Annotated in this window: 33 protein-coding genes and 2 pseudogenes (1 of these 35 only partly in view); 11 read left to right on the plus strand and 24 right to left on the minus strand. The window is 54.8% G+C overall.

Annotation, left to right across the window (positions count from 1 at the left end; genetic code table 11):
* On the plus strand, positions 1–2702 hold the 3' portion of the coding sequence (locus NFS31_RS10735) for an acyl-CoA dehydratase activase-related protein (protein WP_251494758.1). Its footprint begins 1555 nt before the window's first position; only the last 2702 of its 4257 coding nucleotides appear in the window; its start codon lies off the left edge, out of view; it ends in the stop codon at positions 2700–2702.
* Positions 2703–3189: 487 nt separating this feature from the next.
* Positions 3190–3675 (plus strand): hypothetical protein, encoded by a 486-nt coding sequence (locus tag NFS31_RS10740; RefSeq protein ID WP_251494690.1) that lies wholly within the window; start codon positions 3190–3192, stop codon positions 3673–3675.
* 257 nt (positions 3676–3932) lie between these two features.
* Here NFS31_RS10740 and NFS31_RS27660 read toward each other — a convergent pair.
* The 5 genes and pseudogenes from NFS31_RS27660 to NFS31_RS10765 form a co-directional block, all read right to left on the minus strand.
* Positions 3933–4139, minus strand: a pseudogene (locus NFS31_RS27660) (AAA family ATPase); the annotation flags it as partial.
* Between the two features lie 15 nt (positions 4140–4154).
* Positions 4155–5441, minus strand: coding sequence for an efflux RND transporter periplasmic adaptor subunit (locus tag NFS31_RS10750; protein WP_251494693.1), 1287 nt, complete (start codon positions 5439–5441; stop codon positions 4155–4157).
* A 15-nt stretch (positions 5442–5456) separates the two neighbouring features.
* Positions 5457–6662, minus strand: a complete 1206-nt coding sequence (locus NFS31_RS10755; protein ID WP_251494696.1) for a TolC family protein — start codon at positions 6660–6662, stop codon at positions 5457–5459.
* Positions 6663–6704: 42 nt separating this feature from the next.
* Positions 6705–9710, minus strand: coding sequence for an efflux RND transporter permease subunit (locus NFS31_RS10760; RefSeq protein ID WP_251494698.1), 3006 nt, complete (start codon positions 9708–9710; stop codon positions 6705–6707).
* 16 nt (positions 9711–9726) lie between these two features.
* Entirely contained in the window at positions 9727–10992 is a 1266-nt protein-coding gene (locus tag NFS31_RS10765) for an efflux RND transporter periplasmic adaptor subunit (RefSeq protein ID WP_251494700.1), read from the minus strand.
* A 280-nt stretch (positions 10993–11272) separates the two neighbouring features.
* Between NFS31_RS10765 and NFS31_RS10770 the strand changes: the two genes are divergently transcribed.
* Together NFS31_RS10770 and NFS31_RS10775 are read left to right on the plus strand one after the other, a co-directional pair.
* Positions 11273–11950 carry a response regulator transcription factor gene (locus tag NFS31_RS10770; protein ID WP_251494702.1) on the plus strand — a complete coding sequence of 226 codons (678 nt, stop codon included), beginning with the start codon at positions 11273–11275 and terminating at the stop codon, positions 11948–11950.
* Positions 11947–13023: a HAMP domain-containing sensor histidine kinase gene (locus NFS31_RS10775; protein ID WP_251494704.1), complete on the plus strand. Its 1077-nt coding sequence runs from the start codon at positions 11947–11949 to the stop codon at positions 13021–13023. Before NFS31_RS10770 ends, NFS31_RS10775 begins: the two co-directional genes overlap by 4 nt.
* Before the next feature lie 4 nt (positions 13024–13027).
* Here NFS31_RS10775 and NFS31_RS10780 read toward each other — a convergent pair whose 3' ends face one another.
* The 5 genes from NFS31_RS10780 to recA form a co-directional block, all read right to left on the minus strand.
* Positions 13028–13585 (minus strand): stage II sporulation protein M, encoded by a 558-nt coding sequence (locus NFS31_RS10780; protein ID WP_251494706.1) that lies wholly within the window; start codon positions 13583–13585, stop codon positions 13028–13030.
* A gap of 127 nt (positions 13586–13712) precedes the next feature.
* Positions 13713–14312: an NUDIX hydrolase gene (locus tag NFS31_RS10785; protein ID WP_251494708.1), complete on the minus strand. Its 600-nt coding sequence runs from the start codon at positions 14310–14312 to the stop codon at positions 13713–13715.
* A 186-nt stretch (positions 14313–14498) separates the two neighbouring features.
* On the minus strand, positions 14499–16043 hold the full coding sequence (gene rny / locus NFS31_RS10790) for a ribonuclease Y (protein ID WP_251494711.1): 1545 nt from the start codon (positions 16041–16043) through the stop codon (positions 14499–14501).
* Between the two features lie 286 nt (positions 16044–16329).
* Positions 16330–16953 (minus strand): regulatory protein RecX, encoded by a 624-nt coding sequence (locus tag NFS31_RS10795; RefSeq protein ID WP_251494714.1) that lies wholly within the window; start codon positions 16951–16953, stop codon positions 16330–16332.
* Between the two features lie 62 nt (positions 16954–17015).
* Positions 17016–18158, minus strand: coding sequence for a recombinase RecA (recA, locus tag NFS31_RS10800; RefSeq protein ID WP_251494717.1), 1143 nt, complete (start codon positions 18156–18158; stop codon positions 17016–17018).
* Between the two features lie 319 nt (positions 18159–18477).
* Between recA and NFS31_RS10805 the strand changes: the two genes are divergently transcribed.
* From NFS31_RS10805 to NFS31_RS10815, 3 genes are all read left to right on the plus strand, one after another.
* Positions 18478–19848, plus strand: a complete 1371-nt coding sequence (locus NFS31_RS10805; protein ID WP_251494719.1) for an MATE family efflux transporter — start codon at positions 18478–18480, stop codon at positions 19846–19848.
* A 393-nt stretch (positions 19849–20241) separates the two neighbouring features.
* On the plus strand, positions 20242–21588 hold the full coding sequence (locus NFS31_RS10810; RefSeq protein WP_251494721.1) for a TrkH family potassium uptake protein: 1347 nt from the start codon (positions 20242–20244) through the stop codon (positions 21586–21588).
* Between the two features lie 58 nt (positions 21589–21646).
* Positions 21647–22291, plus strand: a complete 645-nt coding sequence (locus tag NFS31_RS10815) for a potassium channel family protein (RefSeq protein WP_251494723.1) — start codon at positions 21647–21649, stop codon at positions 22289–22291.
* A gap of 26 nt (positions 22292–22317) precedes the next feature.
* Here NFS31_RS10815 and NFS31_RS10820 read toward each other — a convergent pair whose 3' ends face one another.
* Both NFS31_RS10820 and NFS31_RS10825 read right to left on the minus strand, forming a co-directional pair.
* On the minus strand, positions 22318–23208 hold the full coding sequence (locus NFS31_RS10820) for a S8 family peptidase (protein WP_251494725.1): 891 nt from the start codon (positions 23206–23208) through the stop codon (positions 22318–22320).
* Between the two features lie 173 nt (positions 23209–23381).
* Entirely contained in the window at positions 23382–24284 is a 903-nt protein-coding gene (locus tag NFS31_RS10825; RefSeq protein ID WP_251494727.1) for a polysaccharide deacetylase family protein, read from the minus strand.
* 309 nt (positions 24285–24593) lie between these two features.
* Here NFS31_RS10825 and NFS31_RS10830 point away from each other — a divergent pair, with 309 nt between their 5' ends.
* Complete coding sequence (locus NFS31_RS10830; protein WP_251494729.1) at positions 24594–26000, plus strand: amidophosphoribosyltransferase; 1407 nt, start codon at positions 24594–24596, stop codon at positions 25998–26000.
* A gap of 33 nt (positions 26001–26033) precedes the next feature.
* Here the strand turns inward: NFS31_RS10830 and NFS31_RS10835 are convergent, their stop codons facing one another.
* The 3 genes from NFS31_RS10835 to NFS31_RS10845 form a co-directional block, all read right to left on the minus strand.
* Positions 26034–26795, minus strand: a complete 762-nt coding sequence (locus NFS31_RS10835; protein WP_251494731.1) for a prolipoprotein diacylglyceryl transferase — start codon at positions 26793–26795, stop codon at positions 26034–26036.
* 62 nt (positions 26796–26857) lie between these two features.
* The gene (locus NFS31_RS10840) at positions 26858–27304 is read right to left on the minus strand and encodes an FMN-binding protein (RefSeq protein ID WP_251494733.1); all 447 of its coding nucleotides are present in this window, start codon (positions 27302–27304) and stop codon (positions 26858–26860) included.
* Positions 27305–27363: 59 nt separating this feature from the next.
* Positions 27364–29340 (minus strand): methyl-accepting chemotaxis protein, encoded by a 1977-nt coding sequence (locus tag NFS31_RS10845; protein WP_251494735.1) that lies wholly within the window; start codon positions 29338–29340, stop codon positions 27364–27366.
* Between the two features lie 238 nt (positions 29341–29578).
* On the opposite strand from NFS31_RS10845, the gene rpsT reads away from it, so the two are divergent.
* The gene (rpsT, locus tag NFS31_RS10850; protein ID WP_251494737.1) at positions 29579–29842 is read left to right on the plus strand and encodes a 30S ribosomal protein S20; all 264 of its coding nucleotides are present in this window, start codon (positions 29579–29581) and stop codon (positions 29840–29842) included.
* A gap of 79 nt (positions 29843–29921) precedes the next feature.
* Here rpsT and NFS31_RS10855 read toward each other — a convergent pair whose 3' ends face one another.
* Complete coding sequence (locus NFS31_RS10855; protein ID WP_251494739.1) at positions 29922–30179, minus strand: TfoX/Sxy family DNA transformation protein; 258 nt, start codon at positions 30177–30179, stop codon at positions 29922–29924.
* Between the two features lie 39 nt (positions 30180–30218).
* Positions 30219–30386, minus strand: a complete 168-nt coding sequence (locus NFS31_RS27665; RefSeq protein WP_416389453.1) for a DUF6783 domain-containing protein — start codon at positions 30384–30386, stop codon at positions 30219–30221.
* On the opposite strand from NFS31_RS27665, the gene NFS31_RS28320 reads away from it, so the two are divergent.
* A complete protein-coding gene (locus NFS31_RS28320; protein WP_465223435.1) occupies positions 30330–30461 on the plus strand; it encodes a DUF6783 domain-containing protein in 132 nt (43 codons plus the stop codon). The two genes, NFS31_RS27665 and NFS31_RS28320, sit on opposite strands and share 57 nt — an antisense overlap.
* 439 nt (positions 30462–30900) lie before the next feature.
* Here NFS31_RS28320 and NFS31_RS28325 read toward each other — a convergent pair.
* A pseudogene (locus tag NFS31_RS28325) lies at positions 30901–31557 on the minus strand (serine/threonine protein kinase); the annotation flags it as partial.
* Positions 31558–31671: 114 nt separating this feature from the next.
* Between NFS31_RS28325 and NFS31_RS10865 the strand changes: the two are divergent.
* A complete protein-coding gene (locus NFS31_RS10865) occupies positions 31672–32097 on the plus strand; it encodes a helix-turn-helix transcriptional regulator (protein WP_251494743.1) in 426 nt (141 codons plus the stop codon).
* On the opposite strand, the gene holA is transcribed toward NFS31_RS10865, so the two are convergent.
* The 6 genes from holA to NFS31_RS10895 all read right to left on the minus strand — a co-directional run bounded on the left by holA (position 32079) and on the right by NFS31_RS10895 (position 41016).
* Positions 32079–33080, minus strand: coding sequence for a DNA polymerase III subunit delta (gene holA / locus NFS31_RS10870; protein WP_251494745.1), 1002 nt, complete (start codon positions 33078–33080; stop codon positions 32079–32081). The genes NFS31_RS10865 and holA overlap by 19 nt on opposite strands.
* A gap of 141 nt (positions 33081–33221) precedes the next feature.
* Positions 33222–35762: a DNA internalization-related competence protein ComEC/Rec2 gene (locus NFS31_RS10875; RefSeq protein ID WP_251494747.1), complete on the minus strand. Its 2541-nt coding sequence runs from the start codon at positions 35760–35762 to the stop codon at positions 33222–33224.
* Between the two features lie 87 nt (positions 35763–35849).
* A complete protein-coding gene (locus NFS31_RS10880) occupies positions 35850–36800 on the minus strand; it encodes a GerMN domain-containing protein (RefSeq protein WP_251494748.1) in 951 nt (316 codons plus the stop codon).
* Between the two features lie 17 nt (positions 36801–36817).
* Positions 36818–38293, minus strand: coding sequence for a sensor histidine kinase (locus NFS31_RS10885; RefSeq protein ID WP_251494750.1), 1476 nt, complete (start codon positions 38291–38293; stop codon positions 36818–36820).
* A gap of 9 nt (positions 38294–38302) precedes the next feature.
* Positions 38303–39163 (minus strand): DegV family protein, encoded by an 861-nt coding sequence (locus NFS31_RS10890; RefSeq protein ID WP_251494752.1) that lies wholly within the window; start codon positions 39161–39163, stop codon positions 38303–38305.
* A 101-nt stretch (positions 39164–39264) separates the two neighbouring features.
* Positions 39265–41016, minus strand: coding sequence for an ABC transporter ATP-binding protein (locus NFS31_RS10895; RefSeq protein WP_251494755.1), 1752 nt, complete (start codon positions 41014–41016; stop codon positions 39265–39267).
* Positions 41017–41144: the final 128 nt, after the last annotated feature.

Genomic DNA, 41144 nt, shown 5'->3' on the forward strand with positions numbered 1-41144 from the left:
AGGTCATTAAGATTACAAACGCCTCGGATCTGGGCCGCCATGTGGTGGTTCAGGGCGGTACCTTTTATAATGACGCCGTTCTGCGCAGCTTTGAAAAAATCGCGGGCTGCGAGGCGGTCCGCCCGGATATTGCGGGCATCATGGGCGCATACGGCGCGGCCCTGATTGCCAGGGAGCGGCGCGACGCCTCGCGGGCTACCTCCATGCTGCCCATGGATAAGATTTTGAATCTCACGTACAAGACCAGCATGGCCCGCTGCCAGGGCTGCACGAACCACTGTGTCCTGACCGTCAACCGCTTCGGCGGCGGCCGGCAGTTCGTGACCGGCAACCGCTGCGAGCGGGGACTGGGCGGGAATAAGACGAAAAAAGACGTACCCAACCTGTTTGAGTATAAATATAACCGGATGTTCGGCTATGAGCCCCTGACCGCGGATCTCGCGCCCCGGGGCACGGTGGGAATCCCCAGAGTCCTGAATATGTACGAAAATTACCCCTTCTGGGCCGTTTTCTTTAAGGAGCTGGGCTTCCGGACCGTTTTGTCGCCCCAGTCCACCAGACAGCTCTACGAGCTGGGGATCGAATCCATTCCCAGCGAGTCCGAGTGCTATCCGGCCAAGCTGGCGCATGGACATATTGAATGGCTGATCCGGCAGGGAATCGACTACATATTTTATCCCTGCGTTCCCTATGAGCGCAACGAGACGCCGGACGCGGGCAACCACTACAACTGTCCCATGGTGACTTCCTATGCGGAAAATATTAAAAACAATGTGGAATCCCTTTCGGACCGGAAGATACGGTTTTCCAACCCCTTCATGGCATTCACAAACGAGGAGGTCCTGACCGCCCGCCTGACCGAGGAGTTCTCGGGGGAGTTCTCCATCCCAGAACCGGAGATCCGCCGCGCTGCCCATAAGGGCTGGACAGAGCTCATGGCCTCCCGCGAGGATATGAAGAAAAAGGGCGAGGAGGTCTTGAAATGGATGGAAGAGACGCATCATCACGGAATCGTGCTGGCCGGGCGCCCCTACCATGTGGATCCGGAGATCAACCACGGCATACCGGAGCTTATCACCTCCTACGGCTTTGCCGTACTGACCGAGGACTCTGTCGCCCATTTAGGCCATGTGGACCGCCCCTTAATCGTCACGGATCAATGGATGTACCACTCCCGCCTTTACGCGGCGGCCTGCTTTGTAAAGACACAGCCGAACCTTGACCTCATCCAGCTCAACTCCTTTGGCTGCGGGCTCGACGCGGTGACCACGGATCAGGTGAGCGACCTTCTGACCCGCTCCGGCAAGATTTACACGCTGTTAAAGATCGACGAAGTCAATAACTTAGGAGCCGCGCGAATCCGCGTGCGCTCCCTGATCTCAGCCATCCGTGTCCGGGAAATGCGCCATTTTAAGAAACCCGTGGTTTCCGGCGCGTACAGCCGCGTGTTCTTTACAAAGGAGATGAAAAAGGATTACACTATCCTGTGCCCGCAGATGTCTCCCATCCACTTCGGCCTGATTGAGGCCGCGGTAAGGAGCTTTGGCTATAAGCTCGAGGTTCTGAATAATTCCGACCGCTCGGCTGTGGACACTGGTTTAAAATATGTCAACAACGATGCCTGCTACCCGTCCCTCATTGTGGTGGGGCAGATCATGGACGCCCTTTTATCCGGCAAATATGACTTACATCACACGGCTGTCATCATGAGCCAGACCGGCGGCGGCTGCCGCGCGTCCAACTACATCGGCTTTATCCGCCGCGCGCTGGAGCGTGCCGGCATGCCGCAGATACCTGTGATCTCCTTGAATGCCAACGGCATGGAGACGAATCCCGGCTTTAAGATCACGCTTCCGCTCCTTACAAAGGCCATGCAGGCCGTTGTATACGGCGATATTTTCATGCGCGTGCTCTATGCCACCCGCCCGTATGAGGCCAAACCGGGCTCGGCCAACGCGCTCCATGAAAAATGGGAAGCGGCGTGCATGAAATCCCTTTCCAAGCGCGCGCCGTCCATGCAGGAATTTAACCGCAATATCCGCGGTATTATCAGGGATTTCGACGAGCTGCCCCGTAAAAACACAGTAAAACCCCGCGTGGGAATCGTGGGAGAGATTCTGGTCAAGTTCTCTCCTCTGGCGAACAACCATGTAGTGGAGCTTTTGGAGGCGGAAGGGGCGGAAGCCGTGATGCCGGATCTGCTGGACTTTTTGCTGTACTGCTTCTATAATCAGAACTTCAAGGCCGACAAGCTCGGCGGAAAGCGCTCTACGGCCTATCTGTGCAATATGGGGATTGCCCTGCTGGAATATTTCCGCCGCACCTGCCGAAAGGAGCTGGAGCGCAGCGCGCATTTCCTTCCTCCGGCAAGGATAAAGGACCTGGCTTCCATGGCCAGCCACTATGTATCGCTGGGCAACCAGACCGGCGAGGGCTGGTTTTTGACCGGCGAGATGCTGGAACTGATTCACAGCGGAACACCGAATATCATCTGCACACAGCCTTTTGGGTGCCTTCCGAACCACATTGTGGGCAAGGGCGTGATAAAGGAACTGCGCCGGAGCCATCCTGAGGCGAATATTATTGCAGTCGATTATGATCCGGGCGCGAGCGAGGTGAATCAGCTCAACCGGATTAAGCTGATGCTGGCGACGGCGCAGAAGAAGATCGATGCGGGGGGCGGGGAGTCGAAGATATCGTAAGTGTATTATCGTGAGAGGCCGCCAGGAAGCGTTACTGTATCCAACAGAACCCCGCTCCCGCCCGCAGAAAAGCGCAGCGGACGCTAAGCTCGAAAAGACCTCGCTAAACGCCGGCGGTTTTCTACGGGTTCTTTATGGATGCAGTAACGGTTTCTGGCTACATAATCGGCGGGCTGTGATTCGTACTAAATGGTTGTTGTCGTCACGAATCAGCAGCATAAAATCAAAAATCAGCATCGCAATAAAATTTTGCTGACATTTCGTTCATTTTGTGTTATAATGATTTCTAATCAGAATTATTTATTTCTTATACAATGCGGAATGGCTATGGCGCGTTGGATAGGCGTGCTTTTGTGTATGGCATGGGTGGATAGATGACTGGTTAAAGTCAATTACTCCCGCGGCAGCCGCCGGACGGGCAGGCAGATATGTCTGTCCGGCTCGTTGTTTCCGGGAATTTGCTGATAGAAATGGGGGCTATTTTACGATGCATTTCAAGACGTTTTTCTGTGCGGCGCTGTTTACTGCTATGTTGTCCATGAACGTCCTGGCAGGGGAGCATTCGGCACAGATGGTTAGTTTTTCGGTGGAACCCGGCGATTCGGCGGCGATTCGCCTGACGAGCCAGAAGGTGATTACAGAGTCCTTTTCTTTTAAGATGCCAAAGGACTGGGACGGTCAGTGCGTCCTTGTTCCGTATGAGGATGGGTGCGATATTTATGACCGGGCCGCTTATGAAGCGGATGGATCAGGACTCCTTTTTACGATTGCCTGCTATGAGAATATTGAGTCAGAGGAGCTGCAGGAATATACGATTCTGGGTTTCTGCAATGATAAGACGTATGTCCTTGAGTCCTACTATGAGGATTTCTACGATGAGGCGGAGGACGGCGCGCAGCCGGACTTTGAGGAAGCGGCCAGGCTTATTAAGAAGAGCTTTGTCTCCTATATAAAAGAAGAGGCGGCTGAATAAAGCGCTGCTGTTTGCATAGCGGTATTGTTTTTAGGAACTGTCTCGAAATAGCTTCCCATTAATCCGCAGGATTTTTTTTCGGGAGTGCTGCTCGAAAATCAGGCGCATAGCGGGCTGTGTAACTGACTTTTGAGCAGTGCTGTCGGAGAAAAAGACAAGAAATATGGGAAGTTATTCAGGGACAGTTCCTTAGCCCGGAAGCGCTCTGGAAAAGAGGGTTCCGGGCTTTTATTGCCGCTAAAAATATGGCTCATCCTTATCTGCCGTTCCAGATAAGGGTTGGTCTTAAAGGAAGCATGAAACAGCCCTCGGGTAAAGAAAACCATCTCATCCCAGTAACCGTTGACATGGGATTCCTGCATTGGCGTATCGTATTCATCCAGCAAAATAATCACTCTTTTTCCATAATAATAGCGCGGTACATAATCGGATAATGCCTTTAACGAATAAGAAGCCTCATTATCCTCTTCCCTTTTTTCTTATCCCACCCCCTTCAAAAGCCATCCATACGCATCCACCGCCACCCGAAGCTCTCCCTCCGCCGCAATCCCGGACGCCTTTGTCTGCCAATACTGCGCTGCGCCCTGAAGATACTCGCTTTTATTGATCAATCCCGCCTGATACCTCGTCTTTAGCGCGCCGTAATCCTTCTCGGCCGCCGCACACGCGGCCGCGGCGGCGTCCCGTTTGAGGCTTAAGGCCGCGATCTCCCGGTACTGCTCATCCAGCGTAAGGTTTGCCGCCCCCTTTGCCTCCTCAATCTGCTGGCTGCGCAGTTTCCTCTGCGTATCTCCCTGCGCCTGAGATCTCCTGGCTGATTTTACGCCGGGGTCGGCAATGACCGCCAGACTTCTGTCCTCCTCCGGATGGATCGCATTCAATTCCTCTGCCGCCGCCCGCGGGATCTCCCCTAAACTGATGCCCGCGCTCTCTCCGCTTTCCTTTCCCAGCATAATCAGAAGCTGGCGTTTCATCCGATCTGCGCTGTCATTTGCCGACTGGCTGGCAATCTGGGCCGCCAGAAGGCTTTTTGCCGCGTTCATGACCTCTTCCTGCGTGGCAAGCCCCGCGGCCTTCATGGAGGCCGTCCGGTCATATGCGGCCTGGCTGGCGTCCTCGCGGGCGGCGGCGCTCCTGGCCTGGGCCTCCATAGCCTTGCAGGAGGCCATGAGGGACTGGGCGGATTTTACCAGCGTCCATATGGCCTGTTCCCTGGACCACTCGTCGGATCGCGAATTTAGAGAGGTTATGCTGCGCTTCATCTGTCCGGCTGAAGAGGACAGGATGGCGGCGCTCTGCTCGTAGGAGGAGATCAGCGCCGCATCCCCGCCCTCGTCCTCCAGCTCATCGGCTTTATCGAGCATATCGCGCCCGGCGCTCGCGAAAGAGTCGTAAGCGATCTGGTAGATTTCCAGGCTGGCTTCATAGCTGGCCTGCTGGTTGATCGCCCGGCTGTTTCCGGCCCGGATAAGCGCTTCCAGCTCTCTGTATTCGATCACAGAGTCGTTTAATTTCTCCTCCGTAAATCCGGCGGTCTCTTCCGCACCGGATGAAGCAGACTGCCCGTTTTCATCATCAAGCCCCGGCCCTTCTGCCGGGCCAAATTCGGTTTCCGTTCCTGAGATCAGAGGGCCGGCCGCCCATGCCTGGCACGCCGGGACAGACGTCAGGCACAGGAGCAGGCACAGGATCCGGCATGTAATCCGGCAAAAATAAGCTTTCTGCGATTGTCTGATTCGTGTCAAAGATTGTCTCGTTCGTCTCAATTGAACCGCCTCCTGTCACACGGATGAAGCCAGGCCGTCCACAGCCCACTGATAGGCAAGCTGGGCCGTAAGGAGCGACAGGGCCGCTGTGTCAAACTCCGCTCTGGCAGCCGCATAGGAATAGGACTGGCTCTGGTACGCGTTGGCGCTGATGGTCCCGGCCGCCTTTTTCCGCTCTGCGGACTGCATGCTCTGTTCCTCCAGGGCAAAGCTCTCCTTTGCCTGGGCATATTGATTTTCTGAGAGGAGAAGGCTCTGCCAGGCGGAGCGCACGCTGGATTTTACCGCCTCCTCGCTGCTCTTTAATGTCGTCTCATAGCTTCTCTGTACGGTTCCCACCCGGGCGTTTTTAACCTGGCGGTTTAATATCTTCAGATCGTAGTTGTTTTCTACCGCCTTTGCGATATCCTCTTCCAGATGAATCCGCGCGCTCATGGAAGCCTCCGGTTCCGGGAGCGTGCTGATCTCCACCTCATCCCCGTATTGCCAGCCCAGCATCAGGCAGAGATTTTCCTTAATGGAGGCAATGCTGCTCTCAGTCTCTGTCACGGCGGCCTGCGCTGTCAATAATGCCTCCCGGGCGTTTAAAACATCAGTCTGGGACGTTGTCCCCGCCGCGGCCCTGGTCTGGGCTGTCTCCAGGTCTTTTCTGGCCTTTTCGGCCGCGCTGCTGCGGATCTGCAGGGAAACGACCGCATTCCAGTAGGAGATCATCTGCTGCTGGGCGGACTGTACCAGCCCCTTTTCCGTCTTCATATGGCCCCACAGAACCGTATCTGAATCGGCTGTATTTTCATCCCCCCGCTCCATCATCTGATCCGCCGAGCGCTCGCTGGAATGGGCCGCCGCCAGCCGGGCGCCATAGTTTTCTTCGTCCGAATCCGGGTATTCGATACTGTCATAAATATCCTGGGCCGTGTCGTAATAGCCCTGCGCGATCTCCTCGCTGTCCTTTCCCTTATAATCCTGGTATTCAATCGCATTTTTCTTTACTGTGCTGTTATACTCATGGATCAAATCCGCAATCTCGTCAAATTCCAGCCTGTTATCCCGCAGGGAAGCCCATTTCTCCTCCGAGTAGGCAAAAGGCGGGCTGTCTGCCAGGGCCGGAAACGGCGCGGGGGCTGCCAGCGAAAGGCCGGCAATGCCAAAAGCGGCCGCCAGATATCGTTTTCTGCGCCTGTATTTCTTCCTCTCTCCGATTTTGTTTTGGCTCATCATAACGGGCTGCCTCCTTTCATTGGTTATATTTTCATCCCTATCTTAATCCACATCCGCCGCGATCTCCTTATGCCTGCGGCTCAGCAGGCCGTAGTAAACAGGCAGCATGAAGAGCGCTACGGCCACGCCGGCCGTGAGGCCCCCAATGTCCACGACCGCCAGCCCCTGCGTGGTGGAGCCGCTGCTCCCGATGCCCATGGCCATGGGAATCATGGACAAAATGGTGGTCAGGCTGGTCATCAGGATCGGCCGGATGCGGGTCGCTCCCGCCTCGATCAGGGCGCTTCTCATATCCATGGTCTGCCGGTACTGGTTGACAGTATCCACATACAGGATCCCGTTGTTGACCACGGTTCCCACCAGGACCAGAAAGCCCAGCAGGGAGGTCATGCTGACGCTCACGCCCGCCAGCTTTAAAAGGCCGAACGACCCCACCAGGCTGAAGGGGATGGTGGTCATGACCATAAATGAGAACTTCGGCGACTCAAACTGGGCGGACATCACGACAAATACAAGGAATACCGCCAGGGCAATCGCCCTGTACAGAGAGCTGAATTCCTCCTGCATCATCCGGTCGCGGCTGTTCGTGCCCAGCGTGATAGTTCCTGTGAGATTCGGCGAGACTACCTCGCTGTCCACTAAAGCCTTCACGTTGCCGCCCGTATAATCCGCGCTGATCCTCACCTCGTACGCCTTATCCGTCTTGGAAATGGAGGACGGGCTGTCCTTGTAAATCACTTCCGCCACGTCGCTGAGCGCCACAAAACCGCCCTTTGGCGTTGTGAGAATGATGTCCTCCACCTGGCTGACCGTACGGTACTCCCCTTCCGGGTACTCGACCTGCACGCTTAAATCCTCCCCGTCCACGGTCAGTGTGGTCGCTTCTACGCCGCTTAACATCTGCCTGACAGAGGAACCGATGCCTGATGCCGTCATGCCATATGCCTTTGCCATCACCGGATCCACCTTGATTGTTACAATGGGCGCCGTATTTTCCACGCTGGAATGAACGTTAATCACATCCGTGCGCCCCGTAAGCTCCTGTACGATTTTGTCCGCAGTCTCCTTCAGCTCGTCATACTGCGTCCCGTGCAGGAGCACCTGATAGCCCCTCTGGCGGCCCATAAAGCTCATGGAAGCTGAGGCCGATACGTCAATGCTGCAGTTTTCAATATTGTCCATTTCCTTCTGCCACAGATCCGCCACATCCTCTGTGTCCATCGTCCGGCTGTCGGACAGGTAGGCTGTGATCGTGCCGCTGTCGCTGTTAAACCGCAGCATATAGGATTCCACCTGATCGCTGGCGGCCACAACGGCCTCGGCCTGGTTTAAGGCGTCGTGAACCTTTTCGGTCAGCAGGCCCGGCCTGGTCTCGATGCTGACGCTGACCGTGCCTGTATCGTCTGAGGTCATCAGCTCCGTTTCCATGCCTGAAGCCATAACCACGGTTCCCGCAAGGATGCCCACCGAAGCCAGCATCACAAGCGCCCTGTGGTTTAAAAGCGAATCCATTGTCCGGCGGTAGAAGCGCTGCAGTCGTTCCACCGGCGCATTCATCAGCGCGCGCCCTGTTTCTGTTGGTTTATAGAACAGATAGCACAAAGGCACGATCGTCATGGCCGAAATGAGAGATGCCAGCATACAAAATACAACCGTATAGCCCAGAGGCTTAAACATCTGCCCCGTCATACCGCTTATGGAAGCCAGGGGCAGGAACACGACGCAGGTGGTAACCGTGGAGCCGATGATGGAATTTAACACAATCCCCGTCCCCTCAAGGGCCGCCCTGGAGTAGGCCAGAGCGCCCTTATCGCGGCTGTCCGCCGTAGCTCTGAAACAGCTCTCCAGCACCACAATCGAGTTATCCACCATCATCCCCACGCCCAGCACCAGGGCGCTCATGGTAATCACATTCAGGGAAAATCCCATCTGTGTCATGGCAATCAGCGACAGCAGGATTGACGTCGGAATCGAGCTTCCCACTATCAGAGACGCCTTATAGTCGCCGAAAAACAGGAAAATGATCACCATGGAGATCCCGACCGCCATCACCATGGTCTGGGCCACCTCAATCAGGGAATCCAGAATCGTATCCGATGTATCCCTGGCCACCTCAATACCCAGATCCGCGTCGTCGGCCAACAGAGTTTCAATCGTCTTGTGAACCGCCTCCGAAACCTCCATATCCGTACTGCTCTGCTGCTTCTGGATAGAGATGGAGATCGTCTCCTGTCCGTTGTAGCGGGAAACGCCGCCCCGATCCTCCTTTGCCTCATAGATATCCGCCACATCGCACAGGGAAATCAGCTCCCCCGTGGGCGTGGCAATGGGAATGTCGCGAAGCTCATCCACCTGCACTGTCTCCAGGGATGTGGTGACCGAGAGCTCCAGATTGCCGGAAACCGCCGACCCGGACGGATAGGCCAGGTTGGAACTGCTGACAGCGGATGTGATGTCATTCATGGTCACATTGTACTGCGCCATCTTTTCTGATATCAGCTCCACCCTGACATATTTCGAGGAGCCGCCCATGGTATCCACGCTGGCCACTGAGGAAATCCGCTCAAACTCCGGCACAATCGTCTGATCCACGTAATCGTAGAGATTTTCCTTTTTGCTGTGGCTGATGGAAAGCATCATACTTGTGCCGGCATTCATGTTCATTTCCATAATGGACGGCTCCACGTCGTCCGGGAGGCCGCGCATGCTGTCCACTTTCTTTTTCAGCTCGTCGTACGCCTCATCCATATCTGTGCCGTAGTCGTATTCCAGCATGACCCGGGAACGGCCGTCGCTGGATGTGGAGCTTAAGCTCTTCACGCCCTCAAGAGTGGAAACCGCGTCCTCAATCGGCTGCGTCACCAGCTCGTCAACATCCTCCGGGCCCGCGCCCGAATAGGAGGCGCTGATAATCATCATCGGCGTTTCCATCTCCGGCATCTGCTCCAGCTTTGCGGAAAAGACGGAGGAAATACCGAACACAATCAGGCACAGAAGCCCCATAATCGTCGTGACCGGGTGCTTGAGCACATATCTTGTAATACCCATACCGCTTCCCCCCGTCCTACTGATTCTGTCCCGGCGCGCCGCCCTGGCCGCCGTGCCTGCCATCCGGAGCGCCGCCGTCCGGCTTTCTGCCGCTCTCAGGAGCCGCGCTCTTCTCCGCCTGCCCCTGCCCGTCCGGCACGTTTTCGCTGTCCGCATCTCCCTTCAGCTTAACCGTAGACCCCTCATAGAGCTGGGAGCTCCAGGTGCTGATCACCATCTCCTCCCCTGTAAGGCCCGAGAGGATCTGGGCGCGCTCCGAATCATAGAGCCCTACCTCCACCTGCTGTTTATGTACGGTCCCGTCCTCATACAGGTACACATTGCCCACGCCATTGTCATAATAAACGGCGTCCACAGGGATCGTCATCACCTGCGTTGCGCAGTCTGACACCACCGTCACCTTTACGGTGCTTCCCGTCGCGATACTCCCCGCCTCCGGAAGCTCTGCCTTTACTTTAAAAAGGCCGTTTGTCTCGTCTACCATGGTGCTCACATCACTGATGCTTCCCTGGTACTCCACACCGTTCTTCCGGATCGTGATCGCATCCCCCTGCTTAAGCTTTGCCACCACCCGTTCCGTCACATAAAAGGATACGCGCTTTTCTCCTTCCCCGGAAATCACGCAGAGCTGCGCATTCTGGTTCACCCTGTCAAATGCCTCTATATCGCATGTCTCAATCCGGCCCCCGATCGGCGCTGTCACAGAGCTGTACTCCACCTGCCGGTCATAATTCAGCTTCGCCGCGTCATACTGAAGCTTTGCGGTCTTCACCCGGTTCTGATACTGCTCCCACTCCTGATCCGAGATATCCCCGCCCTGGTACAAAAGCTGCATTCTCGACAGGGTGCTCTGGGCCTCGGACAGGCTCACCGCCGCGGAATCCATGGAATTTCTGGCGCTCTCCACCTGATCCGTATCGATCGTACACAGAAGCTGCCCGGCCGCGACCGTATCCCCTGCCTTTACCATGACAGCCGTCACATCGCCGCCGGCCTTTGCGTACACATACACCACATCCGACGGCTCCACCGTTCCGGAAAGGCTGGTCGTCCGCTCAATCGTCCCCGGCTGCGGCTTTTCCGCATTGACCGTGGAGACATGGTTCATCTGGCCGCCCCCCATACTTCCCGGAGGCGCTGCGCCTGCCTGCCCCCCTTTTCCTCCCGCCGCCTTCACCGCCACGGCCGCTGCCACGGCCGCTACAGCCAGAAGGCCCGCAATCGAAAGCCATTTATGACGTTTCACCACATCCCAGCATGAAGCTGACTCTCTGTTTTTCATTCTTCACATTCCTCTCTGCAAAAGACAGATCTGTAAATCCAACCGCCCTGCCGCTGTTATTTTAATTTCCTGGGAAGTATAGCATTTTTGTGTAAATCGAAATTCAACTGAATATGAATTGAATTTAAACGAAGGGTGAAAAATTTGTGTGTTGCCGGGCATGAACACTAACCTATACAAATCAGAAATAGAATATTCTGTGAAACATCTTTTCATTTTTATTCCCTTCGTTTATAATCATTTTAAACAAATACGGAACGATTTTCAGGAGGTTACATCCATGTTTCACATCCTCGTTGTGGAAGACGATTTTAAACTCCGCTCCCTTTTCTGCACGGTCCTGACCAACAACGGCTATCTGGCTGTTCCCGCTGAAAATGCGGCGCGGGCCCTGGAGCTTTTGGATTCGGAATATATTGATCTGATTATTTCGGATATCATGATGCCCGGCATGGACGGATATGAACTGATCCGGACGCTGCGGGGAAGCGGCTATCAGCTTCCGATCCTGATCATCACGGCAAAGGATCGGTTTGAAGACAAACAGAAGGGCTTTTTGGCGGGCACAGACGACTATATGGTCAAGCCCATTGATGTCAATGAAATGATTCTGCGGGTGGGGGCTCTCTTAAAGCGCGCCCGCATCGCCACGGAACGGCGCATCCACTGCGGCGATACGGTCCTCAATTATGACGCCCTTACCGTCACTATAGACGGCCGGGAAACGCTGCTTCCGCAGAAGGAATTTTATCTTTTATATAAGCTTTTGTCCTATCCCAATAAAATTTTTACCAGACAGCAGCTCATGGATGAGATCTGGGGCATGGATTCCACCACGGACGAGCGGACTGTGGATGTCCACATCAACCGCCTGCGGGAGCGTTTCCGGGAGTGCGGCGACTTCCTCATCATGACCGTACGCGGGCTGGGCTATAAGGTGGTGAAATCGGAATCGTGAAAAAGCTTTCTTTTGGGAAACGGCTTCATTCCCATCTCCCCGTTTACTGGCTGGGGCTTCTCATCCTGATTTTCAGCATCCTGTCCCTGATGCCGATCATGGCCGGAATGCTGACCGCTTTTTTGGTGGACAGCGAGCCCTGGAAGCTCCGGCGCCACGTTCCCTGGATGCGCCACATTTATCCCACCTTAATCTTCTTTCTCGGAAGCTTAAGCCTCAGCATCCTCATCTCCCTGCTTCTGTGGTTTGGAATACTCCTTCCTCTGGGAAATATCAGCCGGGCCGCCAAGCGGGTGGCCAAAGGCGATTTTTCCGCCTGGGTGGAGCCCTGCCATTCACTCAGGGAGCTTAAAGAGCTGACCGATAACTTTAACCGGATGGTCCAGGAGCTTGGAAGCATCGAATCCCTGCGCAATGATTTTGTCACCACCATTTCCCATGAATTCAAGACGCCCCTGGCGGCCATCGAGGGCTATGCCACCCTTTTACAGGATCCGTCCCTCTCCCGGAGCCAGGAAGAAGAGTACGTCCGGATCATCATTGACAGCACAAGGCAGCTCTCCTCCATGGCTGGAAATATCCTTCTGCTCTCCCGCCTGGAGCAGCAGGAAATCGTCACCAACCAGTCTTCATTTAAGCTGGATGAGCAGATACGCCAGGCCATCCTCATGCTGGAGCCTCTGTGGGAGAAAAAATGCCTGGATCTGGACATTGATCTTCCGTCTGTCCGGTATTACAGCAACCCGGAGCTGCTTTTGCAGATATGGATCAACCTGATCCAGAATGCTATTAAGTTCACGCCGCCCGGCGGTACGCTTATGGTGCGGATGGAGGTTTTGTCCCATGAAGCAGTGGTTTCTGTCGCTGATACCGGGATCGGTATGGATGAAGAACAGCAGAAGCGGATTTTTGAAAAGTTTTACAGCCGCACTTCGGATCCGGCCCTGGGCGGGAATGGGCTCGGGCTTTCGATTACAAAGCGGATCGTGGAACTGCTTCACGGGAGCATCCATGTGAAAAGCAGGCCGGACGAGGGGAGCTGCTTTACGGTAAGACTGCCGATGGAAACTTAGTACATCAGTGCAGCAGCATATCCGCGCCCTGCATAACAAGAGGATTGATCCAGAGCTCTGCGGCTGTCCCCGCTGCTGTCAGCAAAAGAAGGACCGCAAAGCCAGCCCCATGAAGCCGGTTTTCGGATGACAGCGACCAGGATGCAAGGATAAGACCCACCGGAAGGAAAAAAATCCCCTGCGGAAAAACGGACAGCAAAAACAGAGCCAGCCCCCCTATCCCCGCCTGTACGGTCATGCAGGAGATCAGGAAGCCAAGCGAAAAGCCTGTAAAAGCAGCGGCCAGGCAGAGCCCCGGAACCGCAAACAGCGTCATTCCGCTCAGCCAGATCATCCCGGCAGCCAGAAAACGCCGGCCGGCCAGCAGCGCCATCTCCCCCGCGCTGACAGAGCTTTTCACATTGTGTACGCTCCAGTAAAGGGGGGCCAGTCCTGTGATCTCTTCCTTCAGGCTCGCTCCCATGCGGTTCACCCACACCGTTCCCAGCAGGATTCCCGAAAAAAAACAGAACAGGGCCATCCAGACTGGATACGGACTTTCTGATGTATGATACAATCTCACAAACATCACCCCAAACGCTGGGAGCAGCGCATTCTCAGCGGTCTGCACAACAGTCCAGACAGCCTGAAACCGTTACCTGTCCGCGCCTCTCAGCCTTTTCTTCCATCATATGTGCGGCCGGCTCTCACTATGCCTGTAACAAACCGCTGTACTTGCAGGCATACGCCATAACCGCGGCCACGGTCTTTCCGTCCGTCATCTTTCCGCTGTAGATCAATTCAAGCAGATCCGGCAGCTCCCATTCCTCCACGGAGATCTCCTCCTCCGGATCCAGATGCTGCGCGGACGGAACCAGGTCTCTTGCCAGAAATACATCAAGCGCCTCATCGCAGAATGCGATCGTGGTGTTGATGCTCAACAGGTATTCCAGCTTCCCGCACCGGTATCCCGTCTCCTCCTCCAGCTCCCGGCTGGCGCACTCGATCTTCGGCTCGCCCGGATAGTCGAGCTTTCCCGCCGGTATCTCCAGCGTGTAGCGATCCAGCGCGTTGCGGTACTGGCGCACCATCAGAAGCTTTCCCTCCCGCGTGACCGCCACCACAGCCGCCGCGCCGTCGTGATGGATAAAATCCCACTTTGCCTCATGGCCGTTCACCAGAACCGTATCCTCATAGATCTTTAAAATAGCGCCCTCGTATTTTAACTGCCGGTCCAGCCGTTCCACCGGAGCCGTCTTTCCTGAAGCGCTGTTTGGGGTCATCGTCTGCCCCTTCTTTTCATCCGACATCTTTTTTCTCCTTTCGGATTGCTGATTTTTTGGAAAAAGCCTTATAGACGAAACCGTCTATAAGGCTTTTATTTTTCATTTCAGAAGGCTTTGCCGCCGCCGTTCTCCCTCCAAACTCTGTCAATAGACAGAAGATTCTGCGGTAACGGTTTTCCCGTAACTTGCCCGGATTCCCTTGCTGTTACGCTATTTCGCATATTCCGTGACTCTTGACTCACGGATTACATTCACTTTTATCTGGCCCGGATACTGGAGCTCTTCCTGAACTCTTCTTGAAATCTCCCTGGCCATCAAAACCATATCATCGTCGCTGACCTGTTCCGGTACAACCATAATGCGGACCTCTCGTCCGGCCTGAATAGCGTAGGACTTGTCCACTCCCTTGTAGGAATTGGTGATGTCCTCCAACTGCTTTAAGCGATTCGTATATGTCTCTAATGTCTCTCTTCTTGCGCCCGGCCTTGCGGCTGAAATCGTATCAGCAGCCTGCACCAGACATGCAATCAGGCTCTGCGGTTCCGCGTCCCCATGATGGGCTTCCACAGCGTTGATCACGGTTGCCGACTCTTTGTATTTTCTGCAGAGAGCCACGCCCAGCTCGACATGTGTGCCCTCCTGCTCATGGTCGATCGCCTTTCCAATATCATGTAATAAACCGGCCCGTTTCGCTGTGCGGACGTCCACGCCCACCTCAGCAGCCAGAAGACCGGCCAACTGCGCTACCTCTATCGAATGCTTCAACGCATTCTGGCCATAGCTTGTCCTGAATTTCATCTTGCCAAGCAGCTTCACAAGCTCCGGATGGATCCCATAAATGCCCACCTCCAGGAGAGCCGCCTCTCCTTCCTCGCGCATCATGCTTTCCACTTCTTTCTGTGACTTTTCCACCATCTCTTCGATACGGGCCGGGTGAATCCGCCCGTCTACGATCAGGCGTTCCAGCGCAATTCTGGCCACCTCCCGGCGGATGGGGTCAAAACCGGACAGGACAACCGCCTCCGGCGTGTCGTCAATAATCAGCTCTACGCCCGTCAGAGTCTCAAGCGTACGGATATTGCGCCCTTCACGGCCGATAATCCGTCCTTTCATCTCATCATTCGGGAGCTGTACGACAGAAACCGTCGTCTCAGCCACATGATCCGCCGCACAGCGCTGAATCGCTGTGACCACGTAATCCCTGGCCTTCTTTTCCGCCTCTTCCTTTGCCCTTGCCTCCAGATCCTTGATCAGCTTTGCCGTGTCATGCTTCACATCTTCTTCAACGGATTTCAGCAGATATTCTCTTGCCTGCTCGGATGTGAGCCCGGATATCTTCTCCAGCTCCTCCATCCCCTTCTCATAAAGCGCCTCTGTCTCGGCCGTCTTCTTTTTCAGGGATTCCTCTCTGGCGTTTAAACCCGCCTCCCGCTTCTCCATTGCTTCTGATTTCTTGTCAAGATTTTCCTCTTTGCTCAATACACGTCTTTCATAGCGCTGAAGCTCCGCCCGTCTTTCCTTTGTCTCTTTCTCCAGCTCATTCTTCGTCTTTAAAGACTCTTCCTTTGCCTCCAGGAGAGCTTCTCGCTTCTTTGTCTCAGCTACCTTTAATGCTTCATCTATGATTTCTCTTGATCGCTCTTCCGCGCTTCCAATTTTCGCCTCATATGTCTTCTGGCGGTACTGGATCGCAGCGAACCAAGTGACAGCAGCTACAATAATACCTGTAATGATCGGAATTATTACTTGTGACACAGGAGCACCTCCTTATTTAGTTTTCATTGTACAAAAATACAATAAACTAATTTTAAACGGTTTTGGGCATAATGTCAAGCATATTCATCGCGACTCTCAAACGCGTTGTTACAGTTCAGCCTTCCGTCTAAACTGCAACAAATGATGCACAGAACTTGTGCCTTCTGCACAATTTCGCGCTTGTTGCCTTCGGGTTTTCTGTGACCTTCGTTCACAAAAAACACCTTGCAGAGTCGAAGGCTGAACTGTTACAACGCGCTGCCCTTGGGTTTCCTGTGACCTTCGCTCACAAAAAACACCTCGCAGAGTCGAAGGCTGAACTGTTCAATGCGTTCCGGGCCTCCTCCCATGAGAATCCCCTGCGCATGAGGTAAGCCGCCAGCTTTCCCTTTTCCTCCCTTGACACTTCCTGACCGGTATAACCCTTTTTTCTGAGCAGCCTTTGGATCTGCTCAGCCGTATCCGGCCGGATCTCCTCATACAGCTCCTCTGCCAGCGCGCGGTCAATCCCTTTTCTCCACAGGCTCTGCATGAGCTGCGCGCGGCTCTTCTTCCCTCCGTGGGCCTCCACATAATTCCTGGCGTAAGCCGCGTCGTCCACATAATGGTATTCTTTCAGAAACGCCAGCGCCTCCTCGATCGCGGGATCCGGATACCCGCCGCTTTTAAGCTTAGCGCGCAGCTCATGTTCAGTCCTGTCCATATCCCTCAGGAGATAAAGCGCCCTCTCCCTCGCCCGGCGGCAGACGGTCTCCCGAAGAATCTCTTCATACAGGGGTTCCTCAATCTCACATCCCTCTTCAAGCCTGTAGCGGCGTATCTCCCCGTTATATAAGGCAAAGGCAAACTCCCCGTCCAGGTAGACTCTGCTCCTTCGCTTGTCGAGGGGCTCTATCTTATCAATATACATAAGTCCTTGTTATATGGCGCCTTACTCCGCTTTTTCGCAACAGCTCAGATACCCCTGAACCGTTACGCTTTTTCAGATTTTTCAGTTTCCTCCGCCTTATCGGCCCCGTCTCCGACCGGGGCTAAAACGGACGGCTTTCTGGCCGCGGCCGCTTCCCGGCCCGGCTTTTCCTTCGGGGGCTCTTCTTTTTCCGGGGCAGGCGCGCCGCCGTCGTTTAAGCCAAACTTTTCACGGACTTTCAGCTCAATCTCGCGGCATATCTCCGGGTTAGACGCCAGGTAATTCTTCGCGTTCTCGCGTCCCTGGCCGATCTTGTTGCCATTGTAGGCATACCAGGCGCCGCTCTTATCCACAATGTCTTCCCTGGCCGCCAGATCAAGGATATCTCCCTCTCTGGAAATCCCCTTGCCAAACATGATATCGAATTCCGCCTCGCGGAAGGGCGGGGCCACCTTATTCTTCACTACTTTGATACGGACGCGGTTTCCGATGATCTCGCCGGCCTGCTTTAACGTCTCGATCTTGCGGACATCGAGACGCACGGACGAATAGAATTTCAGCGCGCGGCCGCCTGTCGTCGTCTCCGGGTTGCCGAACATCACGCCCACCTTCTCGCGGAGCTGATTGATAAAAATCACGATACAGTTATACTTGCTGATGATACCCGTCAGCTTGCGCAGGGCCTGCGACATCAGCCTGGCCTGCAGGCCCACATGGGAATCGCCCATCTCGCCGTCAATCTCCGCTTTTGGCACAAGGGCCGCCACAGAGTCCACAATCACGATGTCAACCGCCCCGGAGCGGACCATGGTTTCCGTAATCTCCAGCGCCTGCTCCCCGTTGTCCGGCTGGGAAATGTAGAGATTGTCAATATCCACGCCGATATTCTTCGCATACACGGGATCCAGCGCGTGCTCCGCGTCGATAAAGCCGGCGATGCCTCCGCGCTTCTGCACCTCTGCAACCATGTGCAGCGCCACCGTCGTCTTACCGCTGGATTCCGGGCCGTACACCTCGACCACTCTCCCCTTCGGCACCCCGCCCAGCCCCAGCGCCAGATCAAGGCTCAGAGCGCCGGTGGGAATCGTCTCTATATTCAAATTGACCCGCGAATCGCCAAGCTTCATCACAGAGCCCTTTCCATACGCCTTCTCAATCTGTATCAGCGCAGCGTCCAATGCTTTCAGCTTTTCATCCTTATTCATCTTATCCTCCAAATCGCTTTACGTTGCAAACGAACAAATGTTCTTTCCTAAATAATAGTATATCCTGACGGGAATGTCAAGCTTTATTTCCTGAATTTTCATGCTGGGATCTTATCGAAACGATACGTCATATAACGAAATGTTAATTTCAGAAGCAATGTCATTATACCATCAATCCTGTGAAATGTCTACTGCACAAATTTTTTTCTTTTTACCCTCTTTTTTTGGCACTATTCCTGATTGTCAATCAAACGGCTATCGAATAAAATTTGTAGCAGTTTAATTTTAGAAACTGCCAACAAACGAGGAGGATCAAATCATGACTCAGGAAGCTTCCAAAACACTGGTTAAGGATATGACGGACGGAATCCCGGCCCGGCTTATTCTCGGCTTTGCCGTTCCCATGCTGTTCGGCTTTTTATTCCAGCAGTTTTACAGCATGGTGGATACGGTCATTGTCGGAAAATTTCTGGGCGTCGATGCCCTAGCTTCCGTAGGCTCTACGTCTGCCGTCAACTTTATGATCAATGGCTTTGTCATCGGCATCTGCTCCGGTTTCGCCATTCCGGTTGCCCAGCGCTTTGGGGCGCGCGACTATAAGGATATGCGCCGTTTTGTGGCCAACGCAGTCTGGCTCTCCTTTCTGTTCGCCTCTGTCATGACCGTGTCCGTAAGCCTCCTGGCCCGTCAGATTCTGATTCTGATGCAGACGCCGGAAAATATCATAGACGAGGCCTATGATTATATCCTCTTTATTTTTATCGGCATCCCGGCCACATACCTGTACAATATGCTGGCCGGGATCATCCGCTCCCTGGGAGACTCAAAAACGCCCGTGTATTTTCTCGTCTTTTCCAGCTTTTTAAACATCCTTCTGGATCTGCTCTTTATCGTATGGCTGCAGACCGGAGTGGCTGGAGCGGCTTATGCCACCGTCATTTCCCAGGCGGTTTCCGGGTTCCTCTGTTTCATGTACATGAAAAAGCATTACCCGGTTCTGAAAATGGAACGCTCCGAACTGGAATGGAGCCTCCGGCACGCGGGCATACTGTGTAAAATGGGCGTTCCCATGGGGCTTCAGTATTCCATAACCGCCATTGGTTCCGTTGTCATCCAGACCGCCATCAACTCCCTTGGTTCCGCCGCCGTCGCCTCTGTGACAGCCGGACAAAAAGTCAGCCTGTTCTTTTGCTGCCCCTTTGAAGCCCTGGGAGGAACCATGGCGACCTATGCAGGCCAAAATGCGGGCGCCGGGAAAATAAACCGCATCTGGCAGGGCGTCCGTTCCGCCACCGCCCTGGGCGCCGCCTACGCCGTGATCGCATGCGCCGTCCTCTATTTCTTCGGCGACCGGATCCCTCTGCTTTTTGTCGATGCAGGCGAAACCGAGGTGATCCGCCAGGCGCACCAATTGCTGATTTATAACTCTCTGTTTTACATCCCGCTTACGATCGTAAACGTATGGCGCTTTACCATCCAGGGCATGGGCTTCAGCCTCTTAGCCGTAGCGGCCGGCGTCTGCGAGATGATCGGCAGGGCCTTTGTCGGTTTCTGCCTGGTTCCTCTGACAGGCTATATCGCCATCTGCTTTGCCTCTCCCCTTGCCTGGATCATCGCGGACGCCTTTCTCATACCGGCCTTCTTTCACTGCATGCGCGCTCTGAGGAAGATGATCCCGGATGCCTCATGAACGACATGAACGATGGACTGTTCATGGGCAGACGCCCGCCGGCGCCATGTTTTCGTACGGCCAGCGCAGCAGATGCGCCGGCCAGCCTGCATTGTAGCATGTAATGTTACTACGGTTCGTGATGCACACAAACCGCAAAAAACGCGGCTTGGCGCTGCTGTCCCCGGGTTTTCTGTGACTTCCGCTGCGCTGCACTCACAAAAAACACCTCGCGGAATACTGCCCGTGCACAGTAACCATATAACCGATATATCCCACTTTTTTCCTCTCCCCGCATTGACATAAAGCCCCCCGCTCTTTATAATCAAACCAGAAGCCACTGTATACATTCCTGCCATCCTGTACACAGTAACTGGCAGAACACTGATCTTTAATTGGGGAGCTTATTTCGTTATGATTGGAAAACATGTATGGTCACTCACTCCCGCCAAGATTATTTTAGGCGGGTTTCTTCTTATCATTTTAGCAGGCGCTCTGCTTCTTTCCCTTCCTGTCTCGTCAAAAAGCGGGACGGCTACGCCGTTTTTGGATGCGCTCTTTACCTCAACCTCCGCTACCTGCGTGACCGGGCTGATTGTGCATGATACGTTTACCTGGTGGTCCGGCTTCGGGCAGGCTGTGATTCTGATCCTGATTCAGATCGGCGGCATGGGGGTGGTGACGCTGGCGGTTGTTATCACCATTCTCTCCGGGCGCAAGATCGGTTTAAAGCAGCGCTATGTCATGCAGGAATCCATCTCTGCGCCGCAGGTGGGCGGCATTGTCCGCATGACGCGTTTTATTGTGATCGGGACGATCCTGTTTGAGGCGGCGGGCGCTGTTATCATGGCCTTTCAGTTCTTACCCCAGATGGGCGTAGGAAAAGGCGTCTGGTTTTCCGTGTTCCATTCGGTTTCCGCCTTCTGCAACGCAGGCTTTGATCTCATGGGGGAGGTAAGCGGCCCCTGCTCGTCGGTTACGTCCTATACGGGAAACGCGCTGATCAATGTGCCGCTCATGTTTCTCATCGTTGTGGGCGGAATCGGATTTTTTGTCTGGGATGATATAAAGGCGCACAGGCTGCATGTGAGGCATTACCATTTACAGTCCAAAATCGTTTTGTGTACCTCCCTGATCCTCATTCTTCTGCCCGCCCTGTTTTTATATGTTTTTGAATTTTCCAGGGACTGCTGGAGCGGGCTTTCGGCCGGCGAGCGCATCCTTGCCTCCCTGTTTCAGGCCATATCGCCCCGGACGGCGGGATTTAACAGCGTTGATCTGAACATGCTGTCCGAGTCCTCCCAGTTGATGACGATTCTCCTCATGATCGTCGGCGGATCCCCCGGATCCACGGCGGGAGGCATTAAGACCACCACGCTGGCGCTGGCGCTTCTGTGCGTGCGCTCTGTATTTCAGAACCAGGAAACCATCCAGTGCTTTAACCGCCGGATTCCCTATGACATTCTGCGCAATGCCATCGCCATCCTGGCCATGTACTTAGGGCTCATGTTTTCAGCATCCTTTCTGATCGTCTGGCTTGAGCATGCCACCCTGATGGAAGCTGCCTTTGAAGCCGCGTCCGCGGTCGCTACCGTCGGCCTGACGCTGGGCATCACAGGCGATCTCACGGCAGCCTCGCGGATCATCCTGATCCTTTTGATGTATTTCGGACGCGTAGGCGGTCTGACCATGCTGTACGCCCTGACAAACCGCAAAAAGCTCCCTGTCCTTCTTCCGCAGGAACGGATTAACGTCGGCTAGAAACGGTACCGTATACTAATACATCTTTTATATAACACTGATAGATTGGAGAAACAGAATGAAAACAATTTTACTGATTGGACTGGGCCGCTTCGGCTCAACGATTGCCATGAAGCTGCACGAAATGGGACATGAGGTCATGGCCATTGACACCTCGGAGGAGCGGATCAATGCCGCTCTCCCCTATGTGACCAACGCCCAGATCGGGGACTGCACCAATGAGCAGTACATGAGCTCTCTCGGAATCCGCAATTTTGACGTGTGCATGGTCGCCATCGGCGACAATTTCCAGAGCTCCCTGGAGGTCACCTCTCTCTTAAAGGATCTGGGCGCCCGATTTGTGGTGTCCAGGGCCAGCCGCGATATACACGCCAAATTCCTGCTGCGCAACGGGGCTGACCAGGTCGTGTATCCGGAAAAGGAGACCGCCATCCGGGCCGCGGTCCGCTACAGCTCGGACAATATCTTTGACTTTATTGAACTGACGCAGGAGCACTCCATCTATGAAATCCCGGTCCCGGAGAACTGGATCGGAAAGACGATTATAGATGTGAATGTGCGGAAAAAATACCGGTTCTCGATTCTTGCCGTCAAATACAATGAAAAGCTCCATCCCCTTCCCGAACCGGACTATGTGTTCAAGGAAGGGGACGCGATGGTGATTCTCGGAGAAAACCGCGATATCCTCCGGTTTGTCCGCTGACCTGCCTTCCGGATGCCGCCGGCCGTTTACTCGATCAGCCGCCCGACATCCAGAAGGCCCCATCCCTGCTGATTTCTGGGAAGGCCCAGATCCACGGCCCGTTCCCGGATCCGAAGTTTAACGTCCACATTGGTCATCTCCGGATAGCGTTCCAGAAGCAGGGCCAGCGCCCCGGATACGACAGGCGTTGACATGGATGTGCCGCTTTTTACCATGTATCCCCCCGGCCTCGGCGCACAGCTCACAATACCCGAGCCGGGGGCTACGATATCAGGCTTTAAGATACATGCGCTGGTCGGCCCCCGGCCCGAATAATCGATCATGCGGCTTCCCGCCACATCGACCTCTTTGTAATCGTCGGAGCACCCCACGGTGATGACCTTGCGGCTGATCCCGGGCGTGGTGATTGTGCGGCTTCCCGGACCGTTATTTCCTGCCGCCACCACCACCACAAAGCCCGCATCCCAGGCGGCGTCCACGCCGCGCACCAGCGCCGAATCCTCGCTCATCCCTTTTTTCGCAAAAGAACCGACGGAAATATTGATAATCCGGATCCCGTACTTCTCCTTATGGCGTTCCACCCACTTAAGCCCCGCCAGGACATCGGCGGCCGACCCGTTTCCCTTATGATCCAGCACCTTTAAGCAGATTAAATTACAACGCGGGGCCACACCCTGATACCGTTTATCCGATGAAGCCCCGTTTCCTCCGATGATCCCGGCGATGTGCGTCCCATGTCCATTATCGTCATAGGGAAATGAACGTTTTTTTACCACATCCCGGAATACGGTTATTCTATTGTCAAAATCGCGGTGCGGATAAATCCCCGTATCCAGAACCGCGACCCCAATGCCTTTTCCTGTCAGGCCCAGACGGTATGCGCCGTCGCAATGAATCCATGCTTTTGCCTGATCCACGAATCCGTGACCTGCCTTCTCTCCACTCTTATTAATAGGATATTCACAAAGGCCGGTCCGGGGTTCCTGCGCGCTGCATCCGCCGCGCAGGCATCCAAAATGATCCGGACGGTTATGCCGCAGAAGCGGCCAGGCGCTGCCACAACTTTAGAAACCCCTCCGGATTTTATGTATCATCTGCCAAAGCTGTAATAGACAGCGCCGTTTTGCAGCCCGCCTCTGAACCGCGCCAGCTCGCTGACTGTCACAAGCTGGAAGCCCCGCTCCTTAAGGGCCGGGATAAGCGCCACAGCGGCGTCGCCGGACGCGTTATAGAGCTCATGCATAAGAATAATATCTCCGTCCTTCACTCCTCCAAGCACGCTCTGGATGCTGCTGGAGGCATTCCTGGTCTTCCAGTCGCGCGTATCTAAATTCCACATAATAATCGGATACGGAATGTTGGCCAGCACCGTGCCGTTCTTGCGGCCTCCCGGAAGACGGACCAGCGCCGGCGCTTCCCCTGTGACAGAGGCCACCGCCTGCCTGCACAGCTCCACCTGGTTTCTCACCTGCTCGGCGCTCAGCTTGTCCAGATACTTGTGGTTATATGTATGGTTCCCTATCTCATGGCCGTTCTGATACATCCTGAGAATCTCAGCCTGGTACGACGCCACGCGATCCCCTACTACAAAGAATGTACAGCGGCCGTCGTATTGCTCCATACTGTCCATAATCCGGTTTCCCACCGGGGCATACGGGCCGTCGTCGAAGGTCAGGGCCACCATGGGGGCATTCGGATCCAGATACCGCCCGCCGCTGAGCACGAGCCCGTCCGTCCGGCTCTCCTCCGGCTGCGGCGGCGTTTCCTGTCCATCCGAAACGGCGCCGTCCTGCGCCTCCTGGGACTCCTGCGGCTCCTCTGCCTGGCTTTCCTCCTCCGGCGCCGCCGGCCCGTCCATCTCCTGTGCGGCGCCGGCCTCCAGAGCCGGGCCCGTGGGATCCTTCGCGTAGGCCATCAGCGTCGCTCCCAGCATACATGCGGCCGTAAGAAAAATCGTTGTCCATCGTTTTACCTGTGTTGCATTTCGTCTCATCCGTCTTCTCTGCTTCCTTTCCTCTTCCTTCCTACTATCTATATGTCCTGAAACAGGCAATTATGATATAAATAGAGGGAGACGTATCCATCTGCTGCGCCGTATCCGTTACTGCCCGCGGCAATAACCCATACTTTTCTATTGTAACAAAAAAATGGAAAAAATCTATCACTTTTGCATTAAAAATTCTTTACTAATCCCCAATCTGTGCTATGATAAACATGATCCTCATCAGATCTGCCGGGCCAGACCCGGCAGGGATGTAAACAGACAACCTGTAAATTGGCTAAACATGAAAGGAAATCAAACATGGGTGGATTTTTTGGCGTAACCTCTAAAACAAGCTGCGCGCTGGATCTGTTTTTCGGCGTGGATTACCACTCCCATCTGGGAACCCGCCGGGGCGGCATGGCCGTATACGGCCCCAATGGCTTCAACCGTTCGATCCACAATATCGAAAATACCCCGTTCCGCACGAAATTTGAACGGGATGTGGACGAGCTGGAAGGGAATATGGGAATTGCCTGCATCTCTGATATGGAACCACAGCCTCTCTTAATTCAGTCCCATCTGGGCAGTTATGCGATCACAACCGTAGGAAAAATAAATAATGAGGAAGATCTGGTCAGCGACGCCTATGAAAAGGGCCACATTCATTTCATGGAGATGAGCGGCGGCAGAATCAATGCCACAGAGCTGGTCGCCTCGATCATCAATCAGGGCGAATCCCTGCTGGACGGACTGCTGCTCGCGCAGGAGAAGATTCAGGGCTCTATGAGTATCCTTCTTCTGACGCCTGAAGGCATCTACGTATCCAGAGACCGGCTGGGCCGCACCCCGGCGGTCATCGGCCGGAAAACGGACGCCTACTGCGTCTCATTTGAGAGCTTTGCGTATATTAACCTTGGCTACACGGACTATCGCGAGCTCGGCCCCGGTGAAATCGTCAAGATGACGGCTGAAGGCGTGGAATCCTTAAGCCCTGCCCGGAGCGAGATGAAGATCTGCTCCTTCCTCTGGGTGTATTACGGCTACCCGACCTCCTCCTATGAGGGTGTCAATGTCGAAAAGATGCGCTATGACTGCGGGCGCATGCTGGCCGCGCGGGATCACTCCAACGCGGATCTCGTTGCCGGCATCCCGGACTCCGGTATCGCCCACGCCATCGGCTACGCCAATGAATCCGGCATCCCGTTTGCCCGTCCTTTTATCAAATATACGCCGACCTGGCCGCGCTCCTTTATGCCCACCAGCCAGAACCAGCGAAACTTAATCGCGCGTATGAAGCTGATCCCTGTAGACGCGCTGATCCGCAATAAAAGCCTGCTGCTCATCGATGACTCCATTGTCCGCGGAACCCAGCTTGGCGAAACCACGGAATTCCTGTACCAGAGCGGCGCAAAAGAAGTCCACATCCGACCCGCGTGCCCGCCCCTGCTCTTCGGCTGCCTCTATCTGAACTTTTCGCGCTCCAATTCAGAGCTGGATCTGATCACGCGCCGCATCATCCGCGAGCGGGAGGGCGACCAGGTATCGGACGATCTTTTAGCCGACTACGCGGATCCGGACAGCCAGAACTATAAAGAAATGGTGGAGGTGATCCGCAAAAAGCTGAACTTCACCTCTCTCCAGTTCCACCGCCTTGACGATCTGGTGGCCTCTATCGGCCTCTCCCCGTGCAAGCTGTGTACATACTGCTGGAGCGGCAAAAAATAAAGTAACAAAAAAAGGTAACAGCCTTAGCCGCTGTTACCTTTTTTTTTTCTGTATGCGCGGCGCCGCCGCAAAAAGGGCAATCCCGCCTGCCAGGATAAACAGGGAGATAAACTGGGAGGTCGAGAGCCGCCCCACTGAACCTCGGATCAGATCCCCGCGCAGGAATTCCAGCGCAAAGCGCCCGATGCTGTAGCAGATCAGATACAGAGCCGCCGTCTGACCATCCGCCCTAAGGCGCTTCGAGGCCGCAAGCAGAAGCAGGCAGTGGATAAAGTCCAGCCCGCTTGCCATGAGCTGCACAGGGAGCAGCGGCACGCCATTGGGCGCAAAATCGGAATTCGTAAAAACAATCGAAAAGGGCGTCTCCATCTGAAGCCCATAACAGCACCCCGCCAGAAAGCAGCCGATGCGCCCAAACCCCTGCGCCAGCGCCACAGCCGGAACCACCAGATCAAAGTAAGCGAAAAAGGGAAGCTTTTTTATCCGGCAGAACAGCCAGCCTCCGAGAACCCCACCGATGATGCCCCCATATACCACAAAGCCGTCCCCCAGATTTAAAAGCATCCCGGGATCCTCGAGTATCTCGTCAAATACGGTCGCATAGTACAGCAGCTTGGCGCTCACAATCCCTGACACGATCGTATAAAACGCCAGGGAAAGGATGATGTCACTGTCCATGCCCCGCTTCTTTGCACGGTATTCTGTCAGCAGGTAGGCGGCTACAAAGCCAATGCCAATCATCAGCCCGTAGCCGTGTACCGTCAGCCCCCCTATTGTCAATAAATCATTTTTCATTTCTTCCTCCGCCCCGCAGGAGCTGTAACAGTTCCAATGATCGGAACCGGTCTGTATCGCTCCTACTGCACAACCACAATAGAAGTATCTCCCTTTTTCGCCTGTTCTATTACCGCAGCCGATAATTTTGCGAAATTCCCGCCGGAGCTGCTGGCTCCTGACACCGTGTCCACCTCCTGCGGATTCTGTGTTTCAATGAGCTGCGCCACATAACTGCGGGTGTATTCATTGGGATATGTGCTGCCTGCAGACAGCATATTCTGCATATATGCATTATCCCACGCCTTGATATACCCGCTCGGATCCTTTGCATTAAATTCCGCATATACAATCCTGTCATTTTTTACCAGAATACAGAGGTACTCCTTCCATCCATGGGAGTAATCCGCCATTTCCGCTGTATAAAAGCCGTCCTGCATTTCCTTTGCGCCTGCCCGGCTGACCCAGACTCCCAGCAAAAGCAGCAGGGAAAGAAATACGGCGCCAAAAAAAATTCGTTTTTTCATCATTCCAATCCTCCTCGTCAGGAACTATATATCTCCGGCATCCCGCCGCGCCTGATTTTGTTTCATGACGTTAGATGTCCCGGATCCTTTACCTTCACCCGGGCCACATAGTCTTTCAGGCCCTCTGACTGAGCGAGCGAATCAGCCGCCATCTTATCCGTCTCCTGCGCCAGATCGCGGTTTGCGTCGGCGATTTCCCGGAGGGACATGAGCTGGGTGTTGACCGTCTTAACGGATCTGGTCTGCTCCTCCACCGTCACAGACAGCCTCTCGGAAATATCGCGGTACTGCTCCGTCACCTCGCGGATCTGGCCAAACGCGCCTGCCGTCTGATCCGCCGTGTCAAGCCCCTGCCGAATCACCGTTGTGGAATGCTCTATGATATCCATGGTCTGATGCAGGGCGTCCGCCGTCTGCCTGGACAGGCGGCCAATCTGAGAGGCGACCACCATAAAGCCGCGCCCCGCCTCTCCCGCTCTCGCCGCCTCAATTGAGGCGTTGAGTGACAGGAGGTTCGTCTGATTGGAAATGTCCTCTATCAATTTACTGATCTTTGAGATCTCCGCCACCGCGTCGTGAACTTCGTTCATGGTCCTTAACATATCCTGCATATAGCCGGCTCCCAGAGCCGTCTTTTCCTTCGCATTCTCAGAGCATGCCTCGATCTGCCGGGCATTATCCTCGTTCTGCCGGATGGATGCCTGGATATCATCCATGCTCTTTACAAGCTGCTCAAGCAGCGCAGACTGGTTGACAGAGCCGTCATAAAGCTCCCTGGCGTAGCCTGAAACCCCGCTGGAGTTTCGGTTCACCTCCACTGCGGAACGGCTCATCTGCGCCATGGTCTGATTCAGGGACAGGGCGATATGGCTCAGCGAATCGCGGATGGAGATAAAATCACCGTGAAATCCGTCCGGAATCTCCACCGTATAATCGCCGGCGGCCAGCGCCCCCAGGCATTCCCTGATATCCTGTATGTACAAGTTTAAGCTTTCAATCGTTTTCGCCAGCGCGGAGGTCAGAATTCTTGTCTCATCATTGCTGGCTGAAGGAACGACTTTCTCTGTCAGGTTCCCGTCCGCCAGCGCCTGCAGCCGCCCTGTTGCCAGCGACAGGGAACCTGATATCTTCCCCGCCAGGGGAATAATCAGCGCCGCTGATATAAACAGCAGAAGAAGCGTCAGTATGATCGTCACAAGCTCTGAAAACAGCAGCGTGCCCATATAATCCACCTGCGGCACATCCACAAGAAGCGACCAGTTCGTCCCGGGAATTGGCGCATAGCCGGCATAATGGCGCACGCCGTGCTCACGTATGATCGCAGAACCGGTCTGGAACTCCAGCGCCTTGTCAAACACTCTGGCATTCTTTTCCGAGGGATAAAGCTCATACACATTCTGCCGGCCGGCGGCATTTTCCAGCTCGCGATCGCCGATCACGGTTCCGTCCTCATTCAGAATAATCGCAGTCCCGGTATTTCCCAGAATCAAAAGGCTTAGCACATCATTTAACAGATCATACTTATAGCTTCCCACCAGATAGCCGGTGATCCCTTCCTCATCCTTTAAAGGGACTGCCACACAGAGCTGCCAGAGGCCCTCCTGCCGGTACGGCTCTCCGATCACCGTACTGCCGGTTTTCTCTATCTGCGCATAGTATCCTGTATCCGCAACCGAATCCGGCGCCGTCTCATCCCCATAGAGCTTATGTCCCGAGGTATCGTAGGCCGCGAGCCATACAAACTCTATCAGCGTCTCTGCCTCGTCTATGCGCGCCTCCTTCTGCTCCTTTGTCACGGATTCGGACAGGAACGTATCTTCAGAAGAGAGGGTGTACATCCGCTCTGTCAGGAGATGGAGATTGGAGCTGATATTCTGGGAGGCAATCCTCGCGGTGATCCGCATGTTATCCAGCAGTATCACATTCGTGGAGCGGATGCTTCCGAATGACATGATCACTGTAATCAGCAGCGCCAGGCAGATGGAAACGAACATCACATAAAAGATGATTTTGTGGTTTAACGTACGAAACTTTTTCATGATAATTAAAACCTCTTAAAAGTGTATTTCATAGTAATTAATCATACCATCAACGCAGGGATTGATCAATCTTTATTTTGTATATTGTACCAAAATAGATATTGACATCCTCCCCTTTATTCGCTAGAATATAACAGTATGTTTACATTAAACTGTCCGTGTCCAGGTTTTGATGCAAACCAAATACAAAATTTAATCTTTTATTTTCATAATCACATATTCAATGGAGGTGTACCAATTGGCAAACATTAAATCTGCTAAAAAGAGAATTTTAGTCGCAGAGACAAGAGCTGCAAGAAACAAAGCGATCCGTTCCAAGGTTAAAACCGCCTGCAAGAAGGTGGAAGCCGCGATTGCCGCAGGCGACAAGTCTGCCGCACAGGCTGCGTTATTAGCCGCCACCAGCGAGATTGACAAGGCTGCTTCCAAGGGAGTTTATCACGACAATACCGCCTCCCGCAAGGTATCCCGTTTATCAAAGGCTGTGAATACGCTGGCTTAAGCGCATGTGAAAGCCGGATTTTTATACGAACCTGAAAGAGACTCTGTATGGTGTGGCAGAGTCTCTTTTGGGTTGTCTGTCATTTCTTTAAAAAATCGCTGAACTCCTTTAAATCCTTTTTCGTCTCTTCAGAAAGGGCGTTGAATTCCATATTCTGCACCGCGCCCTCCAGGGCGTATAAATGCACCAGGCAGACGTTCGGATATGCTTCCTTCAGCTTTACAAACGCCTGCTTCGCGCCTGCCTCCATCAGCCTTTCCGGCGAGTCAATCCCGACTGCCGTCAGCTTTCCAGCCATCTCCTTACCGATATTCATCATCAATGTTAATTCTGACATAACCGTTTTCCTCCTCTGCCCCGATATGGCCGATATTCGTTAAAGAGCGTTCCTAGAGCGTGTTTGAAAATTGCTTTCTGGTAGCTGTGCGTGCCACTTTGTGGGAGATTTGTGCCAAATGAACGCGGCGCAGCGGGCTGCGTTAAGTGAATTTGGCACAAATATACCGCGAAGTGGGGCGTGCAGATGCCAGGAATGAATTTTCAAACACGCTCTAGTGTAAACTCTCCATCCCCATCAGGTTGTATTTCACATAATCCTCCAGGCCCACTCCCAGGCTGAACAAAATAACCCATACAATAATGCGTACGACAAGCGCCGCCTTCTTCGGAAGCAGGAGCACCGGATACAGCCTTCTGTCCCAGTCCGCGACATTAAAGGCGATCAGCGTCGCCGCCCACAGATACAGGGACACAGCAATCAGCTCCAAGAAAAATGTGCCCGCAGAAGAGCTGTTCTGCCTCACCATCCCCCAGCCCCCTATCAGCAAAAATGCGTACCCGGCGGCGGCCGCCGCATTTTTCCTTGATTCTCTTGTCCTGAAACCGGGAATTCCCCGGATGATACGGCCGATGCGGCCCTGCCTTTCATTCTTCCTGGGCGCTTTTTGCCATACGGGCGCTCCCTTCCATCGCGGGCCTGTCCGACCAGCCTCTGTCTCAATTGTCCGCTTCAGCTCCTGTATTGTCTGGAACCGGTTCCTCGCGTCTATCTCAATGCACCGCCTGATAATGGAGCAGAGCGGATCGGCGCTGTATAAACCCTGGGCCGGCAGATTTCCGGTCAGGAGCTTATTAAGCAGCGCGCCCACCGCATAGATATCCGCTCTTGCGTCTGTCTGCATAAAGCCAAACTGCTCCGGCGCGGCATAGCCGGCTGTCCCGAGAATCACAGTGTCCTGTGTCCCGCCCTCCTTTACCAGCCGGATAATCCCAAAGTCAATGATTTTGACGACCCCGTCATTGGAAATCATAATATTTTCCGGCTTGATATCCCTGTGCACCATACCCATATTATGGATCGCAAAAAGGCCGCTGCAGATGTCCCTGATGATATTACACGCCCTTTCTTCCTCAAAAAGGCCGTCCTTCTCCATCTGCTCCGCGAGTGTGTTTCCATTAATAAACTCTTCGATCACCATGCCTTTTTCATGGTTCCACGCTGCGTCACGGATTTCTGCAATATTCCGGTTCACCAATCCCCTGAGCCTTCCACAGGCGGCCGCCGACCGGGGATCCATATATTTCTTCACATAAATCTTCCCGTCGCTTTTTTTCTTCACAAGAAACACGCCGGTCTCCGGCTTCCCGCTAAGGCATGTCAGCTCCTCAAAGTTCTCCTCCAGGTACGCAAGCTTCCAATCCTCCCTCTCCATCATTGACTTTTCTCCCAGATAAATGATACTATTGAAACGTAACAGTTTAGACGGGCAAGAAGATGCCTTGTCTGAACTGTTCCATTTACACAGATTCTTCAAACGAGGTTTTTGAGCATGAAAAAAACAACCGGCGAATTATTAGAGCTGTTGAAACGCTCGCCAAACGCATCCTCCTATATTAACGGCGCGTCGGACGATCTGATACAGCCAGTTCCCCTCTCCGACTACCTGGCCCGCCTGATCCTTGAGAGACATATGAAAAAAAGCAGCCTGATCCGCCCCTCCGGCCTGGATCGCGGCTATGTATACGACATCCTGGCCGGCAAAAAGAATCCGTCCCGCGATAAAGTCCTGGCCATCTGCTTTGCGTTTCCGCTCTCTGACGCGGAAACGCAGCAGCTTTTAAAAGCCACCGGCTACGCCCCGCTCTATGCCCGGCTCGGGCGGGACAGCGTGATTTTATTTGCCCTTCAGCACAGCCTCTCCCTGATCGAGGCAAATAACCTGCTGTACGACATGAATTACCCGATCCTGGAATAGGACGCCTGTCCCTTCCCGCGCCCGACCAGCAGAAGCTCCACGGCAAGCCTTCCGTCCATACGCCCTGTCTTCACTGCCTCCTCTGCCTCCACGCATTCATTTACCAGCTCCACAAGCTCCCTCTTTGAAAATGCGCCGGCCTGCGCTGAGAGCTTCCCCGCCACAAACGGGGGAACCTTAAGCTGGGACGCAATCTCGCCCCGCCCTTTTTTCTGCTCTGTCAGCTCTTTTACCTGCAGAAGCTGGTTAAACTGCCTGGCAATCAGAAACAGAACACGCATCGGCGGCTCTTTCAGGGACAGGAGATCCTGAAACAGGCCCATGGCCTGCTTCGTGTTTCCCGCCACCATGGCGTTCACCATCTCAAAGATACGGCTGCTCACCTGGACGCTGGTAATAGCCTTCACATCCTCCGGCGTGACCACATCCGAGCCCATGGTATACGAGATCAGCTTTTCCAGCTCCATCCAGATCTGTTCCATATCGTCCCCGGTCCGCTCTAAAAAGAGATTCATTGTCGCGCCTGTCACCTTCCGCCCGTTTCTCGCCAGGATAGAGGCCGCCCAGCGCGCAAGCTGCGCGCTGTCCTGCCGCTTCATCTCCGCCGCATACCCCAGCTCTTTTACCCGCTTATAAAGCTTACCGCGCTTATCCACCGCCTCCTCCACAAATAAAAGGCAGGTCGTCCCGGGCATGGCCGGCAGCCAGGCGGCAAGCTCGTCCGACGCCGCTTTAAAAAAGCCGCTGTCTTCTATCAGAATCAGGCGCTTCTCACTGAAAAACGGCATGGTATCCCCAAGGCTTATGATCTCCTTTACATCCAGCCCTTTTCCCTGGAAAGAATGGTAATTCATCGTATCCCCGCCCGTTATGGCTTCCCTTAGCTTTCTTTTATAGCTTTGTTTTAAAAATGCCTCCTCTCCGAAGAGAAGGTACGCGGGTTTAAACTGCCGTGTTTTTATATCCTCATTTAATGTCTGCATCTTCATCTCCCTGAACAAAACGTAACAGTTCAGCCTTCGACTCCGCGAGGTGTTTTTTGTGAGCGAAGGTCACAGAAAACCCGAGGCTGCAAGCGCGATATTCTGCAGAAAACACAATTTCTGTGCATCATTTATTGCAGTTTAGCCGGGAGGCTGAACTGTAACAACAAAACCGCTCAAGCGCCGCCTGCCAACTGCCAGCCATCCGCTGATCCGCATCGTCTTCCCATCTGTCCGCGCCCGGATCGCCCCGGACCGCGCGGTATGCCACAGACTGCACCCCTGCCTGTCCAGCCGTTTAACCGTCTCCCCCGCCGGATGGCCGTAGGAATTCCCCTCCCCATAGGAGAGGATAGCCGCGGCCGGCCGGATCGCCTCTAAGAATTCCCCGCATGATGAGCCCGAGGAGCCGTGATGCGCCGCCTTTAAAATGGAAACGGCGCCTTTGGAGTCTTCTCCTCCCAGCCCGGCTTTGAGAAGCCCCCTCTCCTCATCCGCGCCGATATCTCCGGTCAGAAGCATCCGAAAGCTCCCGTATTCCACAGAAAAAACAAGGCTGTGGCCATTTCGGTCCTTTGTACCGCTTTCGGAGCCGGACCGCCGGATTGCCAGATCGGCATTCTCCGTCCAGTCCGCTGTTTCCTGCGGGATCTGCGTCTCCTCCTGCGGGTGAAGGCATGTAAGCACAAGCTCCCCGGCCTTTATACGCCCGCCTCTTGCCATATAATACACCTGCATCCCCTTCGCGCGCGCCAGCATCTCCAGTTTCCCGTAAACCTCCTGTCCCCGGCCCGCCGCGGGAAGAACCAGGCAGTCCGCCGTGATGCCCGTCTCCTCCTCCAAAAGCCAGATAATCCCATTCATGTGATCCGCATCGCCGTGGCTGACAAGGATAAAATTAAGATGGCCCACGCCCTGGCTTTTCAGGAAGGGGACAAGACGGTTTTTCCCGACGGATTTGTCCTGGCTGCTCCCGCAGTCTGACAAAATAGCCGCATCATTCGTGCGCAGCAGGACGCCGTCCCCCTGCCCCACATCCATAAACCAGATATCCAGCCCGCGCACAGGGCGTATGAACAGAAACAGCGCCGCCAGAGCGGCCCAGACGCCCCGTTTAAGCCGGGATCCCGGCTTCCGGCCGCCGCGGTTCCCGAGATACCATGCCAGGGCGCTGTAATATACCGCTGTCTGCCACCACTCCGGCCGCCCGGCCAAAATGGATGAAAACGGCAGGGACAGCGATACGCGGCAAAGCATGCGGTAAAGCGCAAGGATGTAATGCCCCGGCCCGGCCGATGCGCAGGCCGCCCACCGCAGCGCCTCTGCAAACACCCCTCCCGGAAACGCCGGAAAAAGATCCGCCAAAAGTCCCCCAAGCATCCACAGGCCCGCTGCCAGAATCCCGGAAGCGGCGGCATATGACATGAGCGGCAGCACCAGAAGATTCAGGAATATCCCCCATGGCGGGAACGAAAAAAAGTGGTATAAAAGAGCCGGGAGCGTCGCGAGCTGAACCGCAAAGCTGACGCCGAGAGATTCGCCCAGGGAGCCTTTCAGGCCGGCGAAGAGAGCCCCCGCGCTTCCCCGGGCCCCGTTCCCGGAAGGCGCGCCCTTCTTTTCATTCTCCCCTTCTTCCGGCCCTTTTTCCCTCCGGAGCTCTTTCTCCCTGTCCTTTTTCAACTGCGCCCGAAGGCCGATGGCGGCCACGGCCCCATACGAGAGCTGGAGCCCCCCGCTTGTCAGAAGAAGCGGCGAATCCCATGAAAGCAGCAAAAGCGACAGCGCCATGGCCGAGAGCAGATCATACGTCCTCCCAAGCTGCATGGCCGCAAACGAGCAGAGCAGCATAAAGACTGCGCGGTATACGGAAGGGCCAAACCCGGTCACTCCTGCGTAGAATACAAGCGCCGCGCCGGAGCAGAGCCCCGCCCCCGCAAAGCCCGCCCCGGCTTTGCGCAGAAGCCCGAAAAGTCCCATGCCGATCAGGGATACATGCAGGCCGCTTACAGCCAGGATGTGGGCAATCCCGCTGTCTTCAAAAAGCTTCTCATCCTCCTCTGGCAGCATGCTCCGATCTCCCAGAAGGACGGCGCGGTAAATCCCCTGATCCTTTGGCCCGAACACGGCCTCCACCGCAAGGCCCGCCGCCCTTTTAAAGCTCTGCGCCTGATGATAAAACAGGGGCGCCTCCCCGTCCTCCCCCTCTGCTTCCCGCGCCTTTAAAACGCAGAAAATCTTCTGCGAGCGGTAATACAGGCGGGCGTCAAACTGGCCGGGATTGCGCGCTTCCTTATAAAGCTCCAGCTTTCCCATGGCCTTAAGGCGGGCCGATTCCTCAAAACCGCCCTCCGGCGCGCTGACCATCAGGCGCTTCTGCCTGTATGTCCGCCCGCCCGCATAAACCGTGGCGTCCGACAAAAGGACGCTGCAAAAGCCGTTTTTCTCTGAGACGCGGACAATCCGCCCTTCCGCCCTGGCGTAGGGTATGGCTCCCTCCCTCTCAAGGCGCGCCTCCAGAGGGTTCGGCCGAAGCTCCGCGCCCATCCGCAGCGCCCCGGCCGCGAAACACAGGGCCAAAAGAAGCCGTCCGGGCGCGCATTGTTTTCTGCATATGCAGAGCAGATAAAAGACAGCCGGCAGCAATACGCCGGACGCCATGCGCCCCGTATTTCCATTTGCCATATTGCAGAACCAGTACGCTGCGACCTCTCCAAGTACAAAAGCCCCTGTTATCCACAAAAATGGCCGTTTGATGTTCCTTTTCCCTCCTTAATCCTGAATATATTTCTCCTCCCGCCCAAGCGGCGACGCCAGGGATATCGCATTGCGGTACATAACGTCCGCCGATCCGGCCACGGTTATCTGCACCTTTGTCACGGTCTGCAGCTCGGTCAGGGAATTCACAAGCGCATAGACCGGGATATACTCCGCCATATCCGGGTTGCCGTTTAAGAAGCTGCCGTCTAGGTTGACGTAGCACACGCCGTCCGTCAGAGACACATTCAGGATCTTTGTATCCTTTGGCAGAACGGCCCCTGCGCCGCCCTGCGGGCCGGCCAGAAGCTGCTCCACGACCAGCTTTTCCATGGAAGTGCTGATATTGTGGACCAGCTCCCGCGTCTCAGGGACGAGACTGTCCCCCGCCTCATTCGCGAAATAGAGCTTCAGTTCCACGCGCTCAAAGGAGTTGACATCCGAGACGCTCTCCACGAAATCCGATCCGGAAAAGGCTCCGACCGGATTCCCGTGGCTGTCCCACAGCGGCTGGCCGTCACAGTTGATGCTGATATAGTCAATGCCCGGTATCTGGGTAAAGGTCTTGGCAAGCGCCGCCCTGCAGAGAATCTCCCTGGAGGGCTTAGCCGCGCTGTATTCGCGGTTAAAATTCAGATAAAGGATGTTGTCCTCCTTCTGGATCCCCAGAAGCGCTGTCCGATCTCCCAGAATCGCCTGATAATCCGGGTAATCCGGCGCCTTTAAAATCTGCTGCGCCAGCTCGCCCAGCAGAAGATCCGGATCGTCTGTCTGCGTCTTGTAGCTGGCCGCCGCCAGTTTTGTCCGGTTGGAATTTAAGTAATAAATCTGATAGACCCCGTCCGCCGGCTCCTCCTGCGCGCCCGTTTCCTTACAGGCCGAAAAAAGGAGGCCCATGAGGATACACAGCGCGCACAATACCGGACGGATGTCCGCTCTCCCCTTTTGTCTCTTCTCCTGCTTCAAACGCCGTCCCTCTTTTCCTATGGAATGTAGTTTAACGGAATACGCACCGTAAACGTAGTCCCGTCGCCTTCCCTGCTCAGAAGCTTGATCGCGCCCTGGTGCAGCATCACAATGCTCTTCGTGATCGAAAGCCCGAGGCCCGTCCCGCCCGTCTCCCTGGAGCGCGCCTTATCCACCCGGTAAAACCGTTCAAATACCTTGGACTGGAATTCCTCCGGAATGCCCACGCCATTGTCAATCACTTTGACATAGAAAAATTTATGATCTGCATCAAGAATGACGCGCACCCAGCCGTCCTCATGGTTATATTTGACCGCATTCTCCACCAGATTCGTAAGCGCCAGGGACAGCTTCACCTCGTCCACATCCGCCGTCACTTCGCGGATGCTCTCATAGATCAGCTCGATATTGCGCTTTTTGGCAATGGGCCTGACACGCTTTAGGATCTGTTCCAGCAGCGCATTGACCGAGGCGGAGCTGATATTCAGATCCGGGGACGATTTATCCATCTTAACCAGCGTCAGCAGATCGTCGATGATCTTATTTTCCCGGTCGATTTCATCCGAAATATCGACCATAAACTCCCGGTACAGCTCCACCGGCGCGTCCTCCATGGCCATCAGCGAGTCGGCGAGGACGCGGATCGATGTGATGGGCGTTTTCAGCTCATGGGAGACATTGGAAACGAATTCCTGCCTCGACTGATCCACATCTTTCAGCCGGCGGATCGTCTCGCGCACGGAGCCCGATATGTCGCGCGTCTCCAGATAATCATTGACCTCAATCTCCTGATCCAGATTTCCCTCCGCCACCAGGCCAAGCTGCTGGGAAAGGCGCTTAAAGGGTTTTAGAAGCTGCGCCACCGCGAAAAAATCGGCGGCGGCCACAAGACAGGCCAGAAGAAGCTGGAAAAATCCCGCCCTGTGGTTTACATTTTCCACCAAAAGGGCCACGCTCTCCGTTGAGGCCGTCATAAGAAGCGCTCCTTCCACCGGATCGCCCTCCGGCTTCTTACCGCCTGCCCCCGGGGCGTCCGCCTTTCCGTAGATTGGCAGCGTCAGATAAAAATAATCCTTTTCCTCATTAAGGCGGCTTCCCGACTCGCCGTCAAGCGCCTTTAAAACCTCCTCCACCACACAGAACCGCCCCTTTGCCACCTCAAAGGTGTCCCGGATAATGCGGTAGCTGCTGTCAATCACCACGATCCGCCCGTTGAACAGATCGGCTGTCACATTCAGCTCCGCGTCCAGGGACGGATTTCCCGTATTGCTGAGCGCGCCGTTAATATAATCGGAGCTGCGCATCCGGTTCGCGAGCATCAGGCATTTATTCTGCGCCTCAATCATGCTCTCCTCGATCCGGCTCTTCCTGAAAAAACCGGACATAAACCGCGCCTGCACCAGGAGCGGGAGCAGCGTCAGCACCAGAATACAGATCAAAAGCGGCGCGCGCATCCCCACAGAGCGGGTAAAATTCCATTTCCATTTTGTCATGCCGCGCCTCTATTCCATCCGCTTCGCCGCGGCAATCGCCAGGGAACCGGGGCCGATATGGCATGCAATGCTTAAGGACAGCGGATCCACATGGATATCCGCCCCCGGAAACAGCAGGGCCAGCTCCTCTTTCAGGGCCATCGCCGCCTCCCCGTTCTGCGTGTGCGCAATCTCTAAGTGAACGCGGCTGCCGTCCGTATCTCCCCACCGCGTCTCCAGGTCATGCCGGATCGCGGCAATCATCATGGATTTCGCCTGCTTCATGGTCCTCGCCTTTGCAAACGCGTCCAGCTTTTCCCCCTGGATGCTTAAGACAGGCTTGATGCGCAGAAGCGTTCCCAACGCGGCGGCGGCGGGCGTGATCCGTCCTCCCTTTTTTAAATATTTCAGGGTGTCAACCGTGATGTAGATCGTGGCGTCCATGCCGCTTTCCTCCAGCTTGTCCCGGATTTCGGCCGCTCCCATGCCGGAATCCGCCATCATCAGCGCGTCCAGCACGGACTGGCGCTGCGTCACGGAAATTCGGTGGTTATCCGCCACCCAGACGCGCCCGTCATACTCCTCCGCCAGCATGGAAGCTGTCTGGCAGGAGCCGGATAAGCCGCTGGACATCGGGATATGGACAATCTCGTCATACTCCTCCAGTATCTGATCCCAGAGCTCCAGTATCGCCTCGGGCGACGGCTGGGAGGTGGCAATATCCCCGCCCCCGGAAAGTCGTTCATAAAATTCCGGCTGGGTGAGCGTAATATCCTCCAGATACTCCTGCCCGTCAATCATAAACGGCATGGGAAGCACAAAAATGCCCAGCCGCTTCCCCTCTGCCTGCGTAATCCCGCTGTTGCTGTCTGTCACTACCGCAATTTTCATTTCTTCCTCCAGATCATAGCCGTCTCACGGTTCAGAAAACCCGAACCGCTGCGAACCGTTTACTCTTTTAACTTACGCGCCCTTCTGCCCAGGCAGGCCGCTCAAGGCTGTTCCGCTGCGCCGGACGAGGTGTACAGGTGATAATAAACGCCTCTTCTCTCCATCAGCGCTTCATGGTTTCCCTCCTCGACAATCCGGCTTCCGGACAGCACCAGGATCCGGTCCGCCCCGCGGATGGTCGTCAGCCGGTGGGCGATGGTCAGCGTCGTCCGCCCCGCCGCCAGCTTATCAAGGGATTCTGACACCACGTGCTCGCTCTCATTATCCAACGCCGCCGTGGCCTCGTCAAGCAGCAGCACCTTCGGCTCTTTGAGAAATACCCTTGCAATGCTGATCCGCTGCTTCTGCCCTCCTGACAGCTTCACGCCGCGCTCGCCTACATAGGTATCATACCCATCTTTCAGAGCTTTAATAAATTCATGCGCGCCGGCAAGCTTTGCAGCCCCTATCACCTCGTCCTTCGACGCGCCTGGACGGCCATAAGCGATATTGTCATAAACGCTGCCGGAAAACAGATACACATCCTGCTGGACCACGCCGATACGGCTTCGCAGGCTCTCAAGCGTCGCCTTCCTGATATTCTGCCCGTCCAGCAGGATCTCCCCCCGCGTGGGATCATAAAAGCGGGGGATCAAGCTGCACAGCGTCGTCTTTCCGCCGCCGGACGGCCCCACCAGAGCGACCTTCTCTCCCGGCCGGATCGTCAGATCAATATCAGACAGCACAGGCGATCCGTCGTCCGGGTATTCAAACGATACATGGCGGAATGTGATCTCTCCCTTTACGTCTGTCAGAGGGCGCGCGTCCTCCTCATCGAAAATATCGACATTCGCGTCCATCAGCTCCGTAAAGCGCTCAATCCCTGTCATCCCCCGCTGGAACTGCTCCGCAAATTCAATGATGCGCCGGATGGTCGCCAGAAGCGTGGTCACATACATCGTATAAGCCACCAGATCCGCCGGTAAAATGAGCCCTTTGATCATAAACAGGCCGCCGGCCAGAATCACCACCACATACATCAGTCCGTCAAACATACGGATCGTATTCTGAAATGCCGCCATGTATTTATACGTCTGCCGCTTGATATGCAGAAATTCCTGGTTGTCCCGGCTGAATTTTCCAAGCTCCACCTTTTCGTTTGCAAAGGCGCGGACCACCTTATTCCCCAAAAGGCTGTCCTCGATGCGGGCGTTCAGCTCGCCGATATGGTTGCGCTGGTTGCGGAATGCCTTGCGCACCTGGAGGTTAAAATACGAGCACGAGATCGCCATCACCGGAATCAGCACGAATATGATCACCGTCAGAAGCACATTGATCCGCGCAAGAACCACAAAGGCCACGGCGGCCTTCAAAAATGCGATAAAGAACTCCTCCGGGCAGTGATGCGCAAACTCCGTCACGTCAAACAGATCGCTCGTGATGCGCGACATGATCTGCCCGACCTTGGTATTATTGAAATAATTGTCCGAGAGCTTCTGCAGGTGCGCGAACGCGTCCTCCCGCATGTCCGTCTCGATCGAGGCCCCCATCACGTGGCCGTTATAGGCCATATAGAAGCTCGCTATGCCGTCTATCACACGCAGGATGAAGTATACGGCGCTGATACTCACAATCATGCGCACAGTGAGCGCAGAGAGATCCTGCATGCCCACGTTCGTGATATAGCGCAGGATCATCGGCAGCACCAGCTCGCAGACCGTGGTGAGCGCCGCGCAAAAAAGATCCAGCGCCATAATCCATATATATTTCCTGTAGTATGGGATAAATCGTTTTAAAAGCGCGCCTGTCTTCATTGTGTTCCTCCTGTGTGAAATGGCTGGGGGTGGTTTTTGTCCATTTAAGTATTGTATCACATACAGGGCGCGATTTCACTAACTTTTCATAAATTAGGGGTTACAGTTCACGGGGCGGGAAAAACTGG

This window comes from Otoolea muris (assembly GCF_943193115.1).
In the GTDB taxonomy this organism is placed as follows: domain Bacteria; phylum Bacillota; class Clostridia; order Lachnospirales; family Lachnospiraceae; genus Otoolea; species Otoolea muris.

What these genes read in the sequence shown, in the direction of transcription:
- NFS31_RS10740 (WP_251494690.1), top strand. Translation starts at nt 3,190, where the DNA reads ATGCATTTCAAGACGTTTTTCTGTGCGGCGCTGTTTACTGCTATGTTG.
- NFS31_RS10755 (WP_251494696.1), bottom strand. Translation starts at nt 6,662, where the DNA reads ATGATGAGCCAAAACAAAATCGGAGAGAGGAAGAAATACAGGCGCAGA.
- NFS31_RS10760 (WP_251494698.1), bottom strand. Translation starts at nt 9,710, where the DNA reads ATGGGTATTACAAGATATGTGCTCAAGCACCCGGTCACGACGATTATG.
- NFS31_RS10765 (WP_251494700.1), bottom strand. Translation starts at nt 10,992, where the DNA reads ATGAAAAACAGAGAGTCAGCTTCATGCTGGGATGTGGTGAAACGTCAT.
- NFS31_RS10770 (WP_251494702.1), top strand. Translation starts at nt 11,273, where the DNA reads ATGTTTCACATCCTCGTTGTGGAAGACGATTTTAAACTCCGCTCCCTT.
- NFS31_RS10785 (WP_251494708.1), bottom strand. Translation starts at nt 14,312, where the DNA reads ATGTCGGATGAAAAGAAGGGGCAGACGATGACCCCAAACAGCGCTTCA.
- NFS31_RS10795 (WP_251494714.1), bottom strand. Translation starts at nt 16,953, where the DNA reads ATGTATATTGATAAGATAGAGCCCCTCGACAAGCGAAGGAGCAGAGTC.
- recA (WP_251494717.1), bottom strand. Translation starts at nt 18,158, where the DNA reads ATGAATAAGGATGAAAAGCTGAAAGCATTGGACGCTGCGCTGATACAG.
- NFS31_RS10805 (WP_251494719.1), top strand. Translation starts at nt 18,478, where the DNA reads ATGACTCAGGAAGCTTCCAAAACACTGGTTAAGGATATGACGGACGGA.
- NFS31_RS10810 (WP_251494721.1), top strand. Translation starts at nt 20,242, where the DNA reads ATGATTGGAAAACATGTATGGTCACTCACTCCCGCCAAGATTATTTTA.
- NFS31_RS10815 (WP_251494723.1), top strand. Translation starts at nt 21,647, where the DNA reads ATGAAAACAATTTTACTGATTGGACTGGGCCGCTTCGGCTCAACGATT.
- NFS31_RS10825 (WP_251494727.1), bottom strand. Translation starts at nt 24,284, where the DNA reads ATGAGACGAAATGCAACACAGGTAAAACGATGGACAACGATTTTTCTT.
- NFS31_RS10830 (WP_251494729.1), top strand. Translation starts at nt 24,594, where the DNA reads ATGGGTGGATTTTTTGGCGTAACCTCTAAAACAAGCTGCGCGCTGGAT.
- NFS31_RS10835 (WP_251494731.1), bottom strand. Translation starts at nt 26,795, where the DNA reads ATGAAAAATGATTTATTGACAATAGGGGGGCTGACGGTACACGGCTAC.
- NFS31_RS10840 (WP_251494733.1), bottom strand. Translation starts at nt 27,304, where the DNA reads ATGATGAAAAAACGAATTTTTTTTGGCGCCGTATTTCTTTCCCTGCTG.
- NFS31_RS10845 (WP_251494735.1), bottom strand. Translation starts at nt 29,340, where the DNA reads ATGAAAAAGTTTCGTACGTTAAACCACAAAATCATCTTTTATGTGATG.
- NFS31_RS10855 (WP_251494739.1), bottom strand. Translation starts at nt 30,179, where the DNA reads ATGTCAGAATTAACATTGATGATGAATATCGGTAAGGAGATGGCTGGA.
- NFS31_RS10865 (WP_251494743.1), top strand. Translation starts at nt 31,672, where the DNA reads ATGAAAAAAACAACCGGCGAATTATTAGAGCTGTTGAAACGCTCGCCA.
- holA (WP_251494745.1), bottom strand. Translation starts at nt 33,080, where the DNA reads ATGCAGACATTAAATGAGGATATAAAAACACGGCAGTTTAAACCCGCG.
- NFS31_RS10875 (WP_251494747.1), bottom strand. Translation starts at nt 35,762, where the DNA reads ATGGCAAATGGAAATACGGGGCGCATGGCGTCCGGCGTATTGCTGCCG.
- NFS31_RS10885 (WP_251494750.1), bottom strand. Translation starts at nt 38,293, where the DNA reads ATGACAAAATGGAAATGGAATTTTACCCGCTCTGTGGGGATGCGCGCG.
- NFS31_RS10890 (WP_251494752.1), bottom strand. Translation starts at nt 39,163, where the DNA reads ATGAAAATTGCGGTAGTGACAGACAGCAACAGCGGGATTACGCAGGCA.
- NFS31_RS10895 (WP_251494755.1), bottom strand. Translation starts at nt 41,016, where the DNA reads ATGAAGACAGGCGCGCTTTTAAAACGATTTATCCCATACTACAGGAAA.